This window comes from Rhodopirellula maiorica SM1 (genome assembly GCF_000346295.1).
GTDB classification, from domain to species: Bacteria; Planctomycetota; Planctomycetia; order Pirellulales; family Pirellulaceae; genus Novipirellula; species Novipirellula maiorica.
The window spans coordinates 1-41007 of the sequence record NZ_ANOG01000641.1 but is presented as its reverse complement, the minus strand read 5'-3'; the positions used below and the strand labels follow the sequence as shown (position 1 = coordinate 41007).

Annotated in this window: 21 protein-coding genes and 1 pseudogene; 12 read left to right on the top strand and 10 right to left on the bottom strand. The window is 55.8% G+C overall.

The genetic code is table 11. The features are described 5' to 3' along the window. Together RMSM_RS20610 and RMSM_RS20600 are read right to left on the bottom strand one after the other, a co-directional pair. Positions 1–495 (bottom strand): annotated as a pseudogene (locus RMSM_RS20610) (hypothetical protein); the annotation flags it as partial. Between the two features lie 278 nt (positions 496–773). Then, positions 774–1361 (bottom strand): response regulator, encoded by a 588-nt coding sequence (locus RMSM_RS20600; RefSeq protein ID WP_008700604.1) that lies wholly within the window; start codon positions 1359–1361, stop codon positions 774–776. A 536-nt stretch (positions 1362–1897) separates the two neighbouring features. On the opposite strand from RMSM_RS20600, the gene RMSM_RS20595 reads away from it, so the two are divergent. Next, a complete protein-coding gene (locus tag RMSM_RS20595; RefSeq protein WP_008700603.1) occupies positions 1898–3253 on the top strand; it encodes a rhomboid family intramembrane serine protease in 1356 nt (451 codons plus the stop codon). Between the two features lie 6 nt (positions 3254–3259). Here RMSM_RS20595 and mnmG read toward each other — a convergent pair whose 3' ends face one another. Then, complete coding sequence (gene mnmG, locus RMSM_RS20590; RefSeq protein WP_008700602.1) at positions 3260–5086, bottom strand: tRNA uridine-5-carboxymethylaminomethyl(34) synthesis enzyme MnmG; 1827 nt, start codon at positions 5084–5086, stop codon at positions 3260–3262. Positions 5087–5190: 104 nt separating this feature from the next. On the opposite strand from mnmG, the gene RMSM_RS42080 reads away from it, so the two are divergent. After that, the gene (locus RMSM_RS42080) at positions 5191–7689 is read left to right on the top strand and encodes a hypothetical protein (RefSeq protein ID WP_008700600.1); all 2499 of its coding nucleotides are present in this window, start codon (positions 5191–5193) and stop codon (positions 7687–7689) included. A gap of 50 nt (positions 7690–7739) precedes the next feature. Further along, positions 7740–8786 (top strand): DNA polymerase III subunit delta, encoded by a 1047-nt coding sequence (holA, locus tag RMSM_RS20580; RefSeq protein ID WP_008700598.1) that lies wholly within the window; start codon positions 7740–7742, stop codon positions 8784–8786. A 146-nt stretch (positions 8787–8932) separates the two neighbouring features. Here holA and RMSM_RS20575 read toward each other — a convergent pair whose 3' ends face one another. From RMSM_RS20575 to RMSM_RS20565, 3 genes are all read right to left on the bottom strand, one after another. Then, on the bottom strand, positions 8933–9871 hold the full coding sequence (locus RMSM_RS20575) for an ABC transporter ATP-binding protein (RefSeq protein WP_008700595.1): 939 nt from the start codon (positions 9869–9871) through the stop codon (positions 8933–8935). A 78-nt stretch (positions 9872–9949) separates the two neighbouring features. Further along, a complete protein-coding gene (locus RMSM_RS20570; protein WP_008700593.1) occupies positions 9950–12238 on the bottom strand; it encodes a PrgI family protein in 2289 nt (762 codons plus the stop codon). 26 nt (positions 12239–12264) lie between these two features. Further along, a complete protein-coding gene (locus tag RMSM_RS20565) occupies positions 12265–12621 on the bottom strand; it encodes a MazG nucleotide pyrophosphohydrolase domain-containing protein (protein ID WP_008700591.1) in 357 nt (118 codons plus the stop codon). Positions 12622–12906: 285 nt separating this feature from the next. On the opposite strand from RMSM_RS20565, the gene RMSM_RS20560 reads away from it, so the two are divergent. Together RMSM_RS20560 and RMSM_RS20555 are read left to right on the top strand one after the other, a co-directional pair. After that, entirely contained in the window at positions 12907–14022 is a 1116-nt protein-coding gene (locus tag RMSM_RS20560) for a sulfotransferase family protein (RefSeq protein ID WP_236622233.1), read from the top strand. Then, complete coding sequence (locus tag RMSM_RS20555; RefSeq protein ID WP_008700585.1) at positions 14015–15331, top strand: 3-keto-disaccharide hydrolase; 1317 nt, start codon at positions 14015–14017, stop codon at positions 15329–15331. Before RMSM_RS20560 ends, RMSM_RS20555 begins: the two co-directional genes overlap by 8 nt. A 73-nt stretch (positions 15332–15404) precedes the next feature. Here the strand turns inward: RMSM_RS20555 and RMSM_RS20550 are convergent, their stop codons facing one another. After that, positions 15405–16166, bottom strand: coding sequence for a hypothetical protein (locus tag RMSM_RS20550; RefSeq protein WP_008700583.1), 762 nt, complete (start codon positions 16164–16166; stop codon positions 15405–15407). A gap of 84 nt (positions 16167–16250) precedes the next feature. Continuing rightward, entirely contained in the window at positions 16251–17198 is a 948-nt protein-coding gene (gene ispH, locus RMSM_RS20545) for a 4-hydroxy-3-methylbut-2-enyl diphosphate reductase (RefSeq protein ID WP_008700581.1), read from the bottom strand. 232 nt (positions 17199–17430) lie between these two features. On the opposite strand from ispH, the gene hpnC reads away from it, so the two are divergent. From hpnC to RMSM_RS20515, 6 genes are all read left to right on the top strand, one after another. Further along, positions 17431–18288, top strand: coding sequence for a squalene synthase HpnC (hpnC, locus tag RMSM_RS20540; protein ID WP_144057813.1), 858 nt, complete (start codon positions 17431–17433; stop codon positions 18286–18288). A gap of 167 nt (positions 18289–18455) precedes the next feature. Continuing rightward, positions 18456–19466, top strand: coding sequence for a phytoene/squalene synthase family protein (locus RMSM_RS20535; protein WP_040768570.1), 1011 nt, complete (start codon positions 18456–18458; stop codon positions 19464–19466). Continuing rightward, positions 19463–20923, top strand: a complete 1461-nt coding sequence (gene hpnE, locus RMSM_RS20530) for a hydroxysqualene dehydroxylase HpnE (RefSeq protein WP_008700575.1) — start codon at positions 19463–19465, stop codon at positions 20921–20923. Before RMSM_RS20535 ends, hpnE begins: the two co-directional genes overlap by 4 nt. A gap of 12 nt (positions 20924–20935) precedes the next feature. Continuing rightward, entirely contained in the window at positions 20936–21532 is a 597-nt protein-coding gene (locus tag RMSM_RS20525; protein ID WP_008700572.1) for a DUF2585 family protein, read from the top strand. Positions 21533–21778: 246 nt separating this feature from the next. After that, positions 21779–22726 carry a hypothetical protein gene (locus RMSM_RS20520; RefSeq protein WP_008700570.1) on the top strand — a complete coding sequence of 316 codons (948 nt, stop codon included), beginning with the start codon at positions 21779–21781 and terminating at the stop codon, positions 22724–22726. A gap of 87 nt (positions 22727–22813) precedes the next feature. Beyond that, a complete protein-coding gene (locus RMSM_RS20515; protein WP_008700567.1) occupies positions 22814–24829 on the top strand; it encodes an ABC transporter ATP-binding protein in 2016 nt (671 codons plus the stop codon). Between the two features lie 187 nt (positions 24830–25016). Here RMSM_RS20515 and RMSM_RS20510 read toward each other — a convergent pair whose 3' ends face one another. Together RMSM_RS20510 and RMSM_RS20500 are read right to left on the bottom strand one after the other, a co-directional pair. Next, complete coding sequence (locus RMSM_RS20510; RefSeq protein ID WP_040768566.1) at positions 25017–26621, bottom strand: glycine--tRNA ligase; 1605 nt, start codon at positions 26619–26621, stop codon at positions 25017–25019. A gap of 631 nt (positions 26622–27252) precedes the next feature. Beyond that, entirely contained in the window at positions 27253–28026 is a 774-nt protein-coding gene (locus RMSM_RS20500) for a tetratricopeptide repeat protein (protein ID WP_144057812.1), read from the bottom strand. Positions 28027–28542: 516 nt separating this feature from the next. Between RMSM_RS20500 and RMSM_RS20495 the strand changes: the two genes are divergently transcribed. Continuing rightward, positions 28543–41007, top strand: a 12465-nt coding sequence (locus RMSM_RS20495; RefSeq protein ID WP_040768554.1) for a pre-peptidase C-terminal domain-containing protein, incomplete at its 3' end; no start/stop codon positions are given.

The following is a 41007-nucleotide window of genomic DNA, read 5'->3' as shown; positions in this document are numbered from 1 at the left end:
CACGCTTGGTCCGGTCGCCTCGAGCCAAAGCGTCGCATTGGCAAGCCATTGTTCGACTGGCAATGTTCTGAAATAAGCATTCAGTTCACTCCAGCGTGAACGGATCGCCGACGTGACCACGGGCGCACCTAAAAATGCATCACCATCGGCAAACCGCGTGATCGCATTTTCGGCAAGCCAAGCCGCTAGGCCTGACAACGATGTCGAATCACCGGGAAACGACGCGGCGGCAAAGACCAACAGCGGCGGATCGGTCCGCAACGCTTCGATCGTTCGCTGCAGCGTGACCGAATCCGGCGTGAGTGCGACGTCGCCTGAAATATCTTGCTCGAGGTGCTTGCCCTGATCGGCGTGCTCGCCAAAGGCTAGCGGTCCGGATTCATGGCTGCGCAACAGCAACGCCGTCAAACATTCGGTGGCCACCAGCGAGCGTGGCAGCCACCATCGACTGGATTCGAAACGCAGGCTGGGCAACAAGTGGGTTGGGGACATCACGCTAAGAAGACCATCCGTGTCGCACTTGTATCTGTTTGCACCACCTGCACAGGCAAGTCGCCTGGTTCAGTCACCGAGAGGTGATGCTTTGTCAACGTAAAAATTTCAGGGCCACGGGAAATCGCGTGTGGGTTTCCGAATCGTTTAGTAACGACATCGAAAATCGGGTTGGGCTTCGCGGCGGCGATCACAGGCTGGAAGCCTATGCTAATTTGACAGGCTGAGAGCCTATCCTGCGATGCTGGAGCGAAGCCGAATTCCGTTTTTGCGTGACCAGTTTAATTGATCACGCCGCGTTCCATTTCGAGCAGGTCGCACGAACGATTAATCAAATCATCGATCGCGAACGGCTTTTGCATAAAATCGTTGGCACCGGCGGCTTTCAAGGCGTCGACCTTGTTGTGCTCGACCATCCCCGAGATACACAGGATCTTAACCATGTCCATGGCGGGATCGCTACGAACCCGTTGGCAAACTTCTTTGCCGTTGATATCGGGCAACATCACGTCCAAGATCACCAGATCGGGGCGAAACTCTTTCACTCCCATTCCAGCGTCAAAGCCGTTGTTTGCGGTGCGGATGTCAAAGCGTCCGTCACGCGAGAAACCTTCGCTGATCAATTCGACCAAATCTTGATCGTCGTCAACAATCAGCAGCTTCTTCTTGCCGCTTTCAAGTGCGTCGGTGGGAATTCCGTTTTCCTTCATGAACATGAAAAGTTGTTCACGTGGAATGCGTCGGAATTTACTTCCGGGGACACGAAACCCCTTTAACGAACCGTTGTCGAAACAACGGATAATCGTTTGCTGGCTGACCTTACAAATCTTGGCCGCTTCGCCTGTCGTGAAGACCGTCTTAATGGTCATGGCAGAAACCATCCTCCCTGCATGACGAGCCGTTACATTGTGAATCCTGGAGCTTTGAACACGACCCCGCCGCTATTGCAACATGCAGCCCAATACAGCGTGTCTGGTCCAAAGACAGACCATCATGATGTCACTTGCTAGCAAATGTAAGTTAATGGTTCGTTGTGCATCCGATACACAAGTCACCCAACCGTTCACCACGAGTCTTTGTTTAGCAACCTTCCTGTTCCCCGCACTAGCACGTTACCGAGCTAAAGTGTGCGAAAAACGCAAGCAGCAAGAAACTCCGAGTCCCCCTGCTTTACCAAGCTTGCCTCACCAACGAATTCTATCGAGTTGACACAGTGGGTCAAGATCGATTTGAATTCCATAAGTCCCGTATTGATCGGAACTTAAGGAATCCGGCCCGCGTTTTTTGGATTTTGTGAGCCGTGTAAAGCAGAGAAATAGTGGAACACGACTTTTCCGGATGCTCCAATTAGCCTGTACTCCTGTGGAGCCGCTGCGTCCAATTCCCCGCGTGCAATCATCAGCCAATGATCCTGATCGCCCCCTACACGACCGACGCTCCGGTCTACCACCTGCCGATCGTGACTGGCGGATTAGTCGCGACCAATATTGTGATTTTTTGCCTCACCACGCTTCAGGTCGCATTGGGAAATATCGAGGTCGAGTCGATCGAGTGGCTGATCCTTCAATTCGACACGATCAACCCGTTGCAGTGGATTAGCTGCGCGTTTATGCACGCCGATCTGATGCACCTGCTGGGCAACATGCTGTTTCTGTGGGCGTTCGGATTGGTGGTCGAAGGCAAGATCGGGAACCTTCCGTTTCTGGCGTTGTACCTGTTGATGGCCTTGGTGGGTGGAATCATCGTTCAGCTTCCGATGTTTATCCTGGGTAACGAAGGGGGTGCGCTCGGAGCCACGGGCGTCATATTCTCGTTGCTGGTAATCGCGATGTTGTGGGCGCCCGAAAATGAAATGGACTGCTTCTGGCTGGTGGGCTTTCGCATGGGAACGTTCGAAGTACGAATCATCAGCCTCGCATCTGCGTTCCTCATGATGCAGCTTGTGTTTCTGGCGATCGGAGGATTTTCGATGTCGTCAGAAATGTTGCACTTGATCGGCGTGGCGGTAGGATTGCCGATAGGCCTATTGATGCTGCGGCAAGATTGGGTGGACTGTGAGGGCTGGGACGTCGTTTCTCGAAACGCGTGGTTGCAAGAGTACAACCTGTTTTGCAGCGATAAGCAGCGGATTGCAAAGTCACGCCAAAAGTCCGAGCACGCGGACCCGATCGCTGCGGCCCTGGGCAAACGCCCGACTCCCGTCGCCATGAACACCGCGGTCGCATCGAGCCCCGCCACTGCGAAAGCCGAACCGAAGGCCCCCCAACCTGCTCCGAAACCCAGTGTCAATCCGCTGCTCGCGAGACTGCGTACGAAGTCAAATGCACCTGTGGTTGCAACGGAGCCACCCAAGCCACAGGACCATCCAGAGTTCAATCGGCTGGTGCATTTGCTGAGGCAGGCGGTTGATTCATCAAGTGCAATAATAGCACAACAACACTTTCTGAAACTTGAACAACTGAAACTCAGCAACGGTCTATCGGACACGCTGTTGGCAGCCTACGCCAAGTTGCTAGCCAGCAAAAAAATGTATATCGAAGCAATTCGCCCACTGACGATCATGGCGATTCACGGTGGAGTTCAATCGCATCAGGCCCGATTGCGAATCGGCCAAATTCAATGGACCGTTCAAAAGAATCGGCAAGCGGCCACGACCACGTTGCGGGGGATCGTGATTCCACCGGACGCGAGGAACGAGGCCAATCAAAAAGTGATCACGATGCGTGACCAGCTGCTGAAACAAATCTCAGCATCGCAGTAGTGAGTGCTAGCGTTTTCGTTCCAGGTGGGCGAGCACTAAGGCAAGGTCGGCTGGGGTGACGCCACTGATCCGTTTGGCTTGGTCGAGATTCTGCGGCCGAACTCGATTGAGTTTCTCTCGCGCTTCCTGACGCAGCGGCCCGATCGCGTCGTAACTGAATGCCTGAGGAATCTGCTTGCTTGCTAGACGAAGGTGCTTTTCCACCTCCATCTTTTGCCGCGTGATGTAGCCTTCGTATTTAATGTCGTACAAACATTGCGTGGCGGCATCTTCGTTGATTTCACGCAGTCCTTCGACGTGGCTACTCATTACATTCCAATCGACTTCGGGACGACGCAGATAGACATCACCCGGTGTATTGTCGACGCGTGAACTCTTCAATAGCTCCATCCCTCGATCGATTTGTGACAACTTGTTGGCGAAACGATCGCGACGTGCTGCATCAATCAAACCAAGTTCGTCGGCTACCGCGGTCAACCGGCGGTCGGCATTGTCTTGCCGTAGCAGCAATCGATACTCTGCTCGGCTGGTGAACATACGATAGGGCTCGTCGGTTCCGGCGGTCACCAGATCGTCGACCAAGACCCCGATATAGGCTTGGTCACGCGTGGGCACCCAAGGCGTCTTTGAGGCAACTTTGCGAGCGGCATTCAGCCCGGCGATCAATCCTTGTCCGGCCGCTTCTTCGTAACCGGTGGTGCCATTGATTTGCCCCGCCAAGAACAATCCTTCGACGGCCTTACTCTCCAAATGGGGCCACAACTGCGTGGGCGGACAGAAGTCGTACTCTACGGCGTACCCGTACCGCATGATTTGAGCATTCTCGAGCCCTTTGATCATGCGGAACATTTGGTCTTGGACGTCACGCGGCAGACTGGTCGAGATCCCGTTGACGTAGACCTCTTCGGTTTGACGCCCTTCGGGCTCGAGAAACAGTTGATGCGAATCTTTGTCGGCAAAGCGGACCACCTTGTCTTCGATCGATGGACAATAGCGTGGACCGCGTGAATTGATTTGACCGCTGTACATCGGTGCCCGATCCAAATTGGCTCGAATCAATTCATGCACTGCGTCGTTGGTATAGGCAATGTGGCACGGCAATTGGTCACAATGATCCAGCGATCCGGTCAGGTACGAAAAGGGTTGTGGATTGTCGTCACCCGGTTGCAATTCGAGTTTCGAGTAATCGATTGACCGCGAATTCAGCCGGGGCGGCGTTCCGGTCTTGAACCGTTGGACCTCGAAACCCAAACGATTTAGCGCTCCGCTGATCCCGGTGGTGGTCCCCTCCCCTGCCCTGCCCCCAGATGTTTTGGCGTCGCCGGTATGCATGATCGCTTTCAGGAACGTGCCCGTGGTCAGGATCACGGTGGGCGCCCGGTACTCGGCATCGCCCACGACGCTGATTCCCGCGACTCGGGTTTTCCCGTCGACCGTTTCGGTGATCAGGTCCACGACGGTTTCTTGCCGCAGATGCAGATTAGCCTGCTGCTCGATCTGGCATTTGATGTGATTTTGGTAGGCTTTTTTATCCGCTTGAGCCCGCGGACTGTGCATCGCCGGGCCTTTTCGGCAGTTGAGCAAGCGAAATTGGATACCGGTCGCATCGATCGCCAGGCCCATCAATCCGCCCAACGCATCGACTTCGCGGACAATCTGCCCCTTGGCAACACCCCCGATGGCGGGATTACAGGACATTTGGCCAACGGTGTCCAAATTTGTCGTCAACAACGCGGTTTTTGCTCCCACACGTGCCGCTGCGGCAGCAGCTTCGGTGCCCGCATGACCGGCACCAATGACAATAACGTCATAAAAGTAAGAAGACTTTGTCATGGAATCAGGTCGCAGGGTGAATAGATCAAGAAGGAAAGGGGAGCGAGTCGAACCGGAAGATAGGTAAGGACACCGTTTTCCGTGTTTGAGGGCAGATCGACAAGATGCATACCGCCAAGAAAGCCGTCGCCGCCGCGGTATTCGCGTTAAGCGGCTCTGGATTTGCTATCGCCGCGCCGCAAGTTCCGGCAGACTCACCGGCTCTGAAAACGAGCAGCACTGACGCCATCATATCAACAGAGGCCGTTTCTGCTAAAGGACCGCCGCCAAGTTATGCGGCTTCGGCCGTCAGCACGGCTGCCGAACCGGTTGCCGTCCTCAATTCTCGCTCGTTCAAAATCCCCTTTAACGTCGATCCCACCGGTTCGCGTCCGGTAGAAGTGCGTTTGTACGTCAATCGCGGCGGCAAATCGGAATGGGAACACTTCGATTCGAAACCGCCAACGATCCGTGAGTTCGCGTTTTCGAGCGACAAAGATGGCGTCTATCTGTTCGCCACCCAAACACTCGATTCCAGCGGCAGTGCGCACCCCGCAGGCCCGATTCATCCGCAATTGAAAGTCGTCGTCGACACGACTGGCCCCGAAATGACGCTGCATGCTGACGGCGATGCCGATGGCACGGTTCGCTGCAGCATGGATATCGAAGACGCCACCGCGATTTCGGGCACTCGTCTGTATTACGCCAGCGATGTTGAAACGCAGTGGCGTTTGATTCCCGCTGAACCCGCGGGGGACGATCGCTCGTTTACGTTTCTTCCCAAAGAGGATTGGCGTCAACTATCGATTCACGTCACCGCCATCGACTCGGCCGGCAACCAGACCGTGGCGATGAAGCGGCTGCAGCGTCCTCGGTTGGCTGCACTGCCGACCAATCGCTTTGCGTCTAGCGATCGTCGCGACAGCAACGTTCCCAACGTCGCTCCGTTTGCCAAACCACAACTGAAAGCCATCTCGGTTCAACACCGCACCGCTTCGACCACCGACTTGTATATCCGCCCGGCCGAAAGCGATCCGACAAGCGGATCGAACCCGATCATCAAACTGGATCGCAAAAAGCCCGAAACCGAGGCTCCCAGGATCGCCGCGAACTACGGCACGACACGCAGTGATTCTCCGCTGAACCAATTCCGTGGACACACGCCTGCCAGCGAAACGCAACACGCGTTTGCCCAGACACCGCTGACCGGAGCTCCGCCGAGCACGCCGAATCAGCGGCGAATCATTCCGCCTGCGAACGTGCCGGTGCTGACCGCTCCAGCGGTGCCGACGATTCCCGTTGCCCCGCACCGAGTCAGCACTCCGCCCAGTTTGCAAGTGACACCCAGTCTGCAGGCCCCACCGAGACCACAAACTCCACCAAGTCTGCAAACGCAACCGACGCCACCAGCGGCTAGCGGATTCGTGATGCCACAAACCACCGCAGTGCCACGCAACCCAGTTCGCGGGCAAGTCGCGGGCCAAGTTGGAAACGCATTCCCATTGCCACGCTACGCACAGCGTCCTGGGGCGATCGAGTTGCCTCAGCCTGCAACGCCCGAGCAAGTCACGCTGCCATTTGGTACCGATGAAACGCCCTCATCGAAGAAAAAAACCGGTAGTGGTCCGGCACTGTTTGCGCCTGCAACCGGAGCCGTGCCACCACCATCGACGACTGCCGACTCGACCACGGCGGATCGTCCGAAAACCCCGGCCGAAGCGATGCGTCGGATCGACAACAGCGAAATCACCAAGCGTGAGCGTCCGATACGCCCCGCGCCGCCCGAAAAACAATCTGAAAAACGCTCGGTTGCAGTAGGCAGCAACCGCGATCAAGCACAAACCAAACTGGCTGTTCCCCCAACCGCTGCAGACGATCGGTACAGCGCTCAACGCGCCTTGCAATCTCGCATCGACTCGGCCACGTTTGGTGGGCGTGTTCCAACGCGATTCAGCGACTCGAATCGATTCAGTTTGGAATATGAACTCGAGGCGGTCGGGATCGTCGGCGTCGAATCGGTTGAACTGTATGGCAGCACCGACGGCGGAAAGAGTTGGAAGTTCTGGGGCCAAGACCCCGACAACGCCAGTCCGTTCGATATTGAAACGAAGGAAGAAGGCGTCTTTGGTTTCCGCATCGTCGTCGTCAGCTCGAACGGATTGACCAGCCCTCGACCGCAAGCCGGCGAGAGTCCCGACATTGTCGTCGTCGTCGATCAGAGCAAACCGACTGTGCGAATCAGCGGGGCTCAATATGGCGAAGGCGACCGGACGGGATCATTGGTCATTCGCTACGAGTGTGACGACGCCAATCTGATGACGCGTCCGATCACGTTGTCGTTCAGCGACGATGTGGAAGGCCCTTGGACCACCATCGCTGCGGGACTTCGCAATGATGGCGACTACGTGTGGCCGGCCGACCCGCAATTGCCACGCCAACTGTATCTACGCATCGATGCGACCGACAACGCGGGCAACATGGGCAGCTACGTGCTGGATCGCCCGATTGACACGCAGGGGTTGGCCCCCCGTGCGCGGATCCGTGGTTTTCTGCCGATCAGCGGATTTCCAATGCCATCGGACAACGAGCACACTGCCGCTCGCAGCCAATCGGCGTACAATTAGTGGACGAAGAAGCATAGTCTCCACTCGAAACACTCGCTAAAAAGTCTCTGATGGCGATTCTGAACGCCTTTGAAATGTTAATGAAGCCACCGGCGGACTTGCCGTCCGTGGCGGCCGTCTTCGGTCCCGACACCACGCTGCGAACGTGGGCCATTTCGGCTTTGTCTTCCGATGGCGATGTCACCTCGTTTGATGGTGAATCAGTTCGCTGGTCGGATCTTCGTGACGATTTAGCAACCGCATCCTTGTTTGATTTCGATGGCAAACGAACCATCGTGATCCGCGACGCTGACAAATTTGTGTCGAATCATCGTCCTGAGCTGGAAAAGTACGCCGGCAACCCAGGCGAATCCAACCGCTTCATCATGGAAATGACGACGCTGGCGTCGAACACCAAGTTATACAAAGCGATTGCGGGCGACCATTTGGCCGTCGGCTGTAGCGCTAGCACCGACAAAAAGCTGGGGATCACTGCAGCGAACCGCCGCAAGTTTCTGTGCAACTATGTCGCCAAGCGGCACGGTGCAACGCTGTCGGGCGAAGCGGCTGACGCCCTGATCGAAATGCTGGGCGAAGAAATCGGGATGATCGAAACCGAGATCGCCAAGCTCGCTCTATACAAACCGCCTGGCGAAACGATCGACGAACCGCTGGTACGCGAAGTGGTCGCAGGATGGCAAGGCAAGACCGTGTGGCAAATCACCGAAGCGATCGCGACGGGCAACGCCGCCGAAGCGCTGCTGCAACTCGATAAACTGATGAGCGGAGGTCAGCGACCGATCGCGCTGCTGCCGCAAATCGCTTGGTCGCTGCGGCGATTGGGAATGGCAACCGCCGTGGTCGAACATCGTGAACGCGAAGGCCGCTCGGTGCAGCTCGAAGATGCATTGGCGGCAGCGGGAATCCATCGACCTTCGGACATCCAACAATCCAAGGCTCAACTACGAGGCCTCGGTCGTGCTCGGGGCAAACAACTGCTACCTTGGCTGCTGGACGCCGACCTCCGGCTCAAAGGAACCCACAGCGCCGATGGACGCGATCGCTTCTTGCTCGAGCATCTCGTGATGCGGTTAGCCAAAGCCGCTCCGCAGAAGTAGCAAAACTGACGATCGAACCAACTTCCGAACACAGATCCGCTGTAACTGAAAAAGCGAACGCTTGGCGACGCAAGTAGATACACGCACTGATACCGGAAGAGTGCTTGGCTCTTTCTCGCCAATCGAGTCGTAAACGTTATCCGTCTCTACATCCGGCGGCTGGTGCCTTTGGTCAGCGCCATGAACGCGGACTCAAGATCGAGTTCTTCTTCGCTGAACCGTTTTAGCGCGATGCCATTTTCGATTAGCAGTTTTGGTAGATCGCTGTAGTCTTCGACCCCCGCTTTTAGCACGATGCGAATTGCATCGTCGCCGGGCTCAGTGCCCTGCACCTTCTCGTGTCCTTGCAACAGCTTTGCGACTTCATCCATCTGCTCGCGCTGCGCCGTTTGAATCACCAACACAGTGTGCTGGCGAACCATCTTGATGACTTCGGTGACCTTGGCGTTCTGTTTCAGTTCACCCCGATCGATGATCCCGACCTTGTTACAAACATCGGCCAATTCGGGCAGAATGTGGCTGCTGACGATCACGGTTTTGCCCATCTCGCCGAGCTTGCGAAGCAGATTCCGCATCTCGATACGGGCTCGTGGATCGAGTCCCGAAAGCGGCTCGTCAAGCAGCAAGACTTGTGGGTCGTGTAGCAGCGTCCGTGCCAAACCGAGACGCTGGGTTTGGCCGCGTGAAAGCGTGTTGGCGTAGGCATCGCGTTTAAATTCAAGATCGACGACATCGAGCATTTCGTTCACGCGGTCAGTTCGCTGCTTGCCATTGATGCGGTAGGCAGCGGCAAAAAACTCGAGGTACTCGACCACGGTCATATCGTCATAGACACCGAAAAAGTCGGGCATATAGCCGACCAGCCGGCGAATCTCCTTGGGCTGGGTATGCACGCTGTGGCCACACACATAGGCCTCGCCCCAGGTCGGTTCCAAGAGCGTGGCGATGATCCGCATCGTCGTCGTCTTGCCTGCACCATTGGGACCGATAAACCCGAACAAATCACCGGCCTGGAGATCCAAATCGATCCCTTTGATCGCGAACGCGTCGCCATACTTTTTGGTTAAGTCAACTGTCTTGATCACGCGTGGTCTTCGCTTTCAATATAAATGGTTGCCATCACAGATGGACGAACGTCCTCGTTGGGACGCCCGCTTTTTGAACTATCGTCGTTTTGCGCTGATTGGCATCACCAACCGAATCAGCGAAAGAGTTTCGTCAACATGAATTTGTTCGTCTGGGTCGCCCTGATTGCGGATTCGGCTGACCGGACGTGCAAGTTTTCCGATCAACATGCAACGCTCACGAGTCAACACATCACTGAGATCCAAGAACGAGAGCACCTCGTGACGCAACCCCGTGTATCGCTCAGCCCCGACCACGTCGTGAAACATCATCATCTCGGCAAGACGTTCTAGATCCGTCGTGGACGATGGATCCCATGACTCGGTTTCAGTCGAGCTTTCGAGTGCCTTTTGCCGGGAGAGCTGCCAACGAAAATTCTTTTGTCGCAGCGAATCGACTGACTCGATCTCGCTGCCGGCTGGGAATCGTGTCGGCAACAAATACAACCAGTTACGATAAATCAGCATGCCGTTGAGCACATCGACAGGAAACGGATTCCGCAACGATCCTTCGAGTAACTCGCTACCGCTACGCCGCCGCATCGATAGATCCTCGGTAACGTCGGCGACAAAACGCATCTGGCTGGCAATCGACTTGCTGCTACGCGGGGCAAAGGGTACGTCGACAAGTTGGCTGGTCAGCGCGTTAGTCTCCGGCCGAAACAAGACCTCGTAACCAGGCAAACGAGCACTCTCGCCACTCACCTGGATCGCTCCGAAAGAACGTCCGGGAAAACCAAACGGAAACGTCAGATTCGAATCGATGCGTTTGGCCATCCCCTGGAACGCCGAAGCTTCGCTAACGGCGACATCAAGTTGGCGAGCATCGTGCGAATAAATCGTATTCCAAGTGAACATTTCCCCGCGTCCACTGGCCGAATCGATATCCAGAATTTCGAAGCGATTGGCGTGCAGCGTCGCTGCCGCGGAAGCGGCAAGCTTCACTTGCCCATCGGCGCCGGCGGCCTTTTTGGCGTCAGCAGAAACGTTCGCCGCAGCGTCAGGCACTGCACGGGCCTGCATCACAAGCAACACGGAAATTGCAATCGCCATGACGGGAAACGTCAGCCAACCCAACAGCGGCTTGCCCAACAAGCGATTCACCAGGAAGTAGTCCAGCGGCCCAATCAGTGCAATCAAACCAAGCACGATCAACGAGACCAGCGAAAAACCAAATCGGCGTTGGCTTTTGAATTGGTCCAAGGTGGACCGCATTTGGCCCGCCAAGTCGTCATAGGCGGTCGAGCGATTCGTCGTGGCAAACGGCGTGTCAGTGGATTGCAAAAGCGATCCGGTCAAACTGAGCACCAAATCCAATCGCTGCGGCCAATCGACAAAGGGTTCCGCGTGCAGATCCGCGGCAATCACCGTCATCTTGCCTAGCCCGACAATGTACTCCGCGGCAATCGGTGTGCTGACTCGGCGTGTCGTCCGGCCGGTGATGATGACCTCTCCCACGCCCTTGGGAAGCTTTGCGCCCGTGAACGACGACAAAGGGTTCTGAGTCGATGTGAAGGTTTCAATCGCCGACGGATCCAGTTCCACGACGGACCATTGCCAGCCGGGGGGCGCAGGCAACAAATCAAGCAACCACGGCGCCGCCGATTCCAATTGCGGCAACGATCCCCCAAGCATCAAAACGATCCGGCCTCCCGATTGCACCCAATCAACAATGGCTTGTTGCTGTGCGGAACTCAGCCCAGCGAGCAACTCGGTACCGCCAGCGCCGACCATGATCAGATCGACACCTTCATAGCCCATCACCGCATCGGGAAGCTGATCCGCCGCAGTGGGTTGTGACACCGCCACCGAGGCATCTCGCTTTAGAATTTGGTTTTCACCAATTTCATCAACGCCCAGTGGATCACCGAAACTGACGATCCAAGGCATGCCCAGAGGAACCTGGGACGATTCACGCGACGGAGCTCCGATAGGCGGAAACCGCGTAACGATTTTGCTGCCATCGGCTTGCTCGACGATCAACGGAGCCGCTTCGCTGCCGCAAATCGCATAGGTCCAATTCGAACCGTTGGCGTTGGTGTCAGCCGGTTCGCGGACGTAGCTGACCGATACCCCGTCACCATCTTCGGTCTCGACACGGACAGGAGCGGACTGCGCATCTTCGATCCGAATTCCGGTCCAGCATCCGACGCGAAAGAGGCCATTGATGCCAACAATCACTTCGCTTGATGCTGCCGAGGATCCCGGATCGTCAGCGAGCGATGCTGTTTGCTCGGCAACGCCGAACTGCGGAGCAGCGAGGGACCCGCACAGGCACCCCAACAGAAACAACAGCCGGCAAGGCCGAATCACGTTCGATTGGTTCATAAAATCGGAACTTAACTTGATTAAAATCACGGCTTTTCTGAATCGGGGCATTCACAAACCAACCGGTGGCAACCGGGACAACCGTGACCGTACTTGGCAACCAACGCCGCATTCAGGTCGATCTGAGCAACGTTGGCGATCGTCGCTAGCCACGCAATCACGTCGGCAAACTCTTCGGCGAGGTTCTCGCGATCGTTCCCTCGCAATGCGGACGACAATTCTCCGACCTCTTCCATCAACCACATAAAAGTGCCTTCGACGCCGCGTGCGACATCCTTTTCGTAATACATCTGGTGGATGTGCTGCTGCAGATCGACGATCGAGAGTTCTCGGGCAGCAGAGTCGTTCGACTCTGATTCGCGTGATGGAGGAATTTCAGACAACTTGATGAAACCGTTTGGGATGCGAGGTCCAGTGAAACGAGGTGCGATTGTAGCCGAAACAACCCAAAGCGTGAGGGAGCCCCCCAATTGTCGATAAGCGATCTTGGTGATTTTGAGCCAACTCCAAAGCCTCCCCTAAAGCCAAGCTAAAATCGGGTGGTCGGGAAAATCTCACAAAGCATCGCCGGGACGCCCCACGACGACTGCACGGCCCAACTGCAAACAATTACAGTGTTAGAGGTGATTTGGTTCCGTCTCTCCCCTCATTTATTCACAGCCATTTCGTTGTCCGAGACTCCGTTCCATCAATATCCGTTCTATACACCGCGATTTTGGCACGGAATGAAGCCATTGGCGTGGTTTCGACTGCTTCGCGAAGGTCGATTTCGCATCTCACCAAGCCGGGTGGGTATTGTCATTGGTGTGACCATCGCAACCCCCTTTAACACCATCATGGGGGGGCTGCAAAAACTCATTTTTCGGCGGCGATTGCGTGAAGCCGAACTTCACGGCACTCCGGTTTTTATCATCGGTCATTGGCGGAGCGGGACAACCTTGCTGCACGAACTGATGGTGCGTGATGAACGTTTGAGCAGTCCTTCGACGTTCCAGTGCTTTGCCCCGGCTCATTTTTTGGTGACCGAGTGGTTTTTCCGGCGCTTTGCCAATTGGCTGCTGCCGGGCAAGCGACCGATGGACAACATGGCCGCCGGTTGGGACCGTCCTCAAGAAGACGAGTTTGCTTTGCTGACGATGGGGTTGCCGTCGCCTTACCGGCGGATTGCATTTCCCAACGAAGGCCCGGTCGATATCGATTACCTCAGTTTCGAAGGGGTCGAGGAAACGGCGATCACCGATTGGCTACAATCGCTGCGCCGTTTCCTGTTGAACGTCAGTGTTGCGACTGGCCGCCCGCTCGTGATCAAGAGCCCAACCCATACCGGACGAATCGCCTACTTGGCTCGTGAATTCCCCGAAGCCAAGTTTATCCACATCTCGCGAGATCCCCGTTCGCTGTTTCCGTCAACCTGCCGATTGTGGAAAGGACTTGACGAAGTCCAAGCACTGCAAAAGCCAAACAACGAAACCATCGAACCGTATGTGGTCGAGTGCTTGGAAAAGATGTACGAGGCATTTCACCAACAACGAGAATCGGTCTCACCTGAGCGGTTGATCGACATCCGCTACGAAGACCTCACCGCCGATCCGGTCGCCACGCTGCGAAACATTTACCAAACATTGCGACTAAGCGACTTTGATGCGGTCGAGCCGACGATTCAGGCATGGGTCGAAACCGAACACAAAGATTACAAAACCAACCAACACCAACTGGCCCCCGAAGCGGACGAATTGATCCGATCGCGTTGGGCTTCTTATTTTGAGCGTTATGGCTATGTCTAACCTGCTTACCAATTTGCGATTTGGCATTTCCGTTTTCTCGCTACTGCTGATGACCGTGGTCGTCACGGGTTGCAGTTCCAAGAAGTCACCCGAGAGCGAATCCACGGAATCAAAATCCGTTGAGCCTAACACTGCGGACGCCGGCACGCCCGATTCGCCATCCAGCTTTGAGCCACAGCCGTACGAAGCCAGCGCCGAACAGCTTCTTGCCGCTCGACTTGATGAATCCGAGGCCTCAGAAGGCTGGATTCGCTTGTTCGACGGACACACGCTATTTGGATGGGAAATCGCAGGCAATGCGAACTGGCAAATCAAAGACGGCACCATCACGGTGGACCAGGGGCAACCGTCGCTGTTGTGCACATCGATTCCGTGGCAAGACTATGAATTGACGCTTGAGTTCAATGCTGACGAACAAACCAACAGCGGCGTCTTCCTTCGCACGCCGCTCGAGATCGATGATCCTGCTACGGATTGTTACGAAGTCAACATCGCACCGGACGACAATCCCTTCCCAACCGCCGGGATCGTGAAACGACAAGAAGTATCCGAGGACGTGCCGGAACAAACGTTTGGCGAGTGGCGAACGATGCACATTGAACTGATTGGCGATGAGCTAAAAATCAGCGTCGATGGCAAATTGGCGTGCGAATACACCGACCCCGCTCCGCTGGCCGCCGGACGCATCGCGCTGCAACACAACCACGGACGCGTCGCGTTTCGCAACATTCGGCTGCGCCCGCTGGGACTCGAGTCACTGCTGGACAAGGATCTATCGCAGTGGAAAAAATATCCCGAGATGGAGACGGAGTACACGGTCAATGACGAAGGAGTGATGCAGGTTAAAGGAGGCAAAGGCCAAATTGAAACCAAGCAGAGCTATGACGACTTTGTGCTGTTGGCCGAATACAAACTGCCCAAACCTGAAATCAACTCAGGAATTTTCTTTCGCTGCATTCCCGGCCTCGAAATGATGGGCTACGAGTGCCAACTGAGTAATGAGATGAAAGATGGACTGCCGCTGTCGCCCGCCGATTGCGGAACCGGCGGCATTTTCCGCCGCCAAGACGCCCGCGTGATCGCCGGCGAAGCAGGCAAATGGGCGACCGTCCTGCTGGTCGCTCATGATGCCAAAATGGCTGCCTGGGTTAATGGAGTGCAAGTCAGCAATTGGCAAGACGACCGAGAACCGCATGAGAACCCACGCAAGGGAAAACGGCTCGAGGCGGGCACGATCATGATCCAAGGTCACGATCCAAGCACCGAAGCGGAACTGAAGAAAATCGAAATCGCAAGCTACAGCAAATAGCGGCAGCGGCCGTCCCTTGTCCGCATGGATCGTGAAGGTAGTGGACGAGACTAACCCTGAATCCAGCATCCGCTTACGGATTGGGATCACTGACAACCTTGCCATCGATGACATCTTCGTCGATATCGGCGTCTAACTCGGGGTCGTCGCTCCAATCTTCGTCTTCACCGAAACCTTCGTAGGGCGACATACTCGGTCCCCCCATCATCGTGACGATGTTGTAGTTGCCTTCACCGGCATGCGTTTGCAATTTCTCACGAATCTGCTGTTGGAACCGCACGGAATCGTAGGGTCCGTTGACGTAGCGAGGCTTACCTTCTTCGTCACCAAACACAAACTCTTCGGTGCACTCGCTTTTATCAACGTCACCCCAAATAGGTTCGATCTTGCGATAGTCAGCATGCGGTTCAATTTCAAACTGTTGGGCATACGCAACCGCGCCTTCGACGAGACTGCGAGCCTTCGCTGGTGAGACTTCGTGCATCAGCTCGGACTCGGACATTTGTTCGACAATCCGGCTTTGGTCCGCCGGAAAGCAAACAAGCGCAGCGATGTCCTTGACGCCCAGACACAGCCCATCGACTAAGAACTTCACGACCGCAACGCGACCGTCACGCATTTTCCGGCTAATAAAAACCGAGCCAAACTTGTTCGACGAATCTGTCAGCCCGGAGCTAATCAAACAACGATCCACGGGACCACTCGCAGCCGCCTTGATCTGACCGGCCAGCGATTGAAGTGAATTTTTTTCTCGCGCGATCTCTTTTCGCTTCGCGATTTCCTTGGAACGTTTCTTGGCGAGTTTCTTCTGACGTCGTTGTTCTTTTGTCGACATGGCTGCATGCTCCTTTTTCGCAGGGTGAAGAATGATCGGGTGAGGACGCCATTTGAGATTCAAACCAAATGGATGTCGAGTGCACTACTTCGCACGGGCTTCGGCGGCAAAGGCACGTAGCGGTTTAGGAAGCGGGAACTGGACCGATTCTTCGCGAATCTGCTTGACCTCGACCGTGGCGTCAAAATGCTCGACCAACCAATCGATGGTGGATTGCACGACCGATTCAGGTGCACTTGCTCCGGCCGTAATCAAGACAGTCGATGCGTCGCTGAAATCCTGGATCGATAGATCCGCAGGCCCATCAACTAGGTAGGCCGGTTTTCCGTCATCGGCCGCCAGCTCACGCAGCCGTTGGCTGTTGCTGCTGTTCTGGCTGCCTAACACGATGACCGCATCGACGTCGTCCGATAGGATCCGAACCGCTTCCTGACGATTCTGGGTGGCATAACAAATGTCGTCTTTCGGCGGGCTCTCGATCTGAGGAAACCGCTCGCGTAAGCGGCGAATCACGCGGTTGGCATCGTCGACACTCAGCGTGGTTTGGGTCAGATAGGCGAGTTTGGACTCGTCTTTCACCTCTAACTTATCGACGTCCGCTTCGTCCTCGACCAACAGGATCGCTTCGGGAGCTTCGCCCATCGTTCCGATCACCTCGTCGTGACCGTCATGCCCAATCAGGATGATCGTGTACCCCGCCTTGGCATACTTGATCGCCTCGAGATGCACCTTGGTGACCAACGGGCAAGTGGCATCCAACGCATTCAAATTTCGAGCCCGGGCCGCCTCGCGAACCTGGGGCGACACCCCGTGAGCTGAAAACAGCAACACGCTTCCCTCGGGCACCTCTTCGATCGTATTGACGAACACGGCCCCTTTTTCACGAAACGTTTTGACCACGTATTGGTTGTGAACGATTTCGTGATAGACGTACACGGGAGGACCAAACTTCTGCAGCGTCAAATCGAGAGAATCGATCGCCATATTGACGCCAGCACAAAAGCCACGCGGTGCTGCCAAAATGATTTTCATGAAATGCCAACGACGTCAGAAAACGCGAAAAAGAGTCAGGTAAAGGAAAGGAGAGTTTGGGGGAAACGGATCCGCTCGACTAACAATTGTCCCATCATGGCGACATCTGGAAACCCCTCTACAATCATCATCAACCGGCACGGTTTTGTCAGGTCATAAAATTGAGGCGGGCCGTAGCGGAAGCGGAAACACCGCAGAAAGGGAAAGAGTGTCAAAAAGCGACGCGGGCACAATGTCAGTCAAAAAAGCCGAGCAAGAATGCCGACGAATCGCCCTTTCGCACTACGAAAATTTCTTGGTCGCCAGCGTGCTGCTGCCTCGCCGGCTGAAGCAGCCCTTCTATAACGTGTACGCATTTTGCCGAACAGCGGACGATTTGGCCGATGAGTCGGCCAACCCGACATCGGCCCTCCGAGCACTGGACCAATGCCAAACGTCGCTCGATGCCGCATTCGCTGGGCGTCCCGCTGCAGGCATTTTCACCGCCTTGGCCAAGACGATCGAGCAATTCCAACTCGAAAAACAGCCATTTAACGACTTGCTGGACGCATTTCGCCAAGACCAACAAAAAACTCGCTATGAAACGATGGGCGAACTGCTCGATTATTGTCGCCGCAGCGCCAATCCGGTCGGCCGGATCGTGTTGCGATTGGCCGCCATCGACGCCGACACAGCGGATTTGGAACGGTCGGACCAAATTTGTACGGGGCTTCAGCTAGCCAATTTTTGGCAAGATGTAGCCCGGGATCACGCGATTGGCCGAGTTTATCTGCCTCAATCCGAGCTTCTAGCGTGGGGGGTCAGCAAAGAAATGCTTTCCGAGATGATCCAACGGCAGACGACTTATCCCCAAATGAAGGCAGCGATCCAGGCCCAGTGTGACCGCACGCAAACCTATTTCGATTGCGGCGAACCACTTTGCGACCACGTCCCAAAATGGCTGGGCCGGAATCTAAGACTCTTTGTCGGCGGCGGTAGGGCGACGCTCGAAGCGATCCGGGCAGTCGATTTCGACGTGATCCGGGTCCGCCCCCGAGTAAGCAAGGCAACCCAAGTCGGCTTGATTCTGCGATCGCTGATTGGCCCTTAACGGGTCAAGTTTCGACGGAAATTTACCTAAGCTTGTTTTGCTGAAGATTTCCGGCATCCCATCCCTCAATCTCGGGCGAGGTTGCCAGCAAGAAACTTCGGCGATTCAGGCAAAGTTTGGACGGCCAGGCATCGCCCGCCCCCTTGGCACCCGAGTATCATCATGGCATGAACGAGGAAATTTCCGTTGCCGCTAGCTACCGCTTCGCGCGTCGCATTTCGCGACGCAGCGGCAGCAACTTCTATCGTTCTTTTTGGTTGTTGCCGCGGAGCAAACGTCAAGCGATGTGTTCGCTGTACGCCTTTGCTCGGATCACCGATGACATTGGGGATTGCGACGAACCTGCGGCAATACGAGGACGATGGCTCGAGTGGTGGCGACAAACGATCGCGATCAACTTGATCAACGAGAACGAATCGTCGACCATCGCGCTACCCGAGGGACCGATCGGGGAAGAACCGAAATGGGCCGCTCGACTACACCGACAAGCTCAAGAGATCCTTCCGGCACTGCGACACGCCTCGACTCAATACAAGATCCCCTCGCGTTATCTGCTTGAGATCATTGATGGCGTGTTGGCCGATCAACAAAAGACCCGATTCGACACGTACGAACAGCTCGAACATTATTGTTACCTCGTCGCTTCGGCAGTCGGATTGGCCTGTTTGCATATCTGGGAATTCGAAGACCCGTTGCCACTTGAAGCTGCCGTTGATTGTGGCTTGGCATTCCAGTTGACCAACGTGCTACGCGATGTTGTCGAAGATGCCAAACGTGGACGAATCTATTTGCCGCGACAACACTACGAGCAGCATGGTTTGTGCGAAGACGACATCTTGACGCTCCGCCGCGACAATCGTTTGCGATGCTTGATCCAAGACGAAATCGAGCGGGCCAAACGATTGTTCGATTCGGGCTGGCGAGTTTGGGACAGCGTTCATCCCGATGGGCGACCGATGTTTAGCATGATGTGGCGAACGTATCGACGACTGCTGACGCGAATCGAGGAAGATCCCACGCGCATTGCCGTGTGCCGCATCACCTTGTCTCAGAGCGATCGTATCGGGATCGTCTCACAACACTTCTGGCCCCCTAGTTTCCGCCGACTGCCCGTCCCGCCCGTGGAAGTCGCTCAGTCACGTCAACAAGCGGATCGCAAAGAAACCACGCGGCCATGATGGCAAAGTCAGAGCATTCGAAACCGAAACCTCGGCATGTCGTGGTCGTCGGAGGCGGGCTAGCGGGATTGGCAGCAGCCGAATGCATCGCGAGGACGGATCCCGATCGATTCCGCGTCACGGTGCTCGAAGCCAAACGAACCGCCGGTGGCCGAGCGGGCTCGTTCACCGACCCGGTCACCGCAGAATCCATTGATTACTGCCAACATGTTGGCATGGGCTGTTGCACCAACCTGCTGGGGCTTCTCGCCCGCAACGGACTTTCCGATGCGATGCGGCGCTATCGAAACCTAACGTTCTTTCACCCTGATTTTCCGCCCAGTGAATTCAGTCCTGTAGCGTGGCTTCCCCCTCCACTGCATCTTGCCACTGTGATTGGGAATTTGAGCTATTTGGATCGTAAGCAGAAACGAGAGATTCGCCGAGGACTATGGAAACTGATTCGCACCCCCTCGCGACAACTTGACGATGTTGTCGCATTGGACTGGTTGCGATCCCACGGACAGAGCGAGCGGAGCATTCGCTCGTTCTGGGATGTGATCCTGACCAGCGCTCTGGGTGAACACAGTCAATACACGTCGATGGCAGCGGCGCGCAAAGTTTTTGTCGACGGTTTCGCAGCCGCTCGCGGTGCTTCCGACGTGCTCGTTCCGGATCGTCCGCTTAGGCGACTTATTGGACGCGACCTTGTCGCTGCGATCAAAAACCTGGGGGTCGAAGTGCGATGCGGCGCTATCGTGCAAGAAATCACAACCGCGCGACAGCAACATCCGAGCGTGCAATTACGCGGCGGACATTGCATCGACGCGGACCATGTGATCATCGCCGTGCCATGGCACGTGATCGCGAGCCTATTTCGCGATGCCAAGATCGCCGCAGCGATGCCCGATCTTAAATCGTTTAAGCAGATTCCCGCCTCGCCGATTAGCGGAATTCATCTGTGGTTTGATCGAGTGATCACCAACCGGCCTCACGCGGTATTAGTCGATTCATTGACGCAGTGGCTGTTTCGCCAACCGTTTGGCCAATCCCAATCCGCCGAAGCAAACTTGGCGCATTACTACCAAGTCGTGATCAGCGGATCGCATCCGCTGAGCAAATCATCAAAAGACGAAATGGTCGCGCAAGTGTTGTCGGAACTTGCCGCCGTTTTTCCAGCGACCCAAACGGCCACGCTACTGCGGCACCGCGTCGTGACCGATCCCAATTCGGTGTTTTCGATCCGTCCCGCAGTCGAGCGACTTCGCCCGCCGCCCTGCCCTGCCCCGACTGAGTTGCCCTGGCTATGTTTGGCGGGTGACTGGACACGCACAGGGTGGCCCGCGACGATGGAAGGCGCCGTGATCAGTGGCATCCAAGCTGCCAGCGGTGTCTTTGAAAACGCGGGGCTGCCAAGCATCGCTGCCGATCCCGGACTGAAACGTGGCTGGTTAGCCAACCGTATTATCGCCTCCTAAGCTCTGAATTCCGTGAACTTAATTTCATCGCCATCTTCGACCGCCAAAACCGCCTACGGACTCGTGGGAATCGCGGGCTTGATGACCGCCATCTTGGCGATGCTGGGTCGCGTTTGGTGGTGCCAAATTGGCGATCTGTCACCGTGGTCGTGGGAAATTTGGTCCAGTCATAATTCCCAGCACCTGATCGACCCCTATTCGCTCTCCCATCTGGAACATGGATTCGCGCTGTGGGTCATCTTTCATTTGCTAGCAGGCAAAAAGGTCAGCCAGTCATCGATTCTGATTACGATTGCGGCGATCGAAGCGGTTTGGGAGATCACCGAGAACACGCCGTGGATGATTCAGCGCTACCGAGAGACCACCATCTCGCTGGACTACTTTGGTGATAGCATTTTAAATTCGATTTCCGATTATCTAATGTGTGTGACAGGGACGGTGATCGCAATCGTCTCGCGACATCGATTCGGCATCTGGATGGCGGTGCTCGTGGTCGCCTTGCTTGAAATCGCTTCGATCCTCTGGATCCGCGACAGCCTAGCACTGAACATCATCATGCTAGCATTTCCGATTGAAGCCATTCGCGACTGGCAGTCGGCCGGAAAATAAATTTCCAGCGTCGATGATTTGTCGCTGTCTTCCCCTACGGTCGCCTCGGACGCGGCAGTGACGAGTCGATTCTTGATTCGCAAATCCGAATTCAAACCAATCAATTGGTTGCGAATTGAATAATTGTTATTGCCGCTAAATCCTCAAGACGATATATCCCCTAACAGATGATACCGCCATCGCCTCCGATTAACGCATTCGTCCGAGGCCGATGTAGCCATCCCTTCCCTTGCAAATCAAGAATCGATGCACACTATTATCTTGCCTTACTTCTCGGAAGCAGAAATTGATCGCTACGAGCGGATCTTAGATCACATGCTTTCGATGGAAGCGCCGAAGTGTGAGTTTGAATTTTTGCTATCCGCAAGCCCACGGACGGAGCCGAGTGATCGGTTGATGCAATTAGCGTCGCGAGTCGCTCCGGCGCGACATCTACACTGTCCCACGCAAGTTTTTGGCTATCCGTTTGGCGCAACGGCGATGTTCTGGGACAGCATGCGGGAAGTGGCCAGAGACAGCCAGGGGAACGACGGTTTTGCGTTGTGGATGGAATCGGACATGTGTCCGGTCAGCTCCGATTGGCTCGACCGCTTGGACGACCAATGGCAATGCAGCGGCGATGTGCTGGTGATGGGATGCGAAGTCCCCGATGTGGAATTCCGGAAAAAGTTCCGTTTCTATCGCCCCTTTCGCCATCGTCCGGTCAAGAAGTGGATTTCCAAACACATCAACGGCGGTGCTTGCTATCGTCTCGACTTGGTCCATCAGGTCAGCCCCGAATTCCAGGGCGGTATCTTTGACGTTCGCCTAGGTGATTTGCTCCGCGAACAAGGCGGCTACTGCAGCACTCCCTCGATCGCGTTCTCGACCCTTGACCGACTGCAGAAGGACCTCCACGATCCTGACAAGGTATTGCTGCACGGTTACCTACAAGACAAAGATGCATTCTTGACGGCTTGCATCACAGGGGAAGCGGTTGCCGCGCCGTCCACGGAGCGGCGAATCTTTTTTGGCAGATTCTCGCCTCGTACCAAAATTCATCCTAGCGAAGTCATGCTAGCAGCGATCTTAAAAGCCAAAGAACCAGAACTTCCCGCCCTCAAAATTGTCGAACGCATCGCGTCTTCGCGAGTGGAGACGGTCAGCATGCCCGCCGCCGCGACGAACACATCGCAGCAAGCCAAAGCGGCCTAGTGCATCGCGATTGCGTTTGCCCAAACTTGCTTTCTGCAACCCTCCAATGCCTCGACTCTCCCTGACCCGACTCTCTACTGAATTGGCATGAAAAATCTATTCCGAGCGGTGCGTCTGGTCGCCCAATATCGTTGGTCGGTTGTGATGGCCACGCTTTGCTCGCTCTTGATCGCGTTGACGTGGGGAAGCAATCTCGCCGCTGTCTATCCGTTTGTCGAAGTGATCTTTGATGGGCAAACGGTTTCCTCTTGGTCAGCCCAACAAACCGAGCAACTGAAAACCGAGCTGGCTGAATTAGGGGATCCAGCCGAATCAGAAGGACCGGCGGCTGCCGATGCGGAATTAGCGCCGCAGTCCAACGTCGCGTTGACCGACCCAGCCCAGTTAGAAACGGCGGCACGTCGTGAAGCCATTTCGCAGCGTCTACGACTGCACGAAGCGGCCCAGCCATGGATTGATGCCTACGCCCCGACGACTCCGTTTGGAACTTTAGCAGCCGTCGTGGCATTTGTCATTTCAATGACCGTGGTGCGGTGTGTGCTGCTAGGCATGAACATGGTCTTGGTGACGCGAGTCTCACAAGGCGTGGTATTCCGACTGCAAAACGAATTGTTTCGCTCGTTGCTTTCCAGCGATTTGGCCGAACTGAACCGCCATGGCACCGGAGCGTTGGCGAGCCGTGTGAATTACGAAACCACTCACATCGGCAGCACCGTACAAACATTGATCGGCCGCATGCTTCGCGAACCGCTGAAATTGGCGACCTGTGTCGCGGGCGCCGCGATGGTCAATTGGCGGCTACTGATCGTGTCATTACTGGTCTGTCCTGCAGCCATGTTCGTTTTGATGCGAATCAATCAATCGATCAAACAAACCACGCTGCGAGCGATGGAAGGATCGGCCGGGCTGATGAACCAATTGGTTCAATCGCTGACCTATGTCAAAGCGATCAAATCGCACAACACCGAGGCTCCGGAACGTCGGGCCGTACGTGAAACGGCAGCGAAACTGTACCAGCAACAAGTCCGCATCACTTGGTACGACGCACTATTGCGTGGCAACAACGAAGTGCTCGGCACCGGCGTCGTCTGTCTGTCGCTGCTTGCCGGCGGTTACCTCGTGCTCGGCGAGCAAACTCATATTTTTGGCATCCGCATGTCGGGCAGCCAGATGACGTTCAGCACGTTGGTGCTGTTCTATGGTTTGCTGCTCGGAGCAACCGACCCGCTGCGAAAACTTGGCGGGGTGCACATGAACATTCGGCTCGGTGCCCTTGCGGCAGATCGCTTGTACGCCCACCTCGATTGCCCACGAAAAATCGAAGAACCCAAAAACCCTCGTGCTCTTCCCGCCGGTCCGGTCGACCTCAGCTTTCAGAAGGTTAGCTTTGGCTATCGCAGTGATCAAACTGTGTTGGATGAGATCAGCGTCGACATCCAGGCGGGCGAACACATCGCAATTGTCGGTGCCAACGGATCAGGCAAAAGCACGATGATGGACCTGCTGCCGCGCTTTTATGACCCACGCGATGGCGAAGTCCTGCTGGATGGCGTTTCGCTAAAAGAATACTCGGTTCGTGATCTTCGCCGCTATGTGACCGTGGTCAGCCAGCAAGCGGCATTGTTTGATGACACCATCGCGAAAAACATTGCGTACGGCTGCGGCAGCGTCGATCCCGAACGTATTCGCCAAGCCGCAGAACAATCACACGCTTTGGAATTTATCGAAGCGTTGCCTAACGGTTTTGACACCACCATCGGCGAACATGGCAACCAACTCTCCGGCGGCCAACGGCAACGATTGACGCTGGCTCGCGCGATCCTGCGTGATTCACCACTGATCGTACTGGATGAAGCGACTAGCCAAATCGACCCTGAAAGCGAGCGACTGATCCACGAAGCACTGGAGACGTTCCTGCAAGGCCGCACGGCGCTGATGATCACTCACCGTCTATCCACACTAACGTTGGCCGACCGCATCATTGTGATGGAACAAGGCAAGATCACGGCAACGGGGACTCACGACGAACTGATCCATGCATCCGAGGCTTATCGGACGCTGCATCAGAAGCAAGAGGTTGGCATCAAGTCGATTGCGGCTTGATGCACACATCCGTGAGGCGTCCATTCGGGAGCCTCACGAACGACTGCAATCGAAAAAACAGCAACTCGGCGAGCGGCTCAATTGCCTGGCGCAATCGCTTCGCTGGCCTAATCACCCTACTGGCCTAATCACCCTGCGGGCCTAGTCACCCTGCTGGCCCGATCGCGCTGCGGGCACCATTACTCGATTAGCCATTGATACGCGTTCGCAGATCGGCCACCACGTCATCGATCTTGACGCGAGTTTGCTCGAGTGTATCGCGATCACGAATCGTGACCGTTCGATCGGTCAACGTGTCGGTATCGACGGTGATGCAGTACGGAGTCCCCGCTTCGTCTTGACGACGATAGCGTCGACCGACGGCTCCCTTTTCGTCGTAGAACACGTTCATGTGCCGCTTCAGCTCACCATAAATCTCGTGAGCCACTTCGGGCATGCCGTCCTTTTTGACCAACGGAAAGACAGCTGCTTTGATCGGAGCCAAACGAGGATGCAGCTTCATGACCGTGCGAGTTTGCATCTTGCCTTTCTCGTCCGGAGCTTCGTCTTCGGTATAAGCTTCGCAAAGGAACGCCAACGCGCCACGGTCAGCCCCGGCCGAAGGCTCGACCACGTGCGGTACAAATTTTTCGTTTGTCGCTTCGTCACGATAACTTAGATCGCGACCGCTACCGCGATACTTAGGTTTGCCATCCTCACCTAATTCGACTTGCATCGGACGCGTCGACGGATCGAGCTTGCCTTCCATGTGGCTACGGAGATCGAAGTCGCCGCGGTGGGCGATCCCTTCCAATTCGCCATATTCGCCTTCGGGCAAGAACGGAAAGGCGTATTCGATATCAGCCGTGCCGACGCTGTAATGTGCCAATTCTTCCTGGTGATGCTCGCGCATGATCAGCGACTCGTCCGACAGCCCCAGTTCCTTGTACCACGCCAAGCGGCGGTCACGCCAATAGCGGTACCACTGTTGGGACTGGTCTGGGTGACAGAAGAACTCGATCTCCATCTGCTCGAATTCTCGCGAGCGGAAGGTAAAGTTACGCGGCGTGATCTCATTGCGAAAACTCTTGCCGACCTGGCCGATCCCGAACGGCAATCCGACACGACTACTGTCGAGCACGTTTTTGAAATTGACGAAAATCCCTTGCGCGGTCTCTGGACGCAGAAACGTGGTGTCGTCTTCGCCGCCCAGCGCTCCGAGCGTCGTTTTGAACATCAAATTGAATTCGCGAGGCTCGGTGAGTGTGTCCAAGCTCTTCGCATCGGGCGCCAGCACGTTCTCGGTGGAATCGAGCTTGTCGAGCGTCAGCGATTCATCGCCCACGGTGATCTTGTCGGCGTCTTTGTTGCGAAGTCTGAAAAACTTCATGCCGCGGCGGCGGACTTCCTCGAGCTCCTGCTCGGCTTCGGCCATCGTGGTGACGAAGACCTTTTTGTCTTGGTACTCGACCCAGCGGCCACGAATTTGATCAAACCGATACCGTTTTTTCGACTCGCGGCAATCGACCATGTGATCATGGAACAGATCGTAATGACCACTGCACTTCCAAACTTGGGGATGCATGATGATCGTGCTGTCGAGTCCCACCATTTCGAAGGGGGTCGGTGCCGATTCGGGCTTCACCAACTCGTTGTGGCCGCTGATCATGTCGTGCCACCAAGCGTCCTTGAGATTTCGCTTTAGCTCGACACCAAGTGGACCGTAATCCCAAAATCCTTGGATACCACCATAAATCTCGCTGGATTGAAACAAGTAGCCACGTCGCTTGCACAACGACACGATTTTTTCCATCGACTTCATGATGCGTTTACAGGTGAAAGAGGAACGGGATCCGATTGAAACGAATCGCCAATCGTATGCCTTTTTCCTCGTTTCGACGAGAGTGGACAAAGCGAGCGGGGCACGGTTTGCCAAATCTCAGCGTGATCACCCCAAAGGAGCGGTCTGGCGGTGGCAACCGAGGCTGAGAAGGGTTGAGACAGTGGAACCGAAGCCTCAGCTAATTCAGCGGATCAAAATGAGACCGATTCCCACGGGTCTTGCTGATTCCCATTGGCCTCCCAGGTTCCAAAACCCCCACAAACACCCCCAAACAAAGTCCGGGCTTGCCGCCGAATACCGTCTACGTCGTTGGCGGCACATGGTGAGCCGCTGGGTTGCAGCGAACAAAACGTTCGAAATTTACCGGGCGGCTCGCGTCCAATGCCATCTACTTTGGCAACCACTGGAGATTCTCAAGTAGTGGGATTCGCCAGAATTCCCATCGTTGCTGTTGAAACACCAGGAACTCTGGCGAGTCCCACTACGAAAGTAGATGGCATTGAGGCCCCGCCCCGCTCCGCTCCGCTTTAAAATCAATCGGATGAGGCGAAATGTAAGCAGCTAGGAACCGGCGGTACCGGAAAACAGAGCGATCGATCCCCTAGCGGCGGATGAACCCGCTGTCATATCCGACCGGCGAGGCGATTTGGGTGCCGCCGCCCTGGGTCGAGGGGATTGGTACCGCGTTCAAATGCTGGCTTAGCGCGGCAATTCGTTCGGCAGCGGCCGTTTGCATGTTATTGATTGCCAAGCTTCGTTGATAATTCTGCAGTGCCTGCTGCAAATCCCCCGATTTTTCACGCAACCGACCGAGTGCCAGCCATGCGCGAGCGTTGTTGGCATCCAATTGCACTGAATCTTCGAGGTATTTTAGTGCGGTTTGCGGTTCGCCGTATTCTTCGTACAGACGAGCCAATTCGATTCGCGGCTCGGCATACGTGGGATTCTGGGCGGCCCAGTTCTTTAGGAGTGCAAAAGCTCGATCCGCACGCCCGGTGTCGACCAACAACACTCCTAGACCACGGTGGCAATCCACGTGGTTCGGGTCGTGATCGAGACATTGGTTGTAGAGCGCTTCAGCTTGCTGGATCAATTCGCTCTCACCGCGTTGGTTCCCCAACCGATGGGTGGTGGCTGCCAAATTGTAGTAACCATCGGCATTATTTGGGTCAGTTTCGATCACCTGTTGGAACTGCTGCAGCGCAGCGGTGTATTGGCCTTGCTCGTAAAGCCGGGCTCCCTGTGCATTTTTTCCACTGGCCGCCCACTGGCACCCTGAACTGGCGATCAGTGAGATCGTGACCCACGATGCGAGCGAACTCCATCGGCGAAAAGTGCGTGCTGCAGAGGCGACAGGATACGTTTGTCCAGTCATGAGATAAGTCATCCTGACGTGGGGAGCGAAGCGATGTTCGGCGGCCATGCGCCGAAACCCCTCCAATGGTGTTCGATTGACGGAATTGCGGTGCGAATTATGTCGAACGTTAGCAACGCAAGGATTCACAAGGCAATAGCGGAACTTTCGGTTCTAACGAATCGTCCAACATCGCCGCGAAACGGGCGAATCGGAGGTACGGTTAAAAGCCCTCAAACCTGATCTAAACCCTGTACAGCAGGCGATTTTCGTTGCTTGACGCTAATCCACAACTAGAATTCAGAACAGGTCCTGCGTACAGACACCCCAGTTCGCCCATTTTACCCACAGCACGCATTTAGATTTTTTGTGAGTCGAACCTTGCTCTTACCCGGGCGAGAACGATCGGCTTACAGCCCCAAGTCGTGGCTCTGAATCGAACCGTGACGCACCCTGTGCCAAAAGTTGGAAAGCTTTTCGCAGATTCCCAAAACACATTTTTGCCATTGCCATTGGCACTGATTAAGAGGCTGTTTGATGACCAACCGTAAATCGAGTGTTCGAGACGGTATCGAGAAAAAAGTTCGCAACTTGTCGGATCGATTGCGCATGAAGCGTCGTCGCAAAGAGCGCCGTTTGCTCTCCGAGACGCTAGAGACGCGTCAATTACTTGCGGGACCCGAGCTGATTGGCGTGCAGAGCAACGAAGGGGATCTGTTTCGGGACTTCGAGACCCAGATCACCAATACGCTGCCGACGAGCGTGCCGGAATTGGACGTTTCGCCGCGTGAATTGGTATTCCGGTTTAACGACGACGCGGTGATTTCGCCTGAGAGTTTGCAAGGAATCACGATCACCCGCGCTGGCAGCGACGGATTTTTTGAAGCCGCCAACGCCACCACCGATTTGGGGACCAACGGTTCGGTATTAGTCGAATTCCGCTCGCAAACCACCGGAGCTGCAGGAAACGGCACTCAGATCGTATTTGCGACGAGCGACCGCGGACCGAATGGTTTGCCGGTGATCACTTCGGTCAACGCCTCGGGCGCTCAACCGGTGGTCACATTGAACCTGAACAGTGCGGCGGGTCGTCCTGCGACGGTCGCCGACTTGGTTAGCGCGGTCAACAACACAGCGTCGGTAAACCAATTTATCAGTGTTCAACAGGTCAGCGGGGCTTCGCTCACCAAAGTCGGGCTGACCGTCGACACCAGCCGCAGCTTGACTCTAACCGGGGCCAACGCGGCACAAGCGATCAGCGATTTGGACACCAACGGCGCGATCCGCGTCCGCTTGACCGCAACGCAGACCGGTTCTGCGGGGACGGGCACCGAGGTGATCGTCAAACAGCGAAACTTTGGCGGATCCGCATTGCCGTTGGTCTTGGTCAGCGGCAACACGGTCGAGCTTCAAGTCAACTCGACGCCCGGTTTCGAGACGACGGTCGATGAATTTTTGCTGGCGATCAACAGCAACGCCGAAGCATCACTGTTGGTGACCGGCTCGCTTGAATTTGGCAGCGGCTCGACATTGATCGGCAATCGCACGCCCACCTATTCGCCACTGGTGCTCAGCGGTGCTAGCGATTCGGTGATCGAACCGGGGTATGTCGGTCTAGGTGACTCGCCTCGTGAAGTGGTGTTCCGTTTTGCCGAAACGCTTCCCGACGACACCTATCGCATCGACATCAACGCCGCCGGTGCGCTCGGATTGCGAAACGAAGATGGCGAATACTTTAACGATGGCATCAGCGTAAGCGGTCAGTTCACCGTCAACGTTGGCCCTAAAGTGCTTGCCGTGGTTCCCCAACCGGTCACTCGCTCTGCTAACGGAACGCTCAACTCGGCTCCGAACGTGATTGAGGTTCACGTGGACGGAGGTGATGTGAACGTCGCATCGCTGGAACGTGAAGACCTTTACCGGCTGATCTATACACGAGACACGCTGACCAGCAGCGACGATTTCGAGATGGCTCCGACCTCGGCGGTCTACAATTCGTTGACCAAGGTCGTTCGTCTGGAATTTCCAAACGCACTCTCACGCGTTGTCGACCCGCTCGGCAATGGCAGCACGTTTATTGATGGCTCGGCGCGATTGCGAATTGGATCAAGCGAGCCGATCCGAATCACTCCCACCTCGATCCCCGTCAACACGGATCCTGCGGACAATTTCACCAACGCGTTGAACCTGAACAACACGTGGACGATCAGCAGCAATGCAAACGCAGGGATTCAATCGGCTCGTTTGACCAGCGAGATCCGCAATACCAGCAGCTACGATTTGAACCTTCCCGGCGAAGGCGTGCCGGGAACGCGTGATTTGCGCCCCGACGATCCATCGCGACTTGATCGCACGATTCCGCTGGACGTGTTTCGCCAAGGGGCGGATTCCGAAGACGGCATCGCGGTGTTCCAGTACAACTTCGTCAACAGTTGGTTGGGGGACGATCCGACCAAGGCTGGCATTGACGAGACACGTGAATATTTCAACCTGATCACCGAACAACAGAAAGCACGTGTTCGTGAAGTGTTGTCGCTGTTTAGCGAATACCTCGGCGTTCAGTTTGTCGAAACCAACGGCGGTTTGACCGACACATCATCCTTCTCGATCGCGGTTGGCGAACTGTACGGTGCTGACCCGCGTGTCAACAGTGCAACCGCAATCCGCAATGCCGATGGCTCGGTACAAACGACCGGCCCCGAAGCGGTCGTGGTGGCAACCCGTGACCGCAACGTCGACGGCATCGACGATCTTGTCGTATTGGATTTCCAAGATTTTGACCAATCCACTGACGATCAACTTGGCGGCGAATTCTTTCGCGGTGCGTTCCTTGCCGTTGGACAATTGCTCGGCTATGGCTATGCCGACCACTTGGCTCAACCGGTAACGCAAAGCACCGCGTCTGTGTTGAATCCAGGCACCGACAACGAACCTGCCTTCCCGAGCGTGGCCGACATTGTCAACGGACAATTTTTGTACCGTCCGGAAAGCAACGATATTGATGTCTATCAATTCACGTTGAATCAGGCTGGCAGCGTCAGCATCGAAACGATCGCCGAACGATTGCCCGACGCCAGTTTGCTGAACACCGCGTTGCGTTTATACAAACGCGACAGCGTCACCGGCAAATTCACCGAGGTCGCTGCGAACGATGATTACTTCAGCAACGATTCGCTGATCGAATTGGAATTGGAAAAAGGCACCTACGCGATCGGTGTCAGTGCATCGGGCAATACGACCTATGATCCAGCGACCCCGGGCAGCGGATTTGGCGGCAAGAGCGAAGGCGCGTACGAGTTATCGCTATCGTTCCGGGCCAAAGCTGCGGACGGGATTACGGACAACTCTGGAAATGCGCTCGATGGTGATTTGGATGGCAACGCAGGGGGGCTGTTCAATTTCTGGTTTGTGCCTAACGATCCGAACACGACGCTGTTTGTCGACAAAGCGGCGACCAATCCCGATTTGATCCGCTCGACTCCGAATCCTTATTTGAACCTCGACGACGCGTTGGCAGCGGCGCTGCCGGGCGACACGATTCGCGTCATCGGTAACGGGGGTGTCGACGGTGACGTCAGCACGCTGGATGACAACTTTGCCTACGAGGTTGGAAAAGACAATCGCGGAATTTCGCTTTCGGATGGCGAATCGATTGTCGTCCCTCAAGGTGTCAACCTTGTGATCGACGCCGGTGCCGTCTTCAAGATGCGACGCAGCCAAGTGTCGGTCGGCAGCACGGCGCCGCTAGTCGACCAAAGCGAATCCTCGCTACAAATTTTAGGCACGCCGACCTTGATCGGTTCCAACGGCCGGATCATCACCGACGCCAATGGAGTTGCGATCCCCGGCAGTGTGGTCTTTACCAGTTTCAATGACGACTTGGATCCAACCTCGCCCGACAGCGCGTCTAAGGGTGATTGGGGAGGAATCGATTTCCGCGGCGACATCGACTCGGCCGACGAATCCCGTGTATTCCTCGAAGACGAAGGCATTTTCCTCAACCATATCCAGTACGCCGACCTGCGTTACGGTGGCGGACAAGTTTCACTCAATGGTCGCCAAACGGTGATCAGCCCGATCGACATGGCGGTAACGCGTCCGACGATCATCAACAGCAGCATCAGTGTATCGGCCGACGCCGCGATGGCAGCGACTCCCGACACGTTTGCCGAGTCACGTTTCATGACTTCCTCGGCAAGCGGGACTGTATTTACACCGGACTACGAACGAGTCGGACCGCACATTCGCGGCAACACACTGGATAGCAACACCATCAATGGTTTGTTCGTTCGTGTGGCCACACGAACAGGCGGCGAATTGCAACCGTTGACTGTGGGTGCACGGCTTGACGACACCGATATCGTTCACGTATTGACCGAAAATCTGCAAATCTCCGGTTCGGCGGGTGGTTTGGTCCAAACCGTTGACGCCCCCGTCAGCCTGCTGATCCGTGCTTCGTCCACCGATGCCGTGGGCGAACCGCTCGAAGGCAATATGGTTGCGGGGACGTATCGCTATCGCATGACGTTCACGACAGCGAGCGGTGTTGAGAGTGATGCAAGCCAACCGACGGCGGCATTCACGTTGGACAACGACGGTGCGCTACAATTGACCGGTTTACCGACCGTACCTGGTTCGTCGAATTTCACCTCACGGCGTCTCTATCGTGCGACCGTCCAAGCCGATGGCAGCGACGGTCCGTACCTGTTGGTCGCCAACTTGAACGCGAGTAATACCTCGTATGTTGATACCGCATTGGCCGGCAGCACAGCGTTATCGGCAACCACCGGCCAACGCACAGCACGTCTCGATGCGGGATTAACAGTCGATCCGGGCACGATCATCAAACTCGACGGAGCACGTATCGACGTTACCTTCGGCGCTCATTTCTACGCCGAGGGCACCACCGAACGCCCCGTCATCATGACCAGTTTGGCCGACAACCGATATGGTGCTGGCGGAACGTTTGATACCAACAGCACGAACACTACCGACTCGCTCTCGCACGGTGATTGGGCGGGGCTTTACGTTGGCTTCGGCGGTGCAGCATCGATTGATCACGCCGTCATCGCAGGCGCTGGCGGTATTTCTCGTATTCCTGGTGGATTTGCGAGTTTCAATGCCATCGAAGTTCACCAAGCCGACCTTCGCTTGGCGAATAGCCGCTTTGAAATGAACGACGATGGCCGTGAAGTTGTCAGCGCCGATGATCCTGACCGGGGTGGCCGCAGCGACAATGCGAGCGGCACCATTTTCGTTCGCGCTTCACAACCGATCATCACCAACAATACCTTCATTGGTGGCTATGGCCCCGTTGGCACATTCGATGTCAATAGCTTCTCGTTCAACGAAGTCACCGATCCCGGCCGTAGCACCGGGCCGATTGACATGGTTTCCTCGACCGGTAATAGCGGCCCGTTAATCCAAGGCAACCGTTTGGCACAGGACGAAGACCTTGCCGACACCGTCGACCGTTTCGGTCTGAACGGTATCGAAGTCCGCGGTGGCGCCGTATCGACCGAAGTCGTGCTGGACGACGTCGACATTGTACACATCGTTCGCGACACGATTGAAATCCCGAACCAACACATCTACGGCGGCATGCGTCTAGAAAGTGATGCACGCGGCAGTCTTGTTGTAAAATTTGAAGGAGCAACCGCCGGCATCGTCGCGGGCGGCAACCTGCAAACGTCCGAAGATCAGTTCCAAGACATTGCCGATCGGATCGGCGGCAGTCTGCAAGTGGTCGGCCATCCCGATTTCCCCGTTGTGTTGACCGCCTTGGTCGATGATACGATCGGTGCTGGTTTCCGACCCGATGGCACCCCTTCGGTGGACACCGATGCCAATGGAATCCGCCAATCGATCTTGACTTCGGAAACCACATCCACCGCAACCCCAGCGGGGCTTCCGGTTGGTCCTGAGTACGACCGCACCGACCGCGAAGTCGACAATGGAACGCTTATCGACAACGATATCGACCCGAACGTGATCGGATTCTTCGAAGCGACCGTTGCCGATGGCAATGAGGTCACGAACATCACGGTCACCGGAATCGATCAAGCCACCGCAACGCGATTGCAACAGCAAAACTACGGCTTCCTCGAAACCACCGTGGTGGACATTGACTATCTGCCAGGTTCGGGCACTCCCTTAATCGACACGACGTTCCGATTGAGCCAAACAACGATCACACGTCCTGCAACGCTGATTTCGCCTGACACGGTGATCAGCGAAGGAACGTTCAACATGCTCAATGCCAGCGCGGCCGATCCGCGACCGGTGAACTGGCTTGCGACGACGTTCTTCTTGGACAATCGTGCCGTGATGTACACAACGGTCGAGTTCTTCACGCCGGACAATCGTGATTTCGGTGATGGCAATATCGAAGACATTCAAGTCATCAGCTATCTCGACGCCGACGTCGGCAACGGAACCTCTGATACGCTGTACAGTGTTGGCGTGCCAGGCGAACAAGATTTCCGAGCGATGACGATCAACGGACAAAACCGAGTCGGTTTCAGCCACGGCGGTATCTACGTCAACGACGGAACAAACCAGTTCAACGCCACCTATGATGGCTGGATGGCCGACGATGCGGCACGTTTGTTGACCGCTGTGGACACTGAAAACACCAACTTCACCGTCATCGGTGATATCGATCAAGCGTTTACCGCGCAAGCGAACGATCCGTTGTTCCCGACCGCCACCGCAGCATTCGGCATCGGTGACATTGGAACCAGTTTCGCCTGGACGCTCGACTCGAATCAGGATCGCGCCAAAGTCACCAGTTTCATTGAGTGGATTCCGAGCGATCCAGCGAACCCGTTCGAAGTCCAATTGCCGCTCAATATCGAAGGCAGCGGCGACTGGGACGGCATCACGATTCGCGAAGCGGCTGCGGACCGCAACGTTTCGATCACCAGCGAAAACGAGCCACGCAACGTCGGCGTTTCGGATACCAACCCCACGCCGGGCCAATCTCAGTTCCTCGGTGAACTGGCTCCGAACCAAAGTTCGGGTGACGAAAATCGGCGACTTGGATTCATCGTCGACGGTTCGATCAGCCAAGCCAGCGACATTGACGTCTATTCGTTCATCGGTGAAGCGGGAACGCAAATTTGGTTGGACATCGACCGCACCGACTTGCGACTCGATACAGTCATCGAACTGATCGATGCCAACGGAAACACGTTGGTGTTGTCGGACAATTCGATGGCCGAGTCGCTTGGCAACCAAAGCCGTCTGGTTGCACCGGATGGCCGTTACCCGGCAGCTGATGCGGGATCAGTGAATCTGATTTCCGCGAACGATCCAAACGTGACCACGCAAGATCACCAGGATCTATATTCGACGAACCCACGTGACGCGGGAATGCGACTGATTCTGCCGGGCGAAGCAGGACAGCGGAACCTATACCATGTGCGAATTCGCAGCAGTAGCGTCGAATCAGGTTCGAATCAATCTCTAATCGTGTCGGGACAAACGGCCGCCTCGGTTCCTTCGAGCCTGCGTCGCGGATTGACCTCGGGGTCATACCAATTGCAAGTTCGCCTGCAAGAAGTCGACGAACATGCGGGAACTCAGGTCCGCTTTAGTGACGTGCGTTTCGCGGTCAACGGGATCCAAGTGATCGGCGGCCCGATCCACAGCCCGCTTGCCGGAGACGAATACGAACTAGACACCGTCAACGACACGTTGAGTGCCGCCCAACGTCTCGGACTGTATTCGGTCGCCATTGACGATGAAAACTTGGTGGATGCCGCTGGCAACCCGGTTCTCGATGCCAACGGCAACCCCATCGCCGCTCGCAACAACGGCCCGCTTTCGAGCGACCGATTGTCCAAGACCATCGGCGGCGTGATCGACAGTTTGACCGACGTCGATTGGTACGAGTTCGACATTCAATACGAAAACTTGACCCGCGACAATGCCGCGATGTACTTCGCCACGGCATTTGACCTGGACTATGCCGATGGCTTGGCACGTACCGACACTGCTATCTATGTGTTCAATTCGGCAGGCGAATTGGTGCTGATCGGTACCGACAGCAACATCGCCGACGACCAACCGCTTGGCAGTGCCGATGCGGAAGATCTGTCACGAGGATCCTTCGGAACGGGCGACCCCTTCATCGGATCCGCTGAATTGTCCGAAGGCACCTACTATGTCGCTGTTTCGAACCAGCAACGAGTACCTCAACCGATGGATCAATTCTTTGATCCTAACTCGACCAACCCCTTGCTGCGACTCGAGCCAATTGATTCGGTCCAGCGAGTTGTCGAAGAACATTTCGAATTCCCTTCGACCAGCGGCACTGCGTCTTCACCTCAATTCCCAGTTCTGTTTGATAACGACTCGATCATCGACTACACGTTCGATGACGTCATGTTGTACGTCAACACCGGCACCGGATTGTTCTTGGTGAACCCTTACACCGGTGAAACCTATTCGTCGGCAACCCAAGGCAGTGGTTTCCTTGGCAACTTTGGAGACGAAGTTCGCGACGTCGCCTTCGGTAGCAACGGTGAACTGTTTGCCTACACCGGCTTCAGCAACCGCCAACCGGCCGACGACGCCTGGGCTTACTACAGCATCGATACAGCGACCGCAGCGTTGGGCACGCCGATCTCAACTGGCGGTGGCATGACCACGCATCATTTGAGCAGTCCGCCACCTGCGAACCCGACCGTGCTGAACGTCGATAGTGACGACGGTTTGGAAGTCGAAGCGATCACAATTCGCGAGTTCCTCAATGCCGAGACTGGTTTCTTGGTTGGTAATCGCCCGTTCCCACAGAACGGGTTGGCCTACACCACCAACATCCTGTATGGATTCAACGAAAACACCGGCGTAATCAACGGCGGCAACTTTAACCTGGATGTGCTTATTCCAGGTGCGGGTACCAGCCGACGCGAGATTGGACAAATCGACACGGTTGCCCCGACTGGCGCTCGACCGTTGCAACTTGGCTTTACCGCCGCCACGGTCGTCAACTCCGCTGGGATTGCGACGCAGAGCTTGTTCGACGGAGACATGTTCACGCTGACGAATCAAGTTGAAACGGTCACATTTGAATTTGACCAAGGCTTCACGCTTAGCATTGATGACACGCCTGTCACCAATCCCGATGGCACGCTTGGCAATCCACGGACGATTCCGTTTGGCGATACCGTCGTAGTGAAATTGCCGGGTCAAACCGCGCAAGTATTCGAGTTTGTTAGCGATCCAGCCGACGTCACCGGGACGAACACTCCTGTTGTGATTTCGAACAACCTCGGCCCCGAGGCATTGATCGAGCGTTTGGCTGCGACGATCCGCCAGGCAGGAATTTCAGTCTCGGCCGCCGGAAGTCAAATGTCGCTTCCGACCGCTGAAACCGTGACCCTTCAAACCGACCCGCTGACGACATCGACCAGCTTGGTATTGAGCGGAACCCCAGGGGTGGAAAGCGGAAACTTCCGTATCCCGTTGTTCCCGACCGACACCGCCGGCGTGATCGCGCAGCGGATTGTCAACGCGGTCGATCAGGCCAACACCGCAGGCGATTTGCCAAACGTCAATGCATTCATTGACGCTGGAGCCACCGACGCTCACTCGGTTCGCATCGTTGGCGGATTCATTGGCGATCCCGTCGGCAGTGCCGCAAGTCTGCCAACCGGCAATTTGACCGCAGGCGGCTTGCCCACCGGCGGCACCGTGACCGGTGTCGAATTGGTTAACAACAATCTGTATGCGATCACCAACACGGGCGGCTTGTTTGTTGTTTCCTCGGGTGAGCTCGCTTCGTCGGTCGGAAACCGCACCGTGGGAAGCTACGTCCTCTCGTCGACCGACTTGGTGGGTATCAACTTCACCGGTCTGCGTGCTGGCCCTGCCAGTGTCGAAGATGGTGAACTGCGTCAGATCTTGTTCGGCGTGACCGGCGCAGGCGACATCTATGCGTTCAACACGCGTGGTGAATTGCAACCTGTCTTCGCAGGCGGTCGCTCGATGATCTCGACCGGCATCGGCGGTGCGTTGGGATTGGATTTCAGTATCCTGGATTACAACCTGTGGCACGTCACTGAACGTCGCGATACCGATGCAGGACATGGAATCAGCAGCAATTTCAGCGACACACGCGAAGCCACGACCGGTGGAAACAGCTTGGCGTTCAACTTTGAAAACACAGCTGAATTCCAAAGCAAATACGCTCATTCACAAGAGGTTCCCAACGGAACGCGGTTGGATGGAACCAGCATCGTCAACACCTACAACATGCCAGGCGGAGCGAAGGGCGAGGTTCAAAGCAACACGTTTGATCTCTCGGGATACGCGGCAACCGATTTGCCAACGCTGTACTTCAGCTACTTCTTGGATGCCGATGATGTTGCCACGGTCGACGGTGCTCGCGATACCCTGCGTGTCTATATCGTTGACGAAAACGGTGTCGAGCATCTCGTCGCCAGCAATAGCGATTACCGTGGCACCGGCGAAAACGACGACGAATTTGATGATCCGTTGACCAACAGCATCGAGACCGGTTCGCTGTACGACGATGACATTGACGTCGAAGTCCAACAATTGTTTGACAACACCGGCAGTTGGCGTCAGGCACGCGTGCCATTGCAGCCGTTCGCCGGCCAGGCCAACCTAAGCATGCGTATCGAGTTCTCGACGGCGGGTACGACCGCAACGGGAACGCCATCGATTCGTGCGGTTGCCGGTAAAGGGTTAGTCGAAAACTCACAACTCGTCGTCAATGGCGAAGCATTCGCAATCGATTTGGCTCCGGCCGTCAGCGCTCCATCGGGACGCCAATTGGCCGCCCTGTATGGCCCCGATCCAAACGCGGTTGCTGTGATCACGGTCGATGGACAAGAATACGTTCTCGACGACGGTGTCCGCCCGGTGGGCGCGAACCAAATCCCGATCGATTTGTTGGCATCACAGCCCGTTGGAACGACACTCGAAGATCTCAGTTCGAGCCAGATTGCGACCCTGATCGCGGACACGGTCGACCTGAAACGTCTCGTGCCTTCGGGTACCGTGTTGGCGGCTCGCTACTTGGATCCTGACTACCGTGAAGAGATCCAGTACGCTGGCCAAACCTTCATCTTGAACGATGGTACTCGGCCAGTCGCAACGAACGAGGTCAGTGTCGACCTGATCGATCCATTGTCTAACGAAACCTTGGACCAACTGTCACAACTGGAGATCGCACAAGCATTGTCGCTGGCTGCCGGATTACCGCTGCCCGCATACAACGTGACCGAAGACTTTGACTTCTCGGACCCAAGCGACACTCCTGGTGTCACTGGCGAGCGCAACGACTTGTTATTCCAAGCCACGCCACTGCCTTACTCGGGCGGCAACGCCACGATCTCGGGAACCGGTCGCATCGGTACGGTCGACGCCCTGGGCACTCCGTCGAATCTAAACGATGTGGACCTTGTGCGTGCGGAAGTCACCGCAGGAACCACCATTTTCGTCGACGTTGACTTGGACACCAATCCCGCACTCGATGCGGCGGTGCGTTTCTTTGACGCCAAGGGCAACGAGCTGACCGGTTTTGTGGATCAGGCAAACGACACGGTTCAGATCACCGCCACCGAAAGCGGCTCGATCTATATCGGCATCAGCGGTATCGGCAATTCGACCTACGATCCTCGCATCGCGGGCACGACTCAGACCGGCCAAATCGATTCGTACACGGCGACGGTCAACTTCCTATCGCCGATCAGTGCACAAACCGACGGTAATTTGATCGAAGTCGATGGTGCGGCAACGATCACGTCGTCATCGCCTACTTTGTTACCGGTCAGCGGGCAAGAAGCATTGACGGGCCGACCGATCAAGATCAGCCGATTTGACACCGCTCCCGAAGTAGCCGAAGCAATCTCGCTAGCCCTGGCTGAGCGATTCAGCGACAGCGACACGTCGTTCGTCCCGACTTCCGGTGCGATGGTACGAACCGGAGCTCTGACGATCAACGACTTCGGACCGTTCGTGAACGAGCAACTTCGTTACGGCGATCAATACGCAGCCGGATTCCTAGCCGGAACCGCAGACAACAATCACGAAGGCGTGTTCATTGACGACATCATCATTGGCTTTGCCGAACGTGGTGAACTCGTGACCGATTCACGTGCCGTTGCTCAAACCGAGACCTTTGTCGAAGACGGAACCCGATTCTTTACCTCGACGCCGCGGCCGACCCAACCGACGGTCACCGGCGCGTACCAATTGGAGATTCGTGACGCCAGCGAATATGTCGATAGCGAAGCGGAGTCACAATTCCGCACATTTGACACCAACGATCGCTTGACCGATGGCTACGCACTGCGAGCGTTCTCGGGCACGGAATTAATCGACGGCTCGACGTTTACCGTGGGGACCGCGGGAGCAGAATTGGTATTCGAGTTCGATTTGATTGATGCTTCGGGCGTCAACGATGGGCTCAACTCACCCAACTCGCAAATCGCGATCGTGGTCAACGAATCGGCAACGGAAACCGAAGTCGGAGCAGCGATTATCAACGCTCTGAATGCAACCTCGGTGCGTCAAATTTTGGGCATCGACGTGACGGGTGCCAACGGCAGCGACATCGACAACCGCATCAACGTCTATGGCGATGTCACGATCACCGATGATGGTACCGCATTCGAATCGATCGACTTGTTTGATCTACGAGGCGACAGCAACCGTGACCGAAGTGACCAAGGCGTGATCATTATCGAGAACAGCCGCTTTGTGTTTAACGCGGATGCCGGTATCGAACTGAACCGTGGTGCGGAATCGCGAGTTCAAGGAGTGGACCAAGTTGACCAACTGCCTGCGGCAATCGTCTATCCTCGAAACCTAGTCGAGCTAAATACCAACGACCTGCTGCCCGGTGTGGTCGTACAAAGCAACGTGTTGGCATTCAACGCCAACGCAGGCGTGCGAATCACCGGGCTTGGCCCGAACGGTGGAACGCAAAGCAATCCGATTGCCTTTGACCGAATTCTGAACAACACG

Bases quoted from the DNA above. Each gene is read 5' to 3' on its own strand.
- hpnE (WP_008700575.1), top strand. From the start codon at position 19,463: ATGATGGCAAAGTCAGAGCATTCGAAACCGAAACCTCGGCATGTCGTG.
- RMSM_RS20595 (WP_008700603.1), top strand. From the start codon at position 1,898: ATGATCCTGATCGCCCCCTACACGACCGACGCTCCGGTCTACCACCTG.
- RMSM_RS42080 (WP_008700600.1), top strand. From the start codon at position 5,191: ATGCATACCGCCAAGAAAGCCGTCGCCGCCGCGGTATTCGCGTTAAGC.
- RMSM_RS20570 (WP_008700593.1), bottom strand. From the start codon at position 12,238: ATGAACCAATCGAACGTGATTCGGCCTTGCCGGCTGTTGTTTCTGTTG.
- RMSM_RS20550 (WP_008700583.1), bottom strand. From the start codon at position 16,166: ATGTCGACAAAAGAACAACGACGTCAGAAGAAACTCGCCAAGAAACGT.
- RMSM_RS20510 (WP_040768566.1), bottom strand. From the start codon at position 26,621: ATGGAAAAAATCGTGTCGTTGTGCAAGCGACGTGGCTACTTGTTTCAA.
- hpnC (WP_144057813.1), top strand. From the start codon at position 17,431: ATGTCAGTCAAAAAAGCCGAGCAAGAATGCCGACGAATCGCCCTTTCG.
- RMSM_RS20535 (WP_040768570.1), top strand. From the start codon at position 18,456: ATGAACGAGGAAATTTCCGTTGCCGCTAGCTACCGCTTCGCGCGTCGC.
- holA (WP_008700598.1), top strand. From the start codon at position 7,740: ATGGCGATTCTGAACGCCTTTGAAATGTTAATGAAGCCACCGGCGGAC.
- RMSM_RS20600 (WP_008700604.1), bottom strand. From the start codon at position 1,361: ATGACCATTAAGACGGTCTTCACGACAGGCGAAGCGGCCAAGATTTGT.
- RMSM_RS20555 (WP_008700585.1), top strand. From the start codon at position 14,015: ATGTCTAACCTGCTTACCAATTTGCGATTTGGCATTTCCGTTTTCTCG.
- RMSM_RS20500 (WP_144057812.1), bottom strand. From the start codon at position 28,026: ATGACTGGACAAACGTATCCTGTCGCCTCTGCAGCACGCACTTTTCGC.
- mnmG (WP_008700602.1), bottom strand. From the start codon at position 5,086: ATGACAAAGTCTTCTTACTTTTATGACGTTATTGTCATTGGTGCCGGT.
- ispH (WP_008700581.1), bottom strand. From the start codon at position 17,198: ATGAAAATCATTTTGGCAGCACCGCGTGGCTTTTGTGCTGGCGTCAAT.
- RMSM_RS20520 (WP_008700570.1), top strand. From the start codon at position 21,779: ATGCACACTATTATCTTGCCTTACTTCTCGGAAGCAGAAATTGATCGC.
- RMSM_RS20515 (WP_008700567.1), top strand. From the start codon at position 22,814: ATGAAAAATCTATTCCGAGCGGTGCGTCTGGTCGCCCAATATCGTTGG.